48 protein-coding genes and 2 pseudogenes (1 of these 50 running past the window's edge) are annotated in these 57,671 nt (G+C 53.8%); 19 read left to right on the forward strand and 31 right to left on the reverse strand.

Annotation, left to right across the window (positions count from 1 at the left end):
* The 9 genes from ACSZO4_RS00005 to ACSZO4_RS00045 form a co-directional block, all read right to left on the reverse strand.
* Positions 1-312 (reverse strand): IS110 family transposase (locus ACSZO4_RS00005; protein ID WP_437886782.1); only part of this gene is annotated, 312 nt, incomplete at its 3' end.
* A gap of 242 nt (positions 313-554) precedes the next feature.
* Positions 555-1,295 (reverse strand): 2-dehydro-3-deoxy-phosphogluconate aldolase, encoded by a 741-nt coding sequence (gene dagF, locus ACSZO4_RS00010; protein ID WP_437886783.1) that lies wholly within the window; start codon positions 1,293-1,295, stop codon positions 555-557.
* Entirely contained in the window at positions 1,292-2,410 is a 1,119-nt protein-coding gene (locus ACSZO4_RS00015; protein WP_437886784.1) for a DgaE family pyridoxal phosphate-dependent ammonia lyase, read from the reverse strand. The genes dagF and ACSZO4_RS00015 overlap by 4 nt, the downstream gene beginning before the upstream one ends.
* Positions 2,394-3,527: an amidohydrolase/deacetylase family metallohydrolase gene (locus ACSZO4_RS00020; protein ID WP_437886785.1), complete on the reverse strand. Its 1,134-nt coding sequence runs from the start codon at positions 3,525-3,527 to the stop codon at positions 2,394-2,396. The genes ACSZO4_RS00015 and ACSZO4_RS00020 overlap by 17 nt, the downstream gene beginning before the upstream one ends.
* A 42-nt stretch (positions 3,528-3,569) precedes the next feature.
* Positions 3,570-4,211, reverse strand: a complete 642-nt coding sequence (locus ACSZO4_RS00025) for a DUF4310 family protein (protein ID WP_437886786.1) — start codon at positions 4,209-4,211, stop codon at positions 3,570-3,572.
* A 9-nt stretch (positions 4,212-4,220) separates the two neighbouring features.
* Positions 4,221-4,997, reverse strand: a complete 777-nt coding sequence (locus tag ACSZO4_RS00030) for a DUF4311 domain-containing protein (RefSeq protein ID WP_437886787.1) — start codon at positions 4,995-4,997, stop codon at positions 4,221-4,223.
* A 22-nt stretch (positions 4,998-5,019) separates the two neighbouring features.
* Entirely contained in the window at positions 5,020-5,319 is a 300-nt protein-coding gene (locus ACSZO4_RS00035) for a DUF4312 family protein (RefSeq protein ID WP_437886788.1), read from the reverse strand.
* Between the two features lie 2 nt (positions 5,320-5,321).
* On the reverse strand, positions 5,322-5,684 hold the full coding sequence (locus tag ACSZO4_RS00040; RefSeq protein WP_437886789.1) for an SFCGS family glycine-rich protein: 363 nt from the start codon (positions 5,682-5,684) through the stop codon (positions 5,322-5,324).
* 10 nt (positions 5,685-5,694) lie between these two features.
* Positions 5,695-6,015: a glycine dehydrogenase gene (locus ACSZO4_RS00045; RefSeq protein ID WP_437886790.1), complete on the reverse strand. Its 321-nt coding sequence runs from the start codon at positions 6,013-6,015 to the stop codon at positions 5,695-5,697.
* Positions 6,016-6,488: 473 nt separating this feature from the next.
* On the opposite strand from ACSZO4_RS00045, the gene ACSZO4_RS00050 reads away from it, so the two are divergent.
* Together ACSZO4_RS00050 and ACSZO4_RS00055 are read left to right on the forward strand one after the other, a co-directional pair.
* The gene (locus tag ACSZO4_RS00050) at positions 6,489-6,884 is read left to right on the forward strand and encodes a DUF6088 family protein (protein ID WP_437886791.1); all 396 of its coding nucleotides are present in this window, start codon (positions 6,489-6,491) and stop codon (positions 6,882-6,884) included.
* Positions 6,877-7,432, forward strand: a pseudogene (locus tag ACSZO4_RS00055) (hypothetical protein). The gene ACSZO4_RS00050 and the pseudogene ACSZO4_RS00055 overlap by 8 nt, the downstream one beginning before the upstream one ends.
* Positions 7,433-7,591: 159 nt before the next feature.
* Here ACSZO4_RS00055 and ACSZO4_RS00060 read toward each other — a convergent pair.
* The gene (locus ACSZO4_RS00060; protein ID WP_437886792.1) at positions 7,592-8,482 is read right to left on the reverse strand and encodes a LysR family transcriptional regulator; all 891 of its coding nucleotides are present in this window, start codon (positions 8,480-8,482) and stop codon (positions 7,592-7,594) included.
* 112 nt (positions 8,483-8,594) lie between these two features.
* Between ACSZO4_RS00060 and ACSZO4_RS00065 the strand changes: the two genes are divergently transcribed.
* Positions 8,595-9,539: a quinone oxidoreductase family protein gene (locus ACSZO4_RS00065; protein ID WP_437886793.1), complete on the forward strand. Its 945-nt coding sequence runs from the start codon at positions 8,595-8,597 to the stop codon at positions 9,537-9,539.
* Between the two features lie 38 nt (positions 9,540-9,577).
* Here the strand turns inward: ACSZO4_RS00065 and cybC are convergent, their stop codons facing one another.
* Together cybC and pmbA are read right to left on the reverse strand one after the other, a co-directional pair.
* A complete protein-coding gene (gene cybC / locus ACSZO4_RS00070; protein WP_437886794.1) occupies positions 9,578-9,967 on the reverse strand; it encodes a cytochrome b562 in 390 nt (129 codons plus the stop codon).
* 54 nt (positions 9,968-10,021) lie between these two features.
* Entirely contained in the window at positions 10,022-11,374 is a 1,353-nt protein-coding gene (pmbA, locus tag ACSZO4_RS00075; protein ID WP_437886795.1) for a metalloprotease PmbA, read from the reverse strand.
* A 94-nt stretch (positions 11,375-11,468) separates the two neighbouring features.
* Between pmbA and yjgA the strand changes: the two genes are divergently transcribed.
* Together yjgA and nadS are read left to right on the forward strand one after the other, a co-directional pair.
* The gene (gene yjgA / locus ACSZO4_RS00080; RefSeq protein WP_437886796.1) at positions 11,469-12,020 is read left to right on the forward strand and encodes a ribosome biogenesis factor YjgA; all 552 of its coding nucleotides are present in this window, start codon (positions 11,469-11,471) and stop codon (positions 12,018-12,020) included.
* Between the two features lie 215 nt (positions 12,021-12,235).
* Entirely contained in the window at positions 12,236-12,532 is a 297-nt protein-coding gene (nadS, locus tag ACSZO4_RS00085) for a NadS family protein (RefSeq protein WP_437886797.1), read from the forward strand.
* 102 nt (positions 12,533-12,634) lie between these two features.
* Here the strand turns inward: nadS and ACSZO4_RS00090 are convergent.
* A pseudogene (locus ACSZO4_RS00090) lies at positions 12,635-13,447 on the reverse strand (TIM barrel protein).
* A 217-nt stretch (positions 13,448-13,664) separates the two neighbouring features.
* Positions 13,665-15,605: a 3D-(3,5/4)-trihydroxycyclohexane-1,2-dione acylhydrolase (decyclizing) gene (iolD, locus tag ACSZO4_RS00095; protein WP_437886798.1), complete on the reverse strand. Its 1,941-nt coding sequence runs from the start codon at positions 15,603-15,605 to the stop codon at positions 13,665-13,667.
* Between the two features lie 409 nt (positions 15,606-16,014).
* Here iolD and ACSZO4_RS00100 point away from each other — a divergent pair, with 409 nt between their 5' ends.
* Positions 16,015-17,952 (forward strand): bifunctional 5-dehydro-2-deoxygluconokinase/5-dehydro-2-deoxyphosphogluconate aldolase, encoded by a 1,938-nt coding sequence (locus ACSZO4_RS00100; protein ID WP_437886799.1) that lies wholly within the window; start codon positions 16,015-16,017, stop codon positions 17,950-17,952.
* A 68-nt stretch (positions 17,953-18,020) separates the two neighbouring features.
* Positions 18,021-19,199 (forward strand): MFS transporter, encoded by a 1,179-nt coding sequence (locus ACSZO4_RS00105; RefSeq protein WP_437886800.1) that lies wholly within the window; start codon positions 18,021-18,023, stop codon positions 19,197-19,199.
* Here ACSZO4_RS00105 and ACSZO4_RS00110 read toward each other — a convergent pair.
* The 5 genes from ACSZO4_RS00110 to reiD all read right to left on the reverse strand — a co-directional run bounded on the left by ACSZO4_RS00110 (position 19,196) and on the right by reiD (position 24,374).
* Positions 19,196-20,026 (reverse strand): sugar phosphate isomerase/epimerase family protein, encoded by an 831-nt coding sequence (locus ACSZO4_RS00110; protein ID WP_437886801.1) that lies wholly within the window; start codon positions 20,024-20,026, stop codon positions 19,196-19,198. The two genes, ACSZO4_RS00105 and ACSZO4_RS00110, sit on opposite strands and share 4 nt — an antisense overlap.
* A 3-nt stretch (positions 20,027-20,029) precedes the next feature.
* Positions 20,030-21,373, reverse strand: coding sequence for a glycoside hydrolase family 30 protein (locus ACSZO4_RS00115; RefSeq protein WP_437886802.1), 1,344 nt, complete (start codon positions 21,371-21,373; stop codon positions 20,030-20,032).
* Between the two features lie 54 nt (positions 21,374-21,427).
* Positions 21,428-22,438: an inositol 2-dehydrogenase IolG1 gene (iolG1, locus tag ACSZO4_RS00120; RefSeq protein ID WP_437886803.1), complete on the reverse strand. Its 1,011-nt coding sequence runs from the start codon at positions 22,436-22,438 to the stop codon at positions 21,428-21,430.
* A 17-nt stretch (positions 22,439-22,455) separates the two neighbouring features.
* Positions 22,456-23,361, reverse strand: a complete 906-nt coding sequence (iolE, locus tag ACSZO4_RS00125) for a myo-inosose-2 dehydratase (protein ID WP_437886804.1) — start codon at positions 23,359-23,361, stop codon at positions 22,456-22,458.
* Between the two features lie 188 nt (positions 23,362-23,549).
* Positions 23,550-24,374 carry a myo-inositol utilization transcriptional regulator ReiD gene (gene reiD, locus ACSZO4_RS00130; RefSeq protein ID WP_437886880.1) on the reverse strand — a complete coding sequence of 275 codons (825 nt, stop codon included), beginning with the start codon at positions 24,372-24,374 and terminating at the stop codon, positions 23,550-23,552.
* A 538-nt stretch (positions 24,375-24,912) separates the two neighbouring features.
* Between reiD and ACSZO4_RS00135 the strand changes: the two genes are divergently transcribed.
* Together ACSZO4_RS00135 and iolB are read left to right on the forward strand one after the other, a co-directional pair.
* Positions 24,913-26,418 carry a CoA-acylating methylmalonate-semialdehyde dehydrogenase gene (locus ACSZO4_RS00135; protein WP_437886881.1) on the forward strand — a complete coding sequence of 502 codons (1,506 nt, stop codon included), beginning with the start codon at positions 24,913-24,915 and terminating at the stop codon, positions 26,416-26,418.
* A 24-nt stretch (positions 26,419-26,442) separates the two neighbouring features.
* Positions 26,443-27,252, forward strand: coding sequence for a 5-deoxy-glucuronate isomerase (gene iolB / locus ACSZO4_RS00140; protein WP_437886805.1), 810 nt, complete (start codon positions 26,443-26,445; stop codon positions 27,250-27,252).
* A gap of 95 nt (positions 27,253-27,347) precedes the next feature.
* On the opposite strand, the gene ACSZO4_RS00145 is transcribed toward iolB, so the two are convergent.
* The 3 genes from ACSZO4_RS00145 to mpl form a co-directional block, all read right to left on the reverse strand.
* Complete coding sequence (locus ACSZO4_RS00145) at positions 27,348-28,781, reverse strand: sugar porter family MFS transporter (protein ID WP_437886806.1); 1,434 nt, start codon at positions 28,779-28,781, stop codon at positions 27,348-27,350.
* A gap of 272 nt (positions 28,782-29,053) precedes the next feature.
* Positions 29,054-29,884, reverse strand: a complete 831-nt coding sequence (gene iolR, locus ACSZO4_RS00150; RefSeq protein ID WP_437886807.1) for a myo-inositol utilization transcriptional regulator IolR — start codon at positions 29,882-29,884, stop codon at positions 29,054-29,056.
* Positions 29,885-30,052: 168 nt separating this feature from the next.
* Positions 30,053-31,426 (reverse strand): UDP-N-acetylmuramate:L-alanyl-gamma-D-glutamyl-meso-diaminopimelate ligase, encoded by a 1,374-nt coding sequence (gene mpl, locus ACSZO4_RS00155; RefSeq protein WP_437886808.1) that lies wholly within the window; start codon positions 31,424-31,426, stop codon positions 30,053-30,055.
* Between the two features lie 174 nt (positions 31,427-31,600).
* On the opposite strand from mpl, the gene fbp reads away from it, so the two are divergent.
* Positions 31,601-32,599 (forward strand): class 1 fructose-bisphosphatase, encoded by a 999-nt coding sequence (gene fbp / locus ACSZO4_RS00160; protein WP_437886809.1) that lies wholly within the window; start codon positions 31,601-31,603, stop codon positions 32,597-32,599.
* Positions 32,600-32,680: 81 nt separating this feature from the next.
* On the opposite strand, the gene ACSZO4_RS00165 is transcribed toward fbp, so the two are convergent.
* From ACSZO4_RS00165 to ytfQ, 5 genes are all read right to left on the reverse strand, one after another.
* Positions 32,681-34,243, reverse strand: coding sequence for a methyl-accepting chemotaxis protein (locus ACSZO4_RS00165; RefSeq protein WP_437886810.1), 1,563 nt, complete (start codon positions 34,241-34,243; stop codon positions 32,681-32,683).
* 108 nt (positions 34,244-34,351) lie between these two features.
* Positions 34,352-35,353, reverse strand: coding sequence for a galactofuranose ABC transporter, permease protein YjfF (gene yjfF, locus ACSZO4_RS00170; protein ID WP_437886811.1), 1,002 nt, complete (start codon positions 35,351-35,353; stop codon positions 34,352-34,354).
* On the reverse strand, positions 35,340-36,365 hold the full coding sequence (ytfT, locus tag ACSZO4_RS00175; protein WP_437886812.1) for a galactofuranose ABC transporter, ATP-binding protein YtfT: 1,026 nt from the start codon (positions 36,363-36,365) through the stop codon (positions 35,340-35,342). The genes yjfF and ytfT overlap by 14 nt, the downstream gene beginning before the upstream one ends.
* A gap of 10 nt (positions 36,366-36,375) precedes the next feature.
* Positions 36,376-37,878 (reverse strand): galactofuranose ABC transporter, ATP-binding protein YtfR, encoded by a 1,503-nt coding sequence (ytfR, locus tag ACSZO4_RS00180; RefSeq protein ID WP_437886813.1) that lies wholly within the window; start codon positions 37,876-37,878, stop codon positions 36,376-36,378.
* A gap of 110 nt (positions 37,879-37,988) precedes the next feature.
* Positions 37,989-38,945, reverse strand: a complete 957-nt coding sequence (ytfQ, locus tag ACSZO4_RS00185; protein WP_437886814.1) for a galactofuranose ABC transporter, galactofuranose-binding protein YtfQ — start codon at positions 38,943-38,945, stop codon at positions 37,989-37,991.
* Between the two features lie 402 nt (positions 38,946-39,347).
* Here ytfQ and ppa point away from each other — a divergent pair, with 402 nt between their 5' ends.
* The 4 genes from ppa to ACSZO4_RS00205 all read left to right on the forward strand — a co-directional run bounded on the left by ppa (position 39,348) and on the right by ACSZO4_RS00205 (position 45,081).
* Positions 39,348-39,875, forward strand: a complete 528-nt coding sequence (gene ppa, locus ACSZO4_RS00190) for an inorganic diphosphatase (protein WP_437886815.1) — start codon at positions 39,348-39,350, stop codon at positions 39,873-39,875.
* Positions 39,876-40,115: 240 nt separating this feature from the next.
* Complete coding sequence (locus tag ACSZO4_RS00195) at positions 40,116-41,186, forward strand: YncE family protein (RefSeq protein WP_437886816.1); 1,071 nt, start codon at positions 40,116-40,118, stop codon at positions 41,184-41,186.
* 87 nt (positions 41,187-41,273) lie between these two features.
* Positions 41,274-43,271: a TonB-dependent receptor domain-containing protein gene (locus ACSZO4_RS00200; protein ID WP_437886817.1), complete on the forward strand. Its 1,998-nt coding sequence runs from the start codon at positions 41,274-41,276 to the stop codon at positions 43,269-43,271.
* Positions 43,272-43,497: 226 nt separating this feature from the next.
* On the forward strand, positions 43,498-45,081 hold the full coding sequence (locus ACSZO4_RS00205) for a methyl-accepting chemotaxis protein (protein ID WP_437886818.1): 1,584 nt from the start codon (positions 43,498-43,500) through the stop codon (positions 45,079-45,081).
* Between the two features lie 87 nt (positions 45,082-45,168).
* Here ACSZO4_RS00205 and ACSZO4_RS00210 read toward each other — a convergent pair whose 3' ends face one another.
* From ACSZO4_RS00210 to tamA, 3 genes are read right to left on the reverse strand one after another with little or no spacing between them, the layout of a single operon-like run.
* A complete protein-coding gene (locus ACSZO4_RS00210; RefSeq protein WP_437886819.1) occupies positions 45,169-45,513 on the reverse strand; it encodes a gamma-glutamylcyclotransferase family protein in 345 nt (114 codons plus the stop codon).
* 2 nt (positions 45,514-45,515) lie between these two features.
* Positions 45,516-49,292 (reverse strand): autotransporter assembly complex protein TamB, encoded by a 3,777-nt coding sequence (tamB, locus tag ACSZO4_RS00215; RefSeq protein ID WP_437886820.1) that lies wholly within the window; start codon positions 49,290-49,292, stop codon positions 45,516-45,518.
* Positions 49,289-51,022: an autotransporter assembly complex protein TamA gene (tamA, locus tag ACSZO4_RS00220; protein WP_437886821.1), complete on the reverse strand. Its 1,734-nt coding sequence runs from the start codon at positions 51,020-51,022 to the stop codon at positions 49,289-49,291. The genes tamB and tamA overlap by 4 nt, the downstream gene beginning before the upstream one ends.
* A 212-nt stretch (positions 51,023-51,234) precedes the next feature.
* Here tamA and msrA point away from each other — a divergent pair, with 212 nt between their 5' ends.
* The gene (gene msrA / locus ACSZO4_RS00225) at positions 51,235-51,876 is read left to right on the forward strand and encodes a peptide-methionine (S)-S-oxide reductase MsrA (protein WP_437886822.1); all 642 of its coding nucleotides are present in this window, start codon (positions 51,235-51,237) and stop codon (positions 51,874-51,876) included.
* A gap of 112 nt (positions 51,877-51,988) precedes the next feature.
* Here msrA and ACSZO4_RS00230 read toward each other — a convergent pair whose 3' ends face one another.
* Entirely contained in the window at positions 51,989-52,405 is a 417-nt protein-coding gene (locus ACSZO4_RS00230) for a lysozyme inhibitor LprI family protein (protein WP_437886823.1), read from the reverse strand.
* A gap of 169 nt (positions 52,406-52,574) precedes the next feature.
* Here ACSZO4_RS00230 and ACSZO4_RS00235 point away from each other — a divergent pair, with 169 nt between their 5' ends.
* From ACSZO4_RS00235 to araC, 4 genes are all read left to right on the forward strand, one after another.
* Positions 52,575-53,918, forward strand: a complete 1,344-nt coding sequence (locus ACSZO4_RS00235) for a hemolysin family protein (RefSeq protein WP_437886824.1) — start codon at positions 52,575-52,577, stop codon at positions 53,916-53,918.
* A 243-nt stretch (positions 53,919-54,161) separates the two neighbouring features.
* The gene (locus ACSZO4_RS00240) at positions 54,162-55,394 is read left to right on the forward strand and encodes an oligosaccharide MFS transporter (protein ID WP_437886825.1); all 1,233 of its coding nucleotides are present in this window, start codon (positions 54,162-54,164) and stop codon (positions 55,392-55,394) included.
* A 15-nt stretch (positions 55,395-55,409) separates the two neighbouring features.
* Positions 55,410-57,419 carry a beta-galactosidase gene (locus ACSZO4_RS00245; RefSeq protein WP_437886826.1) on the forward strand — a complete coding sequence of 670 codons (2,010 nt, stop codon included), beginning with the start codon at positions 55,410-55,412 and terminating at the stop codon, positions 57,417-57,419.
* A gap of 20 nt (positions 57,420-57,439) precedes the next feature.
* Positions 57,440-57,671 carry the start of an arabinose operon transcriptional regulator AraC gene (gene araC, locus ACSZO4_RS00250; RefSeq protein ID WP_437886827.1) on the forward strand. It continues 653 nt past the right edge of the window, so 232 of the gene's 885 nt are visible here — the first part of the coding sequence; its start codon is at positions 57,440-57,442; its stop codon lies off the right edge, out of view.

Genomic DNA, 57,671 nt, shown 5'->3' on the forward strand with positions numbered 1-57,671 from the left:
TGCAGCATCGCTTTTATCCGTCTTATTGCGGGTCAGTTCAGTCTTGCCAAAAGCGCTGATGCGCGCCGGATTTTCGAGGCTTACCCTGCAGCCGCTGTCAGCCAGCAGAGTGGCAAGTTCAGCGCTATAGCAACCGGTGGCTTCCATGCATACGTGGCAGTCGCCAAAGCGCTCCAGCCAGGCCAGGAACTCACGGCATCCGGCAGGAGTGTTGGCGAATTTTTTGGTTTTATATTTCTGTGTGGGTAACAGGACAGCGACATCGAATTTTGCTTTGGCGATATCCACGCCGACAGGAATGAGGTTCATCATGCCACTCCGTAACCTTATGAATATAATCGCCGGACCATCCTTATATGTGGGTGCTCAGTGGCACAGGATACCGTTCGGTCTTGAGGCGACAGGGAAATGGGTTGTCGGGGCATAATCTCTCCCACGGGCTCAGAGGCACCAGGGCCGGGTGATGCTCACCGACAACCCCCCCGATGATCAGTCGGGGATCTTCCCCGCCTGAGCGGGGAAGGTCAAGACATAAGGGCCGGGGTGAGGGTGTCTTAACCCACGCGCTGTCTGGTCATTGCCAGCAACTGGCTGACGTCCGCAGGGCGGGTATCGCCGCTCGCCTTATCAATAATAGAACTATAAATATGGGGAATGATTTTACTCACACCTGCATCCAGCGCGATCTGTAAAATCTCCGCGTAATTTTCCAGATCTATCCCCCCCGTCGGCTCCAGCCAGAAGTCAGCACGCGCACAGGCCTCAGCCACGGCCTGATACTCCTCGCGACATTTCAGCCCGCCCATCGGAAAATACTTTATTGAGCTGCCGCCCATATCTTTGAGCAACGCAATGGCCGTTTCCACCGGCACAATCGCGTCAGCGCTCTTGCTGCTAAGAGGCCCGGTGGAGATCTTAACCTGCCCTGGCGTACCCGTTGGGGAGACCAGCCCGTTGACAACTGTTGCAGATTGCCCGAGCAAGGCGCGACTGGTCGCCACCCCGGTAAAGACCTGGTTAACATGCTGGGGTTGTACCTCGCGGGAGATAGCGCTCACCATCGCTGACTGGTTCGGATCGCCCGCGCCCAGACCAACGGAGAGTGCATTGTCGATGCGCGCTGCGTACTCACGCATGTCCGCTACGGCCGTGGCGACGTCCGGGTAATTTTTGGACAGCACGCCCACCAGCACATGACCTTCGGCGGCTTCAAAAATGGCGCTGGCGTTCTCTTTGCTACCTGCCAGGACATTCAGACAGACGCGATCACGGTAAAAATTGGGGGTCAGTTTCATGCGGTTTGCTCCTTGTTCAACTCTTCGGCAATGCGCTTTGCCACGATAGCCAGCTGCGCCGGACTCACACTGCGGACATCGGCCTCAATAATCCCTTCATTGGCTTTGTAGCCACGGAAATAAATAGCGTATTCCCCCTGTTTAAGGGCGCTGACAAGCTCAGCGGTGGCAACGCCGGTGATGGCTTCATCAAATTTAATTTCGCTGCGGGCAATGTCACGCCCGGCACTGTCCCACACCACGCGGGCGCTGACGCCATTAAGGGTGTTCAGTTGGTCAATAAAGGGGGTCATTTTGGCCACCATCTCCGCCCCACTCTCTTTACTGGCGCTCAGAAAGTGTTCAATGGCGCAGGTCAGGCCAAGAATGCCCTCTTTCCCCACTTTCATCGCCCGGCCAATTCCGCCAGCCTGGCGTTTAACCCACTCAACATACTGGGTTTTGCCGATCACCAGACCGCTGGTTGGCCCTTCGATAGCCTTCGCGCCGCTGTAAATCACCAGCTCAGCGCCTGCACGGTAATAACGCTGCAAATCCTCTTCCGCTGCGGCATCAACAATCAGCGGCAGGTTATGTTTGCGCGCCACCACGGCGGCCTGCTCAACGCTGAGCATACTTTTTTGCACGCAGTGGTGTGACTTGATGAACAGGACCGCGGCGGTACGTGGCGAAATGGCAGCCGCAAGTTGCTCTGCTGAACATTCGTTGGCATAACCGGCTTCCACCACTTTGCCTCCCCCGAGAGCCACCATGGTGCCCACCGGCGCGCCGAAGTTGACGTTATGCCCACGCGGCAGGACGATTTCGTTGTTTTCTATCGGCGTGCGGTGCAGGTTTTCCAGCAACCAGTCACTGTCTTTTACCAGTACAGCCGCCACCGACTGAGCAATCCCTGCCGAGGCGCAGGAGACCACGGTTGCTCCTTCAACCTCCAGTAATCTGGCGATGTACTCCCCGGTCTTATTCACCAGATCTTTCATTTCGAAGTAGTGGTTCATACCACTTAGCACCGCCTCGACCACCTCCGGGCGCGGCGTAGAGACACCAAGCGCGGTCATGCGCCCTGATGCGTTAATCACTTGTTTTAAATTGTATTTCTCATAAATCGAAGGCATGTTCTGCACTCCCTTGTTCGGTCATATAGCCCTTGCCCGCACGAATGGCGGCCAGTGGCGTCAGTAACTGGTCGGCCTGTAAGCTGTCATTTTCCGCGTCAGTAAACAGAACCGGCTGACGGCGCAGGTCAAAAATGGTCAGGTCAGCGTCAAAGCCTGGCGCCAGCCGCCCTTTGCGGCGCAGACAAAGACCCTCGGCGGCATGGTCGGTGACGCAGGCGATCACCTGGGGCAGTGACATTCCGATAGCGAGAAATTTGGACATCACTTTTGCCAGGGAATACACCGGGCCATGAATTCGATTGCGGCAATAGATATCGGAGCTGATGGTGTGCGGCAAAATGCCTGCCGCAATCGCCTGTTGCGCCACCGCAAAACTAAAGCTGGCGCTGCCGTGGCCCACGTCCAGGCGCACGCCACGGGCAATCGCCCGGGTAACGGAGGCCCGAAGTTCGCCGGATGGCGTCAGAATGCGGTTAGGCTTGCCGTTATAGCAGTGGGTAATGATGTCCCCGGCGCTCAGGCGTTCGGCAATCTCGTCGAGGTTTGGCGGGTTATTGCCGATATGCACCATCAGCGGTAAATCGCCGTTCTGTTGCTGCATCGCCTTCGCGCGTTCCAGTGGCGTAATACCGTTGTCGCCGACCACGCTGCTGCTCATTCGCGCCTTCAAACCGACGATAAAATCCGGATAACGCTTCACCGCATCGCGCACGGCGGCGGCGTCAATATTCGCCATATTCGCCAGCTCATTTTGCGTAATCAGCCCCACGCGGGAGATATTCAGCAGCGCATAGACCTCAGTCACCGCGTCACGCGTGATCGTGTAGAAATCATCGACGTCATCGGCACCGGTGCTGCCTGCGTCAACCACCGTGGTCACGCCTGTTGCGATACCGACGCTGTCCGGCTTGTCGTTATAAATCGGTGAGTTGGGATAACAGTGGACATGGGAGTCAATCCAGCCAGCGCTGACGTAATGCTTTCCTGCCAGCTCCAGGGTTTTATCTGCCGGGGCGTTAATCTCGCCAACAGCCGCAATTTTGCCATCCTGGATGGCAATATTCGTCAGCCTGTCATCCACCAGACGCGCACGGCGCAGAAGTAAATCAAACATGCGTCTCTCCAGTGATAACGGGCGCTTTTGCGCCCGGTCGGGTCAAAGAGCAATTGGGAAAAGTGAGCCCAGCAGCATGGCGCCAAGAATAGCGCCCCCGGTAATCGGCTTCTGCCAGAGGTAGAACAGCAGCGCGCCCAACAGGGAGCCAACGCCAATAGGAATGGAGGCGGTCATCGCACTGAGAATAATCAACGACCCGAGGAAACGGCCTGAGGCATTACCCGCCCCCATCATCACGTCCGCCCCGTAGGTGGAATCGCTCTGGTTGATGGTGAACTTACGCGCCAGAATGATCAGATAGCCAATCGCCAGGCCAATCAGCAGGCCGGTTGCCAGCGAGGCGACAAAGTTCGCCACCGGAAAGACAAATCCCGCCCCCAGCAGCAGCGCCGGAACCCCTAAGCCCACGCCGGTCTGGATAGCGCCGCCGATGTCGAGGATCCCGACCAGCGATCCTTCGATAATGCGGGCAAACAGGAAGCTCGCGCCAAAGGCCGCCACCGCGCCGTAGACGCCGGTGTCCATACCTGCACGCAGCATCGACACAAAAGCGACTTCGTTAAAAGCGCCAATCCCGTAGAGGTAGTACATATGTGTTCCGGCAAAAACACCGGATGAGAGCAGACCGACGAAAATTGGGAATGACCAGTCGGCGTACCAAAACCCTTTATTCTGTTCCATCGTCTTTCCTTACTTGCCGCTGAGCGAGTTATGGATGAGCTCCAGCCAGTTCGGCGCGCTCAGGTGGAAGGACTCGATCATCTTCAGATCGAAACCACGGAAGAAGGCGCTGAGGACGAACAGGGCCACAATGGCGCTCATCATCACTTTGGTGACGCGGTTCCAGCCGCTCTCTTCCACCCCTTTACCGATCAGAATACCCAGCACCAGGCCCGGTACGGCGTTCCCCATAATGAGCTGCGCTGCGCCGCCAAAAACGGTAGCCCAGAAACCAGATTTCTTACCGGCATCGATTGCCGCCAGCCAGAAAATCACCGGCATCACGGTATTCACCAGCAGGTTCGCCGCAGGCACCAGTACCTTCACCGCCGTGACCTGCAATGCCGCCGGAACAGAAGAGGCAGTCAGATTAAGGAAGGTCACGACGATCATGCCGACCAGTCCACAGGCAAGCGCCATTTTTTTCGGGTTGTGCAGTGTTGCGCCCAGATTGCGGTTTTTCACCATCAGGGCTGCCGCCCCCCAGTTGGGGATGATGCGGTGATCAACATCCTGGGTGAACGCGCCCGCCGCCACGGACGATGCCCAGGCGTTAAAGAAGAAGCCTAAACCAAAGGAAAAGTGCGACGCCGGATCCCCTTCGCAGGAGTTCAGTTCGCCGAGGGTACGAAATGCGCCCATTCCCTGCGTGGTCGGCGCGTGAAACATGCGTGCAGCCCCGGCTCCCACACCGACGCCTACCAGGCCGCCGATAATGAGCGATTTTATGAGTATAATTAAGAACATCAGTCTGCCCTTTCAGTAAAAATCAGCGTTGCGTGACGAAATCCACGTTGTCGAGATTGATGGCCGTCACGTTGACAGTCACGTCCAGCTCCACGCTGTACGCACGTCTTTCGCGGCGCAGAAAGAAGAATAAAAAGGCCTCCTTCCGCGTCGATTCCTGCGCCTGAACAACCTGCACATCCTGTGGCTCAATGCGCAGTAAAATATGCGGTGATCCTTTCATCACCGCGGCCTGGACATGGTTCAGCGCATCGGAAAAGGCGCGGGTTTTACTTTCGCCCTTACCCTTAACCCTGACCGTGGTGGTGAAGTGTTCTTTCATGGTTATGCGCCGTATTTTTTCTGCCACGCCTGCACCAGACGCTCGCCCAACTCTTCTTTATCCATAAAGCCAAAACCCAGCACCGTGCAGCCTTCGTTAATGGCGGTGACGCCCTCTTCCACCGAGCGCATTCCGTATTTGGCTTTGTAGCCATATTTGGTCTGTGCGGTAATCGCTCCGGCACCGCCGCTGCCGCAAAACGAAATACCAAAGGTGGCGTTTTCCGCTTTCATCATGTCGCCAAGCTTCATATCTGCCGCCACACCCGGTACTACCACGGCCCGGGCACCTGCTTTTTCTACCCCAGCGGCCACTTTCTGGCCTTTACCCAGACGGTCACCAATCACCACCGTAATCTGTTCCATTGTTCGCTCCTTAAAGATTCTCTTTTGCGACTTCGAAGTGCACCGACAGCAGCCAGGCTTCTTCTTGCGGAAGGTTGCCAAACTCCGCCACCACGTCATGAGCCAGGCTCATCGACTCCGGCGAAATCTCGTCAAACAGGCTGGCCTCCACGTCCGGCAGCGGCTCGCCGGTCACCGAACGGTGTGCCATAGCGCGAAGGTGGGAGGTCAGCATTTGTTGCTGCACTGCGTTGGGTACAATGTTGTGCAGACTCAGCAGGGCATACACCCTTGGCAGCATGCGTTCGGCCAGGGTTGCCGTTTGCAAAGCCCAGTCTCCGGCGTCGTTCATTCCCGCTCCGTTATTCACTCGTCTTACCCCGTTAATGGCCTGCAATAAAACTAACGTTGCGGGTTAAGAGTTTGTAGCGAGGAGTTTTCCACTTCGAAGTGGAAAGGAAGATGCCCTTAGTGATCTACGCCACATAAACAGGCAGATTGCAGGCAACTGAAACTATGAAGGTCACATCTTTACGTAAATTATGCGGAAAACACCGTGGAAATAAGGATAAAAAACGTCAGACAGGAAGAGCAAAGTGTGAAGTGATAAGGGTTTCTTATGTGAAAAAGCATCGTACTTAGCGGCGAAGGAACATGTAAACGCATTTACAAAGAGTATGGTTATCTCAAGAACAGTGAAATTCTTCTGATCGCTCTCAGCATACTCACAAAAAGGGCGGCTGAACGGTAAGCCTGGTGTCGTATGTTTGCTGTTAAAAATGTCGTATATTTGCTATGGTGAATAAGTGTTCAAAGGAGGATAACATGACCACAAAAGCTCGTATTCAGTCACGACTGAAACGCTCAAAGCGTTATGTTTTCACTCGTGACGATTTCAAAGATCTTGCTGGCTACGACCAAATTGGTAGAGCACTGCGTACACTGGTGAAGGAAGGACAACTGCTGAAAGTAGGCTATGGCGTCTACACTAAAGCGCGGCAAAATGCGATTACCGGTAAGTTGATGCCTGCTGCTCCCGGAGGTTCCGCTGCGGTTGTGATTGAGGCCCTGGAACGTCTGAAAGTGGATTACCGCCTGGTTGGGGCGACAAGCGCCTATAATAGCGGTCAATCCACTCAAATCCCCGCATCACTGGAAATCAAAACCTCACCACGCTTTAAGAGAACGTTGTCAGTAGGGAACAGCAAATTAAATGGATGATTTAACAAAGTTATTCCCGGACGTGGCCGATGCTCTGGGCATTGGATCCGTTGCCATTGTAGAGAAAGATTATTACATCGTGGAATTATTGCGGTTGCTCCAGCCTCTGGCTTTTGATACGCATCAACTGGTTTTTGCCGGTGGAACTGCATTGTCAAAAGCAGGCTGAAAAGCTGATATCTATGATGCGCAGAACGGCTGCAAGCATGCGTGATGTTGAACGAGCAGTGGATGAGTCACTGGTGCGTCATATCTACGATAATTTTTGTATTGTCAGAGAGAAAGGGGCTGATATTCCAGTTTTGAAGCACTTCGTGCAAAAATGCATTGATCAGGATATTGAACGTTACGGCGCTCAGCATCCTGAATTCTGCGAGTCGCCTGTTGAAGAGCTGAAAATGGGGCTGGAAGAACTGGCGAGCAATCCTGTTTACAAGGAACGCTATCTGCAGTTCGTCACGCCAATGGTATTCGGTGAAAACCACGTTTCATGGGAAGAGGCCTATGCCAGTTTTCGAAAAACGGCATTGGATGTAGTGGATGCATAGCGCCAAATATATTCTCGATTATTAATACCTTCCTGTACAAGCCCAGTCCCAATTCGAGTCACAAAATCAAAGAGTTAATCTGTTGGTATCGATGTTAATACATTATTTAAAATAATCGTTTATTTTTAAATCAAAGGATTAATCATTATATAGATAGGATCATGCCCCGGAACGCAGCGCATTCAGAAAGAAGTCAGTGAAAGACGAAACGATGGGCAGTCGCGGCCTGACCGGCAGGCGCAGCAAATGCATAGGTCGTTCAGGCGGTAAGTAGTCTGGTAACACCTGGCAGAGCCGACCTTCGTCAATATCGCGCTGCAGAGTCAGGGTGGAGTGCAGGACAATTCCCAGCCCGGAGAGCGCGGCCTGGCGAATGGCCTCGCCGGAATCGACCATCAGACGGGGCGTTATCGGGATGTCATAGCTGCCGGACGGGCCCTGCAGAGACCAGCGATGATCCGATCGCCACTGGCTAAAACTGATGCAATGATGCTGTTTCAGATCGTCAGGCTTCAGAGGTATCCCCTGGCGTTGCAAATAGTCAGGAGAAGCCGCCAGCAGCATCCGGTATGGCGGAAGGGGAACAGCAATCATCCCGTCATCGTTAATAGTGCCGATCCTGACCGCCAGGTGAAAACGCTCCTCAATCAGATCCACTTTGCGGTCACTCAGCACCACTTGTGCATCCACGCCCGGATGCTGCTGTAAGAAGCGTGCAAGGATCGGCGTCAGTACCTGGTGACCAAAAGTGACGGGGGCGCTGATACGCAGCAGACCGGCGACATTTTCATTAAGCTGGCTGGCCAGCCCATCCGCCTCGCGGACGGTGGCAAGGATTTGCAGACCAATCTGGTAAAAGCGCTGACCAGCATCGGTCACCCCCTGGCGTCGGGTGGTACGATGAAGTAACTGACAACCTGTTCTGCGCTCCAGCTCCTGAACATGTTTGCCCACCATCGCTGGCGTTATCCCCAGCTCATCAGCGGCGGCGGTAAAACTGCCGCAGGTTACCGTGCGAACAAAGGATTCAACGCATTTGATATAGTCCATGCCGCTCTCAATTATAAATTTTTACTATCAAATCATGATAGCAAAGCACGCTTTATCCTCACCATACTGCAACTGATAATGATGAGCCCCTATTTTATTCGGTCATTCTATTATGCAATCACTGGTTTTCAGTCATTTTGGTTCTGCCGATGTGTTGTTCCTGCGCGACAGCGCCACGCCAGTACCAGGAGAAGGCGACATTCTCGTTGAAGTCTCTGCCGCCGGGCTGAACTTCGCCGACGTCTATCGCCGCCAGGGGCGCTATCCGCTGGCAGGACTTGCCCCATGGACTGCCGGTTATGAAGGCGCCGGGCGGGTGGTGCAGGTGGGCGCAGGCGTGACGGACTGGCAGCCAGGCGATCGCATTGGCTTTAGCGATGTGCCACTGGCGCATGCCAGCCATATCCTGGTTCCGCAAACCCACGCCATTCACTTGCCCGACTGGCTGAGCGAAGAACAGGCCGCCGCCGTGCTGTTGCAGGGGCTGACCGCCGATTACCTGATTCATGACGTGCTACCCGTATTGCCAGGGATGCATGTTGCCGTACTGGCGGCGGCAGGTGGCGTTGGACGCCTGCTCACGCAAATGCTGGTTCACCGGGGAGTACAGGTGGTCGCCGTGGCATCAAGCCTGGAGAAGCAGGAAATCTGCCTTGCGCATGGCGCGCACATCGCGGTGGGTTACGACAACTGGCAAACAGCGGCAGCAGGCTGCGACATCGTTTTTGACTCCGTTGGCAGCACCCTGCTGCAAAGCCTGGAGGCCATCAAAGAGGGCGGCCGGGTGGTGCTGTTTGGCATGTCGGGTGGACAGATCCCGGCGGTGGATCCGGCTGATTTTCTGCTGAAATCCTCTGGTGTTCTGGGGGCAGATTTGTGGACTTATTTAACATCGCGTGAAGAACGGCAGTTACGCGCAGATCGTCTTTTTGGATTGATTGATGCAGGCTATGTTGCCTTACCGACCATCACCACATTTGCCCTTAATGAAGGAGCAAAAGCGCATCGCCTGCTGGAGGACCGGGCATTTAGCGGCAAAATCGTGCTTATCCCATAGGAGGGAAAAAGCAGGGCCAGCGCCCTGCTTCGGGAGATTTAGCGGAACTTCTTGTGATTACTGTTGCGGGTCGCTTTAAACTCTTCAGCAGCCGCTTTGGCTTCCTGCACTTTACCTTCAGTGGCCAGTTTCAGCGCCCCGTCAATCTGAGTTATCAGCGTCTCCATGCCCTGGCGATAATCTTTCATCTCCGGGCTGTCTGGCGCTTTACCTTCCAGTTTGACTGGCGTCGCTTTTTGCGCATCCACGGCGGCAGTGCGCATTTTGCTTAATGCCTCTTTGATTGTCGCTGCGTCATCCGCTTTTTCGACAATTTTGAGATTGGCATTTAGGGTGTCCATGTCCTCTTCAAGATCGGCGGCAAAGACCTGCGCCGAACCGAGGACAAGGGTAGAGACAGCTAACATTGCCAGCAGTTTTTTCCGCATTGCTCACTTCCTTTTTTTATTATTGAAGTGAGGCGCTATAGCAGCGCCCCGGTATTACTGGCCGGCGATTTTCATCTCCGGCAGCAACACTGAACCACACTGAATGTTGCTACGCGTTTCGATATCGTCAGCAATAGTGACAATATTACGCCACATATCTTTAAGATTTCCTGCAATGGTAATCTCACTCACCGGATACTGGATTTCACCGTTTTCCACCCAGAACCCCGCCGCGCCACGGGAGTAATCCCCGGTAATACCGCTGACGCCCTGACCCATTAGTTCGGTCACCACAAGGCCGGTGCCCATCTGCTTAAGCAGTTGCTCAAAGCCTAAGCCGCGACCGGCAATACGCCAGTTGTGAATGCCGCCCGCGTGACCGGTGCTTTTCAGCCCGAGTTTGCGCGCAGAATAGTTGGTGAGCAGCCACTGGGTGAGTACGCCCTCTTTAATAATATCGCGGCGCTCGGTACGTACCCCTTCGCTGTCAAACGGAGTGGAAGCCAGGCCTTTAAGCAGATGCGGATGCTCTTCAATCGTCAGCCATTCCGGCAGGATCTGTTTACCAAGATAGTCCAGCAGGAAAGTTGATTTGCGGTACACCGCACCGCCCGCAATGGCGCCAACCAGATGACCAAACAGGCCGGTTGCGACTTCATTGGCAAAAATCACCGGGGCCTTCATGGTCGACAGCTTACGCGGCGCAAGACGGGACAACGTACGGCGGGCACACTCTTCACCTACCCACTCCGGGCTTTGCAGGTCGCGAATATCACGCCCAATGGTGTAAGCGTAATCGCGTTCCATATCGCCGTTTTCTTCGGCAATCACACAGCTTGAAAGGGAGTGGCGGGTTGATGCGTAACCCTGCAACATACCGTGGCTGTTGCCAAAGACTTTAATCCCGTAATGGCTGTTAAAACTGCCACCTTCCGTATTGTTGATGCGTTTGTCGGCTTTCAGTGCCGCCTGTTCAGCCCGTGAAGCAAGCTCAATAGCTTCATCCGGGGAGACTTCCGCCGGATGGAACAGATCCAGATCCGGTGCCTCAAACGCCAGCAGCTCTTTTTCTGCTACTCCGGCATAGGGGTCCGGGGAGGTGTAGCGGGCAATGTCCAGCGCCGCCTGCACCGTGCGGGCAATGGCGTCCGGACTTAAATCGGTCGATGAAGCGCTGCCTTTGCGGTTTTGGTGATACACCGTGATACCCAGCGCGCCGTCACTGTTGAACTCGACGTTCTCCACTTCACCGTAACGCGTACTGACGCTAATGCCGGTGGTTTTGCTGACGGCAACTTCCGCGCCGTCTGATTTACCCGCCGCCAGTTCCAGTGCGGTAGAGACCGCCTCTTCCAGTGCTTTACGTTGTTGTGCAACTTGTGTGATTACTTTCATCGCCAATGCCATAATTAAAGGAGAGATAATTTGAAGTCTAACAGAGAACCGTTTTTCAGTGCGCACCTTAACTGGTAACATTAGCCTCTTTTTTAAGGAGCCATAGATGACAAAGCAGCCCGAAGACTGGCTCGACGACGTTCCCGGTGACGACATCGAGGACGAAGATGATGAGATAATCTGGGTCAGTAAAAGTGAAATTAAGCGCGATGCCGAAGAGTTAAAGCAGCTCGGCCTGGAAATGGTTGAACTGGGCAAAAACGCGCTGGATAAAATCCCGCTCGACCCGGATCTGCGCGCCGCGATCGAACTCGCCCAACGTATCAAGAAAGAAGGTCGCCGCCGCCAGCTGCAGCTGATTGGCAAAATGTTGCGTCAGCGCGACGTTGACCCCATTCGCCAGGCGCTGGATAAGCTGAAAAACCGCCATAACCAGCAGGTGGCGCTGTTCCACAAACTGGAACAGATCCGCGATCGCCTGATTGAAAATGGCGACGAGGCAATGGAAGAAGTAATGAGCCTGTGGCCTGACGCCGACCGTCAGCAACTGCGTTCGCTTATCCGTAATGCCAAAAAAGAGAAAGAAGGCAATAAGCCGCCGAAATCTTCTCGTCTGATTTTCCAGTATTTGCGCGAGCTGGCAGAAGGTCAGGAATAACCTCCTTCTCAGATGTGCGGGGCTCACCTCCGCACATCGCTTTTCTTTACCGAGTTCTATTTCCATACCCCAGTATTTTTCTCGCCGCTGAATGACTCCCCCCTACTATTTCAAATGTACCCTGTACATGAAAAAACTTTACGCATGTACTCCGTACACTTAAAATAACAAAGCATCGTGCTACTATCAGGGAATAAGAGAGCGATGAGATAACGATGAAAGACGAATTATTTGCCGATCTGCTGGCCAGTGCAGAAGAGATGGTAAGAATTGAAAAAGGTGAACAAACACCTGCGCCAGAACATGTTCATACCTTTAGCGAAATTGACGTTAAAGCGATTCGTGAAGCAACCGGGTTAAAACAACAGGACTTTGCCATAGCAGTCGGCGTGAGCTATGACCTGGTGAAAAGCTGGGAGTCAAAACGACGCCAGCCAACCGGAGCACCGAGAAAACTTCTTCTCCTTTTACAGGCGAATCCTTTTGTTATTAATCAGCTAAAAGCCATTTAAAGTACGACAAAAGCGCCTGCTGTTAACAAATAGCGAAAGAATAAAAAGATAACGCCGCGCCATTCCCATCAGATGGCGCGGCGGTATGTCACTGAAAAAGCGTTATTTCAGCAGGGCAATGCTGTGCTCAATTTGTTTTTCGATTTCCGCTTCGCTCCAGTCCGCCAGCGCTGACGAAAACGGTTCGAAAGAGTAGTTACCGCGATAGCCCATCGCTTCCAGCCGTTTCACCTGACGATTGTTCTCCAGCACATCTTTATCACTAAGCATCACTCGCTCTTCATCGGTGAGCAGGGTAATCGGGCGCTTATCTTCAACGCCGGAAAGGTGTACCAGGCCTATCGCAGAGACATCAATATGCGCGGCAAACTCCTTTTCCGCCTCCTCATAAAGATGATGGTGGAAGGTATCCAGTAGCACGTTAAAAGGCGAGCCTGCTGCGTGGATCAGCCGCTGGGCATGCACCGCCGAGCGCAGTGAGCTGAACGGGAAACCCAGAGGCTCGATAAACCCCTGAATCCCGACAGAGGCAAATAATCCACTCAGTCGTTTGATGGCGTCGATGGTCGTTGCATCAGCGACGGGCGTCCCCTCGTTCAATGGACAAAGTACCAAAGCTCTGGCGCCGACCCGTTGCGCGTCACGCAGCAGATCTTCCGCTTTTTTCAGCATCTCTTCACTGAGCTGGTTGAACGGATACAACGCATTAACGGTGAGGATCTCCAGACAATGTTTGTCCGCGAGTTCCGCCACCTGCGCAGGGCTTAACTCATCGGTGATGCTGCCACCCGGCATATCATTACGCAGCTAGACTTTATGTAAACCCAGGCGTTGTACCAGTTTAAAAAAGCGCTCGATAGATAACCCTGGCGCAATTTTGCGGTTAACACAGAATCGGTCTCTTGCAATATTCATATATCCTCCAGTCAGACCCTGAATGCATAAAATCCCCCAATCCATCAGCACAATTTACGACCAGAACCAGAGACTTACTTTGACTATTTGGCTAAAAAAACAGCGCATTTAGTGACGTTTATCACAGTGCCCCGCCAGCGGCTGATGGATCCTGCGCAGGCTGAAATCAGCCAGAAAAAACGCGCCTGTCCGGCGCGCGTGGTGGGAAAAACGCATATCAGTACTGTCTGGCCTGCCCGATATGTTCGTTAAGCCGGCGGGAAACTTCCAGGATACGCTCGCTTTGGGATACCTGAGCGCCTCCGACTCGCCACCAGCTCAGGTACTGGCCCACCATCGTTTTGGGCAGCACTTTAATATCAATCAGCGTGCTCACCGTCTGGTGCCGGGCATCAGCCAGCGCGGCCTGTAACTCCTCGAGGGTGGTAACCCGATAGCTCTTACAGCCATAACCTTCGGCAATACGGGCAAAATCAACCGGGATTAACCCACCTTCCTGGCGTCCGTTCTCCTGCTGATGGAAACGGAACTCCGTAAAGAAGCTGTTCATTCCATGGCCCATTTGCAGGTTGTTAATACAGCCGTTGGTCATGTTATCCAGCAGGATGACGTTGATCTTTTTCCCCATCTGTACCGAGGTCACCAGCTCTGAATGCAGCATCATAAAGGAGCCATCCCCCACGAAGCAGTAGACATCGCGCTCAGGCTGAGCCAGTTTTGCCCCCAGTGCCGCATTCACCTCGTAGCCCATACAGGAGTAACCATACTCAACGTGATAGTCATTGTCGCCCCGACTCTGCCAGACGCGTTGCAGATCCCCCGGCAGGCTGCCTGCCGCCGCGACAATCAGTGCGTTTTCCGGTAACTGTCTGTTCAGCACGCCCAGAACCCGGGTTTGCGTCAGGCAGGAACGGGTGATCTCCTGAAACTCGGCAAAAACTTTGCGGGTATCAAGATGGTCGTCAATTTCCGGCTGGAAGTCATCGCCGGTGTATTCCAGCGAATAGACGCGTTCCACTTCGGCTTTGTAGCGCGCCTGAGCGCTGGCAATCTCCTCGCCCCACTGGCTGCGGTAGCCGGTTTTCCCCAGTTGCTCACTCAGCTGCGTCAGTGCTTCACGCGCATCCGCCTGCATTTGCACGCCATCAAGCTTACAGGCATCGAAACGGCTGATATTGATATTGAGGTACCGCACATCCGGGTGCTGGAAAATCCATTTTGAGGAGGTCGTAAAATCGGTGTAGCGCGTCCCGACCCCAATCACCAGATCGGCCTCTTTCGCCAGCAGGTTGGCGGCCAGCGATCCAGTCTCGCCAATCCCCCCCACGTTAAGCACCAGTTCGGAACTGAGCGCCCCCTTCCCGGCCTGGGTTTCGCCAATGGGCAAGCCAAAGCGCTGGGCAAAATCGAGCAGCGCCGCTTCGGCCTGGGAATATTTCACGCCACCGCCACAGATCACCAGCGGTCGTTTACTACGGCGAATGACCTCTACCGCTTCGGCAAGCATCGCAGCGGTAGGCGCGTGCCGCTCCAGACGCCAGACCCGGCGTTTAAAGAAATAATCAGGATAGTCATAAGCTTCCCCCTGCACATCCTGCGGCAGGCAGAGGGTCACCGCCCCGGTATCCGCCGGGTCGGTCAGCACCCGCATGGCGCTGATGCAGGCGGTCATCAGCTGTTCCGGGCGGGTAATACGATCCCAGTACCGGCTCACCGCACGGAACGCATCATTGGTGCTGATGCTCAGATCGTGCTCCTGCTCAATCTGCTGCAATACCGGATCGGGCTGGCGTGACGCATAGACATCCCCCGGCAGCAGTAGCAGAGGAATGCGGTTGGCTGTCGCGGTTGCCGCTGCGGTGATCATATTCGCCGCCCCTGGCCCCACCGAAGAGGTGCAGGCATAAATCTGCTGGCGAAGTTTCTGCCGGGCAAAACCGGTGGCGATATGCGCCATACCCTGTTCATTTCGCCCCTGATGAACGCTGAGCTGGCCGCAGTCCTCTTCCAGCGCCTGGCCTAAACCGACGACGTTGCCGTGACCAAAAATCGCGAAGATCCCTTTAACGAATTTGATCTCCTGGCCGTCGACGTCGATATACTGATTGTCAAGAAAGCGCACCAGTGCCTGCGCCATGGTCAACCTGATTGTTTTCATCTACCCCACCTGCTTTTATCGGTCATTGGCTGAGCGGCTTACGCCCCGTCAGACCCCACATTAAAAATACGCGTAATCAGAATGGAAATTTCCATTACACTGATTATATGGAATTTATATTCCACTTATGCGAAGAAGATCAACAAGCGGTTAAAAAATTCCGATTTTTTGCGCTTTGTCGCTAAATACGAAATTTTTCTTTCATTTTTAATGAATTGTTAATTTTATTTTTAAAATCAATTAACTATAAAAGTTCACATCAATTAATACAGACTTTCATTAACATGAAACTGTCGTTTTTTGTGATCTTGTTCAAATTAAATATAAAAATAAAATTTTCATTATTGTTGAAAATGAAATCATCAAACCTTAGTATGAGCAGAAAATCACATCAGTTTCTGACGAGGGTATGTCAATGGATAAAGCACTAACGGGCGAGCACAGGGCGCTGGACGTTGTCTGTCTGGGACGTGTCGCGGTCGATCTTTACGGGCAGCAAATTGGTTCACGGCTGGAAGACATGACGACATTCGCGAAGTATCTGGGCGGATCATCGGGCAATGTGGCCTACGGCACCGCGATTCAGGGGCTGCGCTCCGGGATGCTGGCACGGGTTGGCGATGAGCATATGGGCCGCTTCATTCGTGAGGAGTTAAATCGGGTTGGCGTGGATACCCAAAGTCTGAAAACCGATCATGAGCGACTGACTGCGCTGGTGATCCTCGGGATCAAAGACAACGACACCTTTCCGCTGATCTTCTACCGCGACAACTGTGCAGACATGGCGCTGACGCCGGAGGACATCAGCGAAAGCTATCTGGCCTCCTCCCGCGCTCTGGCGGTCACCGGAACCCATCTGTCGCATCCCAACACCCGGGCTGCGGTCCTGAAAGCACTGGACTATGCCGCGAAACATGGCCTGCGCCGGGCGCTGGATATCGATTATCGCCCGGTGCTCTGGGGGCTGACGTCTCTGGGCGACGGTGAAACGCGCTTTATTGCCTCTGAGCAGGTCACCCGGCAGCTGCAGGAAGTGCTGCACCATTTCGATCTGATTGTCGGCACTGAAGAAGAATTTCATATCGCCGGTGGCAGCACCGATACCCTCACCGCATTGCAACATGTGCGCGAGAAAACTGATGCGGTGCTGGTCTGTAAACGGGGCGCGCTGGGTTGCTCAGTATTTGAAGGGGCTATTGCCGATGACTGGTCACAGGTCAAATTGCAAAGCGGCGTGCGCGTCGAAGTTCTGAACGTACTGGGAGCAGGCGATGCCTTTATGTCAGGGCTATTGCGCGGCTGGCTGAATGACGAAAGCTGGGAACAGGCGTGTCGTTACGCTAACGCCTGCGGCGCGCTGGTGGTCTCCCGTCACGGCTGCGCACCGGCCATGCCGACAAAACAGGAGCTGGACGACTACCTCGCTCGCGAGCACGCCGTTGCGCGTCCGGACCAGGATGCGCGACTGAATCATCTGCACCGGGTCACGACCCGCAAACAGCATTGGCCGGAACTCTGCGTCTTTGCCTTCGATCACCGTAAACAGCTGGTCGATATTGCCGAAGAGGTCGGGGCCAGCGTGGCGGCCATCCCGCAGTTGAAAAAACTGTTGTTGCAGGGAGCGCGCGAAGCCGCGCAGGAAGCGGGGCTGAAGCATAACAGCGGCATTCTTGCAGATACCACCTTCGGCCAGAATGTGTTAAATGACGTGACCGGCGAAGGCTGGTGGATTGGCCGACCGATTGAAATGCCTGGTTCGCATCCGCTGCGCCTTGAGCACGGTAACATTGGTTCGCAGCTGATCGACTGGCCGCTGGAGCATGTGGTGAAATGCCTGGTGTTCTACCATCCTGACGACGCTCAGAACGTGCGCGAAGAGCAGGAAGCGCTGATCAATGAAGTCTATCAGGCGTGCTGCAAATCCGGGCACGACCTGCTGCTGGAGGTGATCCTGCCGCGTGATAATCCTGACCAGGATGAACGCCACTACGTCAACATTGTTGAGCACTTGTATCAGCTTGGCATCCAGCCTGACTGGTGGAAACTGCCGCCGCTGCATCCGGCTCGCTGGCAGCAAATCAGCCAGCATATTGAACATTTCGATCCACAATGCCGGGGGATCCTGATCCTCGGTCTGGATGCGCCGGAGAGTGAACTGAAAGCCGGCTTTGCCGCTGCAGCCGATGCCCCCTGGGTAAAAGGCTTTGCGGTAGGCCGCACGATTTTCGGTGAACCCTCACGCCAGTGGCTCAGTAAACACTTTAGTGACGAGCAACTGATAAATGCGGTGAAAGAGAAATACCGCACGCTGATTGGCTACTGGAGAGAGTACCGCCCCGCACGCTAGCCCCTCCCTGACGCACGCCTGCTGCAATAATGCGGCAGGCGTTATGTTGTTGAAACGAGATAATCGTCATGTCCACAATCCCGCCAGTAAGTATCGCCAATGCACCAGGTTTTGCGCTACTGCGCATCAGCGCGGCGATGTTTCTCACTTATCTGACCATCGGCCTGCCGCTGGCAACGCTCCCGCTTTATGTCCAGCAGCAGCTTGCGCTTAACGATCTGATGATGGGGATTGCGGTGGGCAGCCAGTTTATCGCGACCCTGCTAAGCCGGGGCCTGGCAGGGCGGATGGCGGATCAACGCGGCGGCCGCCGGACGGTGATAAGCGGTCAGCTGTGCTGCGCGGTTTCCGGGCTGTTGATGCTGGCAAGTGCGTTAATGTCGTCGCAACCGCTGCTGGCGTGGAGCCTGCTCATTGTCGGCCGGGTGCTGCTTGGGCTGGGAGAGAGTTTTATCCTGACCGGAAATTTAACCTGGGGCATGTGGCTTGCAGGGGCGAATCATGCCGGGCGGGTGATTTCATGGAACGGTATGGCAACCTATGGCGCGCTGGCGGCCGGTGCGCCACTCGGGCTGGCGCTCTTTTCCCACTGCGGGCTCAGGGAACTGGCGCTGGTGTCACTGTTTTTACCCTTCGCAGGAGCCCTGTTGACCCTTGGCCTGCCCGGCAATGCGCCGGTTTTCCGCCAGCGCCCGGCCATGCGGAAGGTGATTCAGCAAGTGTGGCGACCGGGTATCGGCCTGGTGTTGCAGGGGATTGGCTTCGCCTGTCTGAGCGCCTTTGCGGTGCTCTATTTTAAGGAAAAAGGCTGGCAGTATGCCGGTTTTGCCATGACCCTGTTTGGCTGCGCATTTATCGCCGTTCGCCTCTTTTTTTCCCATTTACCCGACCATTTTGGCGGCGTTCGCGTCGCGGCCTGCTCAATGCTGATTGAGAGCATCGGTCTGCTGATCCTTTGGGACGCCCCCTCGCCAGCTCTCGCCCTGCTGGGGGCCGCTCTGACAGGCTGCGGCTGCTCGCTGATGTTTCCGTCACTGGGTGTGGGGGTGGTGCGCCGGGTGTCACCGGACATTCGGGGGACGGCGCTGGGCACCTGGTCGGCCTTTCAGGATCTGGCCTACGGCCTGACGGGGCCGCTGGCAGGATTGCTGACGCCCTGGATCGGCTATCAACAGGTATTTTTGATAGCCTCCGCCTGCGCGCTGCTGGGGGCGGCTATCATCAGAAGATTACTGCAAGCGGCCTAAGGCTGTAGATAAGGCCGGGTTTTCTGCGCGCCGATGGCAAACACGTCCTCGGCCTGCATTTGCCAGTAGCCGGGGTTAAACAGCTCCAGCGAACAGATGCCGTCATAGCCCATGGCCACCAGTTCCCGGGTAATGTCATGCAGGGGGATCACGCCGTTGCCCGGAAAAACACGGTGGCAATGATCGAGCGCCGACAGCGGTAAATTATCGGCATCATCAATGTGATAGACAAAGATCTTCTCTACCGGGATCTGGCGTAACAGCGCAAGATCCTGCCAGCGATCGTTGAGATAGATGTTAAACGCATCCAGCGCCAGTCCGACGTTTTCCAGACCCACGCTATCGACAATCTCCATCGCCATCTCAAGGCTGCGCACACAACAACTTTGCGAACCAATCGGCTCAAATGCCAGCCGCATTCCCCGCTCTCCCGCCACTTCCGCCATCTCCCGCAGGCGGTTAACCGAATCTTTAACGGTTGCGGCGCGTTTCCAGTGCTGCCCGGCCTTTATGGTCGGCACCACCACCACGCAATCACCGCCCACTACGGTCGCGGCATCGCAGGCAAAGTTCAGTAGCGCCCGCTTCTCCTGCCAGCATTCGCTGTCGCAGAAGGTGATATCTTCAATTGAGTTATATCCCCAGGGCTTCAGATGGCTGGCGGCAAAAAATCCCGCCAGTTGTTCAAGAGAATATTCCTGCAGCCAGACTTTGAGCATATCAAGACGTAGCTCGATAAAGTCATAACCCCAGCGTTCAGCCAGAGCAATGTCCTGTTTTAGCGACGAATTTTTCATGCAGGTGGCTTCATTGATACCGAGTTTCATCTTCTATTCCCCTTGCGGATACCAGGTTAGCGTCGCCACTCCCTGCCCCGGCAGCGTCAGTCGATACTCTTTTTCGCCCTCCATAATGCGGCAGGACTTTTCCCTGGGCTCTGGGTTGTAGACCACCAGCACCCGTTCACCGTCCGGATTGACGAACCCGACCTCTTCCAGCTGCGAATCAAAGCAGGAGGACAGCATCACCCTTGCCCCAGGGCGAACATAGCGGCTGAAGTGACCAATGGCATACCAGGAGAGGTTGTAACGCAGCTCATCGTGCGCCTGATCGTACTGGACTGGCGCTTCACACAGATTGCCCTGATGGTTCGGCCCGCCCTGGCTATCAAGCAGCAGATTCCAGTCGATAAACCCGGTGCAGCCCGCCCTGAAATTGCCAATCATATCGTGCAGATAGGTATGCCAATGGCGGAGCTGGCTTCCGCTGCCATGCTCCATCGGCACGCAACCTTCGCTGAAGAGCAGTTTCTTGTCCGGCAGGCACTGGGCCAGATACTGAAGCTGGGAAAAGTGATCGCCGGTGTACCAGTGAAATGCCAGGCCATCAATCCCTGCATCATTGTCATGACTGGCAAAAGCCGCTTCGGCCCACTCGATTAATCCGTCTTTATCGTGATCCCAGATATAGATTTCCATCTCTTCCATGCCGTAGCGCATCAGCATCGGCCGCAGATATTTCACCGCGAACGCGGTCTCTTCCTCCACGCTATACAGGCAGGATTCCCAGTTTTTCACTGCCACCGGCTCGTTTTGAATCGACAGCGAGGTCACGCGGATGCCATGGCGATGATATTCCAGCAGATACTGAACGATCACTTCAGCCCAGGCTTGGTAATACTCCCGACGCAGCTTGCCGCCACCGTTCATCTGGTTGTTGGTTTTCATAAATCCCGGCGGGCTCCAGGGAGACGCCATCAGCGCCAGCTGCGGGTTGACCTCTGTCGCCGCACAAATTAGCGGGATCAGGTTAGCCCTGTCGCGGACAAAAGAGAGATTGCCCCGTTGCAGATCCGCATCCGATTCCACACCGGCATAATTGCTTAACGAGAAATCACAGCTCTGAACAGGCATACGTCCCAGGCTGTAGTTCTGTTTTTGCGGCGAAAAATAGTCATCCAGAAACTGTTTTTTGCACCCGGCACTCATGCTGTTGAAAACGAATCCGGCCGCTTCCGTAAAGCTGCCGCCGAAGCCATCAATGCGCTGCAGAGTATGGCGAGGAAAGACTTTGATAAGTTCTGTATTGCTGGTATCGCGGGGGGAAAACGTCAGCGTTGTGGCAACAAAAAAACGCTGCTGACGCGGATCGGTAGAAATAAGTCTGCCTTGCATAGGGAGGATCTCTGGGCAAAAAAGATGGGCCGCAGCCCATCTTTAACAGGAAGATTATTTGTAGAAGTCCGGCTTAGCAGGCAGTTCGACCAGCTCAGTTTCACCAGACAGCTGTGACTTCACGCAGGCATCGGCGGTGACGGCAGCCAGATAGCCATCCCACGAGGTCGGCCCAGCAGGCGCTTCACCAGCATTCAGGCGATCAAAGAAGTCCTGGAATTCAATGTCGTAGGCTTCGATAAAGCGCTGCTTCCAGTCCACCAGAATATCCGTGCTGTATTTCGCCGCCTTACGCACTGCCGCACTGGCCACCGTTGGCAGTTCAGCCAGCCCCGTCTCGCCGGTCACATCGCAGTGAATGTCATAGCCGTAGCGGCAGTTCACAAACACTTCCACCACGATATTGATACCAGAAGTGGTTTCCATCACCACCACCTGGGGATCGCGCAGCGTCGTCACCAGGCTCGACTGGCGCGGGAAGTACACCTTAACCGTTTTGTAGTCATCGTCGAGCAGCCAGTGCAGGGCGTCGATTTCGTGGATCAGCGTTTCGTAGATTGCCTGCGGTGTTTTGTACCCCGGCACCGTGCTGGCATTGTAATGGCGACCATGAACCATCAGCGGCTGGCCTATTTCACCGCTATCAATTATCTGCTTCAGCTGGACGTAGCCTTTGTCGTAACGGCGCATAAAGCCCACCTGCACCATACGTTTGCCATTTTTCTGCTCAGCGTCGATAACCCGCAGGCAATCAACGGCAGTGACCGCCAGTGGTTTTTCGCAAAATACATACTTTTTGGCCTTAAGGGCGGCCACGGCGATATCGGCATGCGCATCGTTAGAGGCAGTGATCACCACCACATCAACGTTTTCGTCATTCACCAGGTCGTGATAGTCGTTATAGTCCTGAGCCTGGATGGCGAATTTATCCAGGGCTGCCTGCGCGCGGCCCGCCACAATATCGCAGACGGCAACAACCTCGACGCCAGACACGGTGTTGGCCAGGCGGCGTAAATGATCGGCGCCAATGGCCCCGATACCAACAATACCTGCACGTAAACTCATATTCTGTTTTCCTTTTATCAGAGATAAGCTTTCAATAACTCATTAATATGCTTCCAGCCTTTTTGCGCATATTCTAATGGGTTGTATTTATTAGGGTCCTGTTCCGCTTCAACGACGATCCAACCTTGATATTGATGTTCAACCAGGAAGGTTAATACTGTTTTGAAATCAATACTCCCGTCACCCGGAACGGTGAAGACACCATCGAGGAATGAATTAAGGAAAGATTTATGCGCCAGACGGCACTCGACTAATTTTTCATTACGCACATCTTTAAAATGAACATGCCTGATGCGCGCAAAATGTTTTTTCACTAACGGCAGCACCTCGCCATCAGAAACATAAATATGGCCAGTATCAAATAACAGATGTACATATTCCGGATCGGTATTTTCCATCAGCCGATCGACTTCCGGTAATGTCTGAACGCCGGTCCCCATATGATGATGAAAAGCCAGTTTAAGATTGTGTTTATTGGCGATTTTGCCGAGTTCATTCAACCCGGAGCACAATAAAGCCCATTCGCTATCGCTGAAATAGGGTTTCTGGGTATAAACACATTTATCAATAATCCCCTGCACGCTCCGGGTCTGTTCCGACACCACGGCAATATAAGCATGCACTTTTTCCAGCCTGGCGCAGTGTTGCTCAAAGGCTTCTTTAGCCGCGGCAATACCGTCTCGAATGATATAAGAGGAAAACCATTGACCGGGTACTTCCAGCTCACGCAGCGCCAGCTCTTTGTTGAGTTCATCAGTGTCCTGAGTAAAGCATCCACCGATTTCCGTACCGGCAAACCCCACCAGCCTGGCATCGCTCAGGATCTGCTTATAGGTGTTTTCTTTGCCAATTTCCGGGATATCATCATTGCGCCATCCGATCGGCGCAATGCCCCATTTGATACTCTTTTTAACGCTGTACATGCCACTGACTCCTGCATAATGAAGATGTTGATGACCTTTTTCATTCAGTAACCCTTGCTATAGCGATATGTTACGTTTTGCGCCGGGAAATACTTTATGTTTCTTGTAGCAAGGGGGAAGGTAAAAAGCGTCATAGATCACAAATCTACGGGTGGGTTATGCTGATTCTGCCAACCCATATTAAAGCGTCACCCTTCAGCAAATAAAAAGTTCGCCTTCCGATAATCTTTTCTGTATTGCCCAGGAGTTTTTCCGACTTTATTTTTAAAGTAATACTGGAAGTAGCTAAGATTACTAAAGCCAACCCGATAAGCTATTGATGTTATTTTTTCCCGGCCACCGTCATCGGTAGTCAGCAAGGATTGTGCCTCACCCAAACGACGTTTGATAAGGTAATCCATAGGGGCATAACCATAGCGGCGTTTAAATTCATGGGAGACAAACCAGGGGCTGACATTAAATTTTGAAGCCAGCGTTTCGAGACGAATAGGCTCGGAGAAGTTCAGGTCAATATAATTTTTGATCACGTCCAGCAGATTATCATTACGCGCAATCTCGTCGTTATCGACGCACAGCAGCACATTGCCTTCGATATATTTGAGGAGCACGCGGGTCAGCAACTGCGCCATCGCCGGGCCATCCACCGCCCGCTGATTAATCATCGTGAAGATGGAACTCATCAACTTCAGGACGGTTTCATAATGGTGGTAAAGGGGAATAACCGGCACCCTGGCATCCGGTATCAACGCATTGGCGCGCAGTCCGGGGCGTTCGATGTGGTTGATGGCGCAACAGATGGTGCCAACAGGACGGCCGCTCTCAAGGTATTCGTCATGCACCACCTGGCTGTTGTAGACCAGCAGGTCGCCCTTACGTACCGGGTAGATCCTGTCGCCAATAAAGTATTCCCCTTCACCTTCGGTAATCAGAATCAGTTCGACGGTTTGCGGGTGCATATGCATAAAACGCACAAAAGGCCCCTCGCTCTCGCTAACCTGGCTGACATACACCAGCTGTGGCAGGGTTTTATTTTCACGTTCTAACGGACAGAAGCACAAACGCATGAATTGACTTCCTCTGGCGATGAGAGGCCAGGATCTGGCACTAATTTGCTTACGGCGTTGAGCGAATCAGCCCTGCTCGCAAGCCCCCGCAGTCGTTCATCGGTTGTACATCCATCACGCTGTTTTTACGTTTCACTTTCAGACTGCATATTGAATTTTTATACCACTTAAAATGAAATAAAAATGCTATGCAGATCATAAAATCCTTCAGACTCTGTATACACGTTTTAGAATCCACGGCCTTGAAAAGGCAAATAAAACAATAAATACATGCAATTAAACACGAAATGTGTTTAGTAAACATGCTCTTTTGCTGTGTGGTTACGCTATCAAACAATCAAAACTAAATTCCATAAAATTAAATTTGAAATTTTTAGTTCAAAAAATTACATTGGTACGGCATACTTTTCATCGGTTCTTGCACCCCGCCAGCCAGGTGCCGGTGCAACTTAGCATCGTAGAATTCTTTTCAAGAAGGTACATAGTGATGGAAACAGTCGGTAACTTTATCAACGGTAAAATCTGTCTGAGCAGCAGCGGTGAAACCCTGCCGGTCACCAATCCGGCCACGGGTGAAATCATTCGTGAAGTGACGCAAAGCACCAGCCAGGAGATGCTCGATGCCATCAGCAGCGCGCATCAGGCCTTCCCGGCGTGGAGTAAAACCGCGCCGTTGCGTCGTGCCCGTATTCTTTTTAAATTCAATGCATTACTTGAGCAGCACCGGGATGAACTGGCAGCGCTTATCGTCAGTGAGCATGGCAAAGTGTGGTCAGACGCGCTGGGTGAACTGACCCGCGGCATGGAAGTGGTTGAGTTTGCCTGCGGCATTCCCCACCTGAGTAAAGGTGAATACTCTGCCACCGTCGGCTCCGGCGTTGACAGCTATTCTTTAATGCAGCCGCTGGGCGTAGTGGCGGGCATCACGCCGTTTAACTTCCCGGCGATGGTGCCAATGTGGATGTTCCCTATCGCCTTGGCCTGCGGCAATACCTTCGTCCTTAAGCCACCGGCTCCGGTTCCCTCTGCTTCGCTGCGTCTTGCCGAGTTACTAAAAGAAGCAGGCCTGCCGGATGGCGTCTTTAACGTGGTGCACTGTGGTAATGAAGCAGCCAGTCTGCTGACCAGCGATCCACGAATTCAGGCCGTGAGCTTTGTCGGATCCTCCGGCGTTGCCGAGCACATCTACACCACGGCCAGCGCACACGGCAAACGGGTGCAGGCGTTTGGCGCGGCGAAAAACCACGCGATTGTCATGCCGGATGCGGATATCGACGCCACCGTCAGTGCGATCATGGGCGGCGCATACGGCTCCGCAGGCGAACGTTGCATGGCCTTACCGGTGGTGGTAGCTGTCGGGGACGACACCGCAGACCGACTGATTGCCCGCCTGACTCCGCTGATTAAAGCCCTGCGTATTGGCCCCGGCGATGTTCGTGGCGAGCAGGAAAACGAGATGGGCCCGGTGGTATCCCGCGCGCATCAGCAAAAAGTACTCGGCTATATCGATAAAGGCGAACGTGAAGGCGCAAAACTGCTGATCGATGGTCGCAACTATCGTGTCCCAGGTCATGCCAATGGCTTCTTTGTTGGTGGTACGCTGTTCGACCATGTGACCACCGATATGACCATCTGGCGTGAAGAGATTTTCGGGCCGGTATTAGGGATTGTGCGCGTGGCGGATTATGCCGAAGCTATTCGCACCGTCAATGCTCATGAGTTTGGCAACGGCAGCGTAATTTTCACCACCAACGGCCACTATGCCCGCGATTTTGTGCAGGAAGTGGAAGCCGGCATGGTGGGTGTGAATATTCCGGTTCCGGTGCCCGTGGCGTTTCACTCTTTTGGCGGCTGGAAACGTTCCGTGTTCGGTGCGCTTAACGTCCATGGGCCAGACGGCGTGCGCTTCTATACCCGCATGAAAACCGTCACTACCCGCTGGCCAAACGGGCAACAGATTGTTTCTGAGTTTAGTATGCCAACCCTTGGCTAACGACCTTTCAGAAAGGAGAAGAGTATGGCCAACTTGCTGAGTCAGTGTTCCGCCAGTACGGGCAGAATTCAGCATATCACCCCGCAAAATGCGGGGTGGGATTATGTCGGTTTTGATGTCTGGCGGCTTAAAGCGGGCGAGTCTGTTGAGCTGCCCGCCGACGAGCTTGAGCGATGCCTGGTGCTGATCGCGGGCATCGCGAGTATCAAAGCGGCCGACCACGATTTTCAGCAGATCGGCAAGCGCATGAGTCCTTTCGAACGCACCCCGGCCTTTTCAGTCTACGTGCCGCATCACACGCAGGCTCTGGTGGTGGCTGAGTCCGATCTGGAACTGGCGGTGTGCAGCGCTCCAGGGTTTGGCGAGCTGCCGGTACGCCTGATTGCCCCGCAGGATGTGGGCGTGGAGCATCGTGGTAAAGGGAAGAATCAGCGTCTGGTACACAACATTTTGCCGGACGATAGCCCGGCCGACAGTCTGCTGGTAGTGGAGGTCTATACCCGCGAGGGTGACACCAGCTCCTGGCCTGCGCATAAGCACGATACGCCGGTTGAAGGTCAGGAAACCTATCTCGAAGAGACCTACTATCACCGTTTTGATCCGCCGCAGGGCTTCTGCCTGCAACGGGTTTACACCGATGACCGTAGCCTTGATGAGTGCATGGCCGTTTATGACCGGGGCGTGGTGAAAGTACCGCGTGGTTACCACCCTGTCGCCACCATCGCCGGGTATGATAACTACTATCTGAATGTGATGGCTGGCCCGAACCGTAAATGGCAGTTTACATGGGAAGTCGACCACGCGTGGATTAACTCCCCGGCGTACCCGCGTTAAGTTCCGACCGTTGTAAGCAGTAACACCGATAAATGCTGTAACTATTGCCGGTCTTGTTTAAAGACCGGCTTTTTTGTTGCCTGCACTTCGAAATATCAGGCTGTCACATTCGGTTTGTTGCCTGATAAAGCCTGAAGTTTACTGGCCGCCAGCGCTTCAATTTCCGTCAACGGCACACCTTTAGTTTCCGGTACATAGCGGGAGATAAACAGGTAGCACACCAGGTTAAAGACCACGAAGATCCACATTGAAAAAGCGCCGCCAAACTGCGCCTGTAGCCAGGCATTATCATTCACCACCGGGAAGAGCAGCGAAATAAGGAAGTTGGCAATCCACATCAGACTGACCGCCAGCCCCATCCCAAAGCCTTTAATTTTTTCCGGGAAGACTTCAGAGATAAGCACCCAGGCTCCCACACTCCAGCTCACCGCAAAGAACAGCATAAAGAACAGAATGCCGAAGAGGGTGAGATAACCGGTGTCGTGGGTATACAGACCATAAGAGGCTATCAGCAGGCCGACAATTGACCCCAACGTGCCCGCCTTCATAATCGGAATGCGTCCATAGCGGTCAAACAGGATCATGCCGATAAAGCTGCCCACCATATTGCAGACCGCGATAAAAATGGTCTGGAACATCACCACTTCGGTACTGGCGTTTTTCAGCATCAGTGGCGCGTAGTAGTTCATCACATTCACGCCGGTGAATTGCTGCAACACGGCGATACAGCAGCCGACCAGCAAAATGTATTTCAGCACCGGTGACTGACTCAGCGTCTGTGACTCCTGCCTGCCGCCATTATTGCTGACGCCATTTTCTTTCATCGTTGCAAAAATAGCCCGCACTTCCGCTGCCGACAGACCGGAATAAACCTTCGCCAGCACCCGCAATGATCCCTCTTCAGATTTATGATTCCGCGCACACCAGGCCGGCGACTCCGGCAGAAAAATGATCATCGCCAGCATCGCAACGGAGGGAATAACCTGTACCAGAAGCATTGTTTTCCAGCCCTGGGAGACCAGCAGCGCTTCGCTCATCCCCTTCGCGATCGCGTAGTTAATGATAAAGACCAGCACCTGCCCCAACACCACGACAATATTGTAGATCCCCAGCGCCTTGCCTCTGATTTGCGCAGGCGCCAGCTCCGCCATATACATCGTTGAGGCGGTGCCAGCCATCCCGACAGCAAAGCCACAGACAATCCTTGCGAGTGAGAAAATGGCAAAGGACTCGCTGAATGCCGCCGCCAGCGAGGAGAGAATAAAGATAATGGCGATAATCAGGAGGGCCGTTTTGCGCCCCAGTTTATCGGCAATTTTCCCGCCGCAGAGCGCACCGACAATACAACCGATCACAATACTGGATACCGCCCAGCCTGTTTCAGCTGGACTGAGTTGATAGAACTTTTGCAGAGGCAGGATAACCCCCGTAATTACCGCAGTTGAATACCCAAACATCAGCCCTGCCAGGGCGGCAATACAACACAATGCATACACATAGGCCGAATTGTACTGATTTTTCTGACTCATACCTTCTCCCTTGCTGTTATGAAACATCCACAATGAAAAATTTGATCGCATTTTTATATTTATAGAAAAAATATTTCACGAAGGGGATCACGAAATCGCTATGCATCGGCAAAAAATGGCCATCAGGTGTGGGTTAACCACAATAGAGCAGGAATTAAAATTTCATTAGAAATGGAAAATGGAATTAAAGCAGGGAGTAAAAACAGTGGGGGGTATAGGGTTGAATGCATAACCGATGATCGCGACCTGGCGACCATCGGTTATGCGGAGAATTACTGCCCCAGCGCCAGGGAAACGGCCAGGGTTTGCGCCAGGCACATAGAAGCGACCTGCGAGCGGAAGCCATCGACCTGAGCTTCGCGGACCACAAAGCACACCTCGCTGAAGGCCGCCAGCGGGCTGACCTGGCTGTCGGTAATGGCAATATGGTGTGCGCCACGCTGCGCGCCGAGCTCAACCAGTTCAACCACTTCCTGGGCGTAAGGCGAGTAGCTGATGGCAACCACCACGTCATTCGGGCCAACCATGCTGAGTTGTTCGGAGAACATGCCGCCCAGACCATCGATTAAAAATGCCCGCCGTTCCAGATGACGCAACGCATAGGTTAAATAGCTGGCGACGCTGAAAGAGCGGCGCAGACCAATCACATAGATATTCTCGGCATTACGCAGCAAAGAGACCGCCGCATCCAGTTGTTCACTCTTGATCTGCACCGGCAGTTGCTGCAAAACCTGAGCATTGACCATTGAGAACAGCTTAAGAATTTCAGCGGGTTTTTCCGGAGTCGGTTCGCCTTCGTCGTTGCTTTTCTGCCGGAATAAGCGGGCGCGCTCGGTATAGCTAACGGTCTCTTCCATCAGATGTTGACGGAATACCTGTTTCATTTCGTTAAAGCCGCTAAAACCGAAAGCGTTAGCAAAACGAATTAATGTCGAGGGAGGGACATCAGCATGCTGAGCAATGGATGCCACGGTATCGAAAGCCACGCTGTTACTGTTATCCAGAATGTATTGCGCGACCTGCTTCAGACGTTTACTGAGCGAATCATAGCGACTACGGATATCGTCCTGAAGTAAAGAAAGCTGTGTTTGTTGTTTTGACATATAACCCACTCTTGCAGAACAAAAATTTCACTAAAGCGGATACTAGCAAAAAAAATTTGAATCTTCATTCGGCGTAGCTAAAAATGCGTTTTATCGCACTTAAAAAATAAGCCGGGTTGGGGAGATATGGGGAAAGGCCCGGCAGCGGCTGCCACCGGGCGCAGGCACTTACTCTACGGCTTCGGCTTTTTTCGCCAGGCCGTCCAGCAGTTTCTGATGAATACCACCGAAACCGCCGTTACTCATCACCAGAATATGATCGCCCGGCAGTGCGGTTTTGAGGATCATATCGGCCAGCGTATCCACGTCGCCGCTCCAGTGCGCGGGCTGCACACAGGCATCCGCCACTTCGGCAACCTGCCACGGAATATGCGGCGGCTGGAGCAGGAACACCTCATCGGCACGGCCCAGAGACGGCGCCAGATCGTCTTTACTGTGGCCCATCTTCATGGTGTTGGAGCGCGGTTCGAGAACGGCGATAATCCGCGCGGTACCGCCAACTTTGCTACGCAGCGCCGCAAGCGTCGCCAGAATGGCCGTCGGATGATGGGCGAAATCGTCGTAGACGTTAACGCCGTAGGCTTCTCCGCGCAATTCCAGGCGGCGGCGGGCGTTGATAAACGACCCTAACGCCTCGGCGGCATCTTTCGGCGCCACACCCACATGACGCGCAGCGGCAATCGCCATCAGCCCGTTATGCATGTTGTGTTCACCCACCAGACCCCATTGCACCTGACCCACCACTTCACCATCAAGCAGGACTTCCCAGCTGGAGGCATCGGTGGTCAGTTTTTTCGCCAGCCAGTGGCCCTGTTCGCCCACCAGCTCCTGCTCGCTCCAGCAGCCCATCGCCAGGGTTTGTTTCAGGTTGATGTCGTTTTCCGGCCAGATGATTTTGCCCTGCCCCGGCACTATCCGCACCAGATGGTGGAACTGTTTCTGGATGGCTTTCAGATCGTCGAAAATATCCGCATGATCAAACTCGAGGTTATTGAGGATCAAGGTACGCGGGCAGTAGTGAACGAACTTGGAGCGTTTATCAAAAAACGCACAGTCGTATTCATCGGCTTCAATTACAAAGAACGGGCTTTCGCCCAGACGAGCGGAAACCTCGAAATTGCCCGGTACGCCGCCAATGACAAACCCTGGCTTGTAACCACAGCCTTCGAGGATCCAGGTCACCATCCCTGCCGTGGTGGTTTTACCGTGCGTACCGGCAACGGCCAGCACCCAGCGGTCGCACAGCACAAAATCATGCAGCCACTGCGGGCCGGACATAAACGGAATATTTCTTTCCAGCACCGCTTCAACACAGGGATTGCCGCGCGTCATGGCATTGCCGATGATCACCAGATCCGGCGCGTTATCCAGTTGGCTGGCGTCATAACCCTGAATAAGTTCAATGCCTTGCTTCTTAAGCAAGGTACTCATCGGCGGATACACATTGGCGTCCGAACCCGTTACTTCGTGACCCAGGGAGCGAGCCAGCAGCGCCAGTCCGCCCATAAAAGTGCCGCAAATCCCCAATATATGAATGCGCATTCGTCTCTTTCCTTATTCTCTTCGGCACATATTTTACCCGCATGTATCCCATGACGGAAATGCATTTAAGGATAATCTGTATTCTGCTGGCGCGATTCACCTGTGCGCGAACATTTGAAACTTTGTTAGTATTGTTGAGGTCACACTACTCCACATAAAATGCAGGGACAGGGTATGAAAACGTTAGGTGAATTTATTGTTGAGAAACAGCATGAGTTTTCTCACGCTACCGGTGAGTTAACCGCGCTGCTGTCAGCAATAAAACTGGGTGCCAAGATCATCCATCGCGATATCAATAAAGCCGGTCTGGTTGATATCCTGGGTGCCAGCGGTGCTGAAAACGTGCAGGGTGAAGTGCAGCAAAAACTTGACCTGTTCGCAAATGAAAAACTGAAAGCCGCACTGCGCGCACGTGATATCGTTGCCGGGATCGCTTCCGAAGAAGAAGATGAAATCGTCGTCTTCGAAGGCTGTGAACATGCAAAGTATGTCGTGCTGATGGACCCGCTGGATGGCTCCAGCAACATCGATGTTAACGTCTCTGTCGGGACTATCTTCTCTATCTACCGCCGCGTGACGCCGGTTGGAACGCCGGTTACCGAAGAAGACTTCCTGCAACCAGGCAGCCAGCAGGTCGCCGCGGGTTATGTGGTCTATGGTTCATCCACCATGCTGGTCTACACCACCGGCTGCGGTGTGCACGCCTTCACCTACGATCCCTCTTTGGGCGTGTTCTGCCTCTGCCAGGAACGTATGCACTTCCCGGAAAAGGGCACCACTTACTCCATTAACGAAGGCAACTACATCAAATTCCCGCTGGGCGTGAAAAAGTATCTCAAGTTCTGCCAGGAAGAAGATAAACCGACGCTGCGCCCTTACACCACGCGCTACATCGGTTCGCTGGTCGCCGACTTCCATCGTAACCTGCTCAAAGGCGGGATCTACCTCTACCCAAGCACCGCCAGCCACCCGGAAGGGAAACTGCGTCTGCTGTATGAGTGCAATCCGATGGCCTTCCTCGCCGAACAGGCTGGCGGTAAAGCAAGCGACGGTAAAGAGCGTATTCTGGATATCGTGCCGGAAAGCCTGCACCAGCGTCGTCCATTCTTCGTCGGTAACGAACATATGGTCGATGACGTAGAGCGCTTTATGCGTGAGTTCCCGGACGCATAAGTTCTGAGATAACGGTTCCCCTCACCCTAAAAGGGCGAGGGGACAGATCAAGAAAGTGATTGGGGTGAGGGTATGAGTCGGTTACGCGCTCTGCAAACGGAAAGAGGCCATCGCTTCCAGCAGTTCACGGGACTGTTCTTCCAGCGAACGGGTCGCCGCTGAAGACTGTTGCACCAGTGCGGCGTTCTGCTGTGCGGTCTCATCCATCTGACTGACAGCAATATTCACCTGCTCAATTCCCCTGCTTTGCTCTTTAGACGCGCTGGCAATCTCGCGCATCAGCTTCGTCATCCGCATCACTTCAGACGCAATTTCATCCATGGTTTCGCCTGCCTGCATCGCCAGATCGCTGCCTTCGGAAACCTGCGACTGAGAGCTACTGATAAGCTGGCGGATCTCTTTGGCGGCATCCCCGCTGCGGCTTGCCAGATTACGGACTTCCCCTGCTACAACCGCAAAGCCGCGCCCCTGCTCTCCCGCACGCGCCGCTTCTACCGCCGCGTTCAGCGCCAGAATATTGGTCTGGAAAGCGATACTGTCAATCATGCTAAGGATGTCGGCAATACGGCTGGAGCTGTCGGAGATATCGCGCATTTTTTCAATGACGTAGCAGACCATTTCACTGCCGCGATCGGCGGTATCGGATACCGCTTTCGCCAGCTGGTGCGCCTGATCGGCGTTATCGGCGTTCTGTTTCACCGTGGCGGTGATCTCTTCCATGCTGGCCGCCGTCTGCTCCAGCGACGTGGCGGTCGATTCAGTACGCTGCGCCAGATCGACGTTCCCCAGCGACAGCTCACGGCTGCCGGTGTCGATTTGCGAACTGGCATCCCGCACCCGGGTCACTGAGTTGATCAGCGAATAGCGCATATTATCAATCGCCGCATTCAGACGGTGAAACTCTTTACTGGCGGTGTTAGCGCTTACTTCGGTGAGATTCCCCGCCGCCACGTGCTCCAGCTGTTCGATGGAGGCATCCAGAGGTTTGAGCAGCATATGACGCAGAGAGAGCCAGGCCAGCACAATCACGCCAGCCGCGGCCAGCGCCACCACCACAATCAGCATCATGACAAAGTTCTTGCTCGACTGAACGGCATCCACTTCCGCCTTGCCGCGCGCTTCCCCCCAGGCCTGGAATGCCTGCATATCGTTATCAAACTGACGGGAGATGGGGATAAGTTTGCTTTCCAGCAGGGAGTAATAGTCATCCGCGCTTTGCGCTTTTAAGGCCGCCTGCATCGGCCCGATCCCTTGCTCGCTGTAGACGGCATAGCTTTTGGCGACCTGGGTCAGCAACTGCGTACCCTGCTCGTCATCCACCCCGGCGCTGAACACGCTGTCCAGCGCTTTCTTACCTTTTGCTATCTCGTCATTGATGTCGTTAACCGACTTAGCGGCATCATCCAGCAGACCCACTTCCATCATCCGCACGGCCTGGCCCGACTCATTTCGCGCTCGCAAAATTCGCGTGTAGCCTTCGTTAAGGCGCGCCATTTTCTCGCCTTGCAGAACGCTGATGCGCTCCAGCGAAGAAGAACTTTTGCTAAGAGCATAAACCCCCATGCCGCTCACCAGCAGCAGGAGAAAAGTCATTACGGCGAGAAGCGAAAGCAAGCCGGTGCGAAGCGAGAGCGTTCTGAGCATGATAGTTTTTCCGGTAACAGAGATTCTTTCAGGCGTAAATTAAGCCTCATTGGCAGGTTATCGTCCGCCACCGGAAAAACTTTAATTCTTTTTAATTATTTCAATGTGTTAGTGCTTTGTTGCCGCGGTGCTAACGCGTGTTACAGGCGAGCTCTGGCGATTCTCCCACAGCACGGTAAGGCCACGTTGTAACGCGATAAAAATAAACAATAAAATGCCGATGGCGATTTTTGTCCACCAGGAGCTGAGCGTTCCATCAAAATTGATATAGGTCTGGATTAGCCCCTGGATGGCCACACCGAACAGCGTACCCAGCACCGTGCCGACGCCGCCGCTGAGCAAGGTTCCGCCGATCACCACCGAAGCAATGGCATCCAGCTCAACACCGACCCCCGCCAGCGCATAACCAGCCTGGGTGTAGACGGAGAAGACGATGCCTGCCAGGGTGGCAAGGCCAGTGGAAAGCATATAGATACGGATGGTGGTGCTGCGGGTGGAAATCCCCATCAGGTTGGCGGAGGTGGCGCTGCCGCCAATGGCATACACCTCGTTGCCGAAACGGGTCCGGTGCGCGAGAAAAATACCGATCACCACCACGCCCAGCATCAGCAGTCCCATCGCGCTCAATCGCCCACCGCCAGGGATCAACCATGACAGGCTCGATAGCGTATCGTAAACCGGGTGGTTAATGGGAATCGACTCTTCCGACACCAGGTAACTGACGCCGCGCAAAAAGAACATCCCGGCCAGGGTGATGATAAAAGCCGGTATTTTCAGCGCATCGATCAACAGCCCCATAAATGCGCCGAATGCACAGCCCATCGCCAGCACCAGAGGGAACGCCAGCAGAGGCGAAATCCCCCAGTAGCCGATCGCTTTGGCCAGGAAGACCCCGGTAAACGCAATCACCGACCCTACGGACAGGTCAATCCCGCCGGAGAGGATCACGAAGGTCATCCCGACGGCGATAATGCCTAAAAAGGCGTTATCCGTCAGGATATTACAAATAACACGCGTGGACGCAAAACCCGGGAATTGCGTCAGGCAGTAGAGATACCCAAGCACAAAGACGCCGAGGGTGATCATCAGCGGCAGGTTACGTTTTATCATGACCGCGTACTCCTTTAATCAGTGCGATAAAGCGCGGCGACTGAACGATCAGTACGCACAACACCACCACCGCTTTCACCACCTGGTTAAGCTCCGGCTGAAAGCCTGAGAGCAAAATCCCCGTGTTCATTCCCTGGATAATCAGCGCGCCAATCACCGACAGCACGAGGTTAAAACGCCCGCCCATCAGCGATGCGCCGCCAATCACCACCGCCAGAATGGCATCCAGCTCCAGCCACAGACCTGCGTTGTTGGCATCGGCACCACGAATATCTGCCGCCACGATAACCCCGGCGATCGCCGCACAGACGCCACTCAGTACATAGGCCAGCATCACCACGACCCGGGTGTTAACCCCGGCATTTTTCGCTGCGCGGATGTTGATCCCGACGGCTTCGATAAACATACCCAGCGCCGTTTTACGGGTAAACAGCCAGAAGATGACCAGCGTCGCCAGCGCAATAATCACCGGCGTCGGGAAGTAGAACAGCTTACCGCTGCCCAGCCATGCCAGACCGGGAGAGTTAAAGGTGACGATTTGCCCGGAGGTAATAAGCTGCGCCACGCCTCGCCCGGCGACCATCAGGATAAGCGTGGCAACGAAGGGCTGTATTTTGAGAATGGCGACCAGAATACCGTTCCACAATCCGGCGAGAACCCCGGAGCCTAGCGCCGCCAGCAGCACAACCGGCAGGCTGTGCCCGGCCACGGTCATCGAGGCCGCCGTCGCCCCGGCAATCGCCATTACGGCGCCCACCGAGAGATCGATACCGCCAGTGGCAATCACCAGCGTCATGCCGATGGCCAGCAGCGCAACGGGAGCGGCGCGGTTGAGAATATCAATCGGGCTGCCGAACAGGCGACCATCCTGCAACACAATCTGAAAGAAGTGCGGGGCAACCAGGCTGTCCACCAGCAGCACCAGCAGCAGCGCCATGATTTGCGGCATCCCTGTCGGCCATTTAAAGCGGCGCTTCGTCTGCCCGGTTTGTGGAAGTGATTGAGGCATCACAGATTACTCCTTATGCCGCGATGGCATTCATGATCGCCGGGACCGACAGCTCAGCGAGCGGGATCTCCGCCACCTGTTTGCGATCGCGCATGATAATCACCCGATCGGCATAGCCCACCAGCTCCTCCAGTTCGGAGGAGATAACCAACAGCGCAAGACCATCGGCGCAAAGGGTTTCAATCAGGCGAATAATTTCCGCATGGGCCCCCACATCGATACCGCGCGTAGGCTCATCGAGGATCAGGAACTGCGGTTTAGTCAGCAGCCAGCGCGAAAGCAGGACTTTTTGCTGGTTGCCGCCGGAGAGAAACTCAATGGGCTGATCGGCGCTCGGAGTGCGGATCCCCAACTGGCGGATAAAGCGTTCGGCAATGGCGTTCTGCTCGCGGCGGGGGATTGGCCGCAGCCAGCCCCGTTGCGCCTGCAGAGCCAGCACAATATTCTCCCGCACTGACGCCGCGGCAATAATACCGTCGGTTTTCCTGTCTTCCGGGCAAAAACCAATGCCCAGGCAGGAGGCCTGATGCGGTGAGCGCAGGACCTGGGGCTTGCCTTTGATCAATGCGCTGCCGCTGTCGGCGGGTTTGATCCCAAAAATCACTTCCGCGGTTTCGGTACGCCCGGAGCCCAGCAGCCCGGCAAGACCGACGATTTCGCCTGGGCGAACGTCCAGATCAAAAGGAGCAATGACCCCTTTCTTACCAAAATCTTTAAACGCAGCGACCGGTTTATCGCTGAGCAGCGTCCGTCCGGCACGTTGCAGGGCGTTGTTGTCGAGCTCACGACCGAGCATCATTTTCACCAGCTCGATCTGCGGTAACTCACGGGTTTCGCGGCAGCCGACAAAACCGCCGTTACGTAACACGGTGATGCGGTCGCTGACCTCGTACACCTGGTCGAGGAAGTGGGTGACAAAAATTAACGCCACGCCCTGAGCGCGTAGCTGACGCATCAGGGTAAAGAGCATCTCCACTTCCTGGGTATCCAGGCTGGCGGTAGGCTCATCAAGGATCAGCACTTTGGCGGAGAGATCGATGGCGCGGCAGATCGCCACAATTTGTTGCATGGCAACGGAATAGCGATTGAGGGGTTCGCGGACATCCAGCGAGAAACCGTAAGATTCCATGAGTTCGGTGGCGCGTTTCTCCATCTCTTTACGGCGCAGTAAGCCGAAGCGACGCGGTTCACGACCGATAAACAGGTTATCCGCCACCGACATATTGGGCAGCAGGTTCACTTCCTGGTAGACCGTACCTATCCCCAGCTGTTGCGCATGGGCGGTGTTTTTCGGGCTGATTTCTTTGCCTTCCAGCCAAATCGTCCCTTTTTCTGCGTGGTAAACCCCGGTAAGCGCCTTGATGAGCGTCGATTTTCCGGCACCGTTTTCCCCGAGCAACGCCATGATCTCACCTTTGCGCAGGCTAAAATCAACGTTATCAAGCGCCTTCACGCCGGGAAAGAATTTACTCAGGCCCTCTGTACGGAGGATTGGATGCTGTAGCTCAGTGGTCATTTATTCTCCCCCTCACCCTAACCCTCTCCCTGAGGGAGAGGGGATCTGATATATGCCCCACTCACGCTCCCTCCCCCATGGGAGAGGGTCGCGATGAGGGGGCAAGGGCATTAGTAGCCCATGTTTTTCTTCTTCTCTAACTCTTCTTTTGCGGTGTCCGGCAGGTAGAGGGTGGATTTGGTGATCGTCACTTTCTCAGGCAGGGTGCCGTCTTTTTTGAATTTTTCCAGCGCATCGAAGGCCGGGCCAGCCATATTCGGGGTCAGTTCTACGCTGGCATTGGCTTCGCCATCGATCATCGCTTTGTAAATATCGGGTACGCCGTCAATGGAGCCGGTCAGGATATCTTTGCCCGGTTTCAGACCGGCTTCTTTAATGGCCTGAATGGCGCCAATCACCATGTCATCGTTATGGGCATAAACCATGCAAATGTTTTTGCCGTTGTTCTCCGCTTTGATAAAGCTTTCCATGACCTCTTTCCCTTTACTGCGGGTGAAGTCGCCGGACTGAGAACGGATGATTTTGATATTGGAGGCTTTAGAAATGGCTTCAGCGAACCCTTTCTTACGATCGATTGCCACGCTCGCACCGACGGTGCCTTGCAGCTCAACCACATTACACTGCTTATCGCCCACCTGTTTGATCAGCCAGTCGCCAATCAGTTTGCCTTCCAGTACGTTGTCGGCAGTGACGGTGGTCATATAGAGATCTTTATCTTTGACATCAATGGAACGATCGAGCAGGAAAACCGGGATTTTGGCGTCTTTGGCTTCTTTCAGCACCGGCTCCCAACCGGTCGCCACGACCGGAGCGATAAAGATGGCATCCACGCCCTGAGCGATAAAGGAGCGAACCGCTTTGATTTGGTTTTCCTGTTTTTGCTGGGCGTCGGCAATTTTCAGCGTAATACCGCGTTTTTGAGCTTCGCTTTTCGCGACGTTGGTTTCGGCGGCTCGCCAGCCAGATTCAGAACCAACCTGAGAAAAGCCCACCGTAAGCGGTGCGGCCATCGCCATAGACGACATGGCTGCTGAAACTGCGGTGACAAGAAGTAAGCGCTTCCACATATGTGTATCCTCGTAGGGTTATTGTTGGCTACAACTTCGCCTGCAGGAAAACTATAGACACCAGGAGATGTAACAGAATGCGTTACATCACAAATCAGAAAAGTGAATGAATTGTTGAGCGCCAGTTGCGATCTGGAGCCCGAAATGACCTGGTGCGATCGGCCCTGCATCATGCTTTGAAATTACAGTCTTTTTCGCATGAAACAGCCTCTCTACACACCAGTGTAATCGCTTCCACAAATTTATTGATGATGCAGCTATCTTTATGGATTATTCTGTCATTTTTCTACGCAAAATAATCATGCTGCGGCGAGTGGACACTGAAAACAAAGCGAAGACATTCTTAGTGAGTTGGCTATAATACCCGCCACTTGTTTGCCACACATTTCAAAGGAAACAAACATGAGCTTACTCAACGTCCCGGCGGGTAAAGATCTGCCAGAAGATATCTACGTTATTATTGAGATCCCGGCTAACGCTGACCCTATCAAATACGAAGTCGATAAAGACAGCGGCGCGCTGTTCGTTGACCGTTTCATGTCCACCGCGATGTTCTATCCGTGCAACTACGGCTACATCAACCACACCCTGTCCCTGGACGGTGACCCGGTAGACGTGCTGGTCCCGACTCCGTACCCGCTGGAGCCAGGTTCCGTTATTCGCTGCCGTCCTGTTGGCGTGCTGAAAATGACCGACGAGTCTGGCGAAGATGCCAAACTGGTTGCTGTTCCGCACACCAAACTGAGCAAAGAATACGATCACATTAAAGATGTGGGCGACCTGCCAGAACTGCTGAAAGCCCAGATCACTCACTTCTTCGAGCACTACAAAGATCTCGAGAAAGGCAAATGGGTGAAAGTCGACGGTTGGGACAATGCTGAAGCCGCTAAAGCGGAAATCATTGCTTCCTTCGAGCGCGCTAAGAAGTAATCTGATTTATCTGAAAAACCCTGAACGCTGGCGATGGCGGGTCAGGGTTTTTTATGCCTGCAATCCTCGCACCTGCCATCCCCCAACCGTTGTGCGCCTGTTTTTTGATCATACTGCCCTGCCTCTGTTTCTGCGATTTACCCCTTATTTTTTGTAGTAAATCCTTGTTACACTTTCATTGCAAACAATACTGCCAATCATTATCATTTGCGTTCCGTAATATTATGTGAAGAAACGTAAATGAAACTCCATAATTCATCTCCTCTGAAAAAAACCGCTGTCATTACGTTCACCCTGGCCCTGTTGATGGCAACATTTTCAACTCAGGCGACTACCCGAGCGCAAAGTGATTTTCTGACCGCCGCTCCTGGCCCTGGCATTTATGAACTGGCTTATGACGGCAGCCAAAATAGCCTGTTCGCCGCCTCTGCCCCCTCTTTTGACAAAGACAAAACCAGCGGTCTCGTTTATCGCCTGGATCCGCAGACGTTAAAAACCACCAGCGCGCTTACGACCTCGCGTCGTGCCTTCGCCGCCGCGCTGGATGAGGAAAATCATAAACTCTGGCTCGGCAACACGCTGGAAGGCTCCGTGACCCTTGTCGATACGCGCAGCGGCAAAGAGATCAAAACGCTGCAACTGAGTGACACTGCCAATCCGAAAGAGATTGTTCACACTCGCGAGATGGCGCTGGATAACGTCCGTCACCGCTTATATGTTTCCGGTGTGGCACAAAAAGGTGTCGTCTGGGTTATCGACACCGAGAAAAATGAACTGATTACCACCATAGAAAATATGGGGAAATGGCCAACAGGTCTCGTGGTTAATAGCGAAAAAGGCCTCGTTTATGTCATTAACGGCAGTGGTGAGCTGGTGACCATTAATGGCGAAGATAATTCGATTGTCAGCCGTCATGTTATTGAAGGGGATAAAAAACACTTCTTCCTGAATATCGCCATCGACAGCAAAAATAACCGCGCCTTTATTACCGATCCGGACCTGCCGAATATTCTAGTGGTGGATACGACCAGCGGTAAAATAATCCACAGCATTAGTAATGTTAATTCGCTGGCGGTTCTCTATAACGCCAAACGCGATGAAATCTATATTACTCATCGCAACGCGAAGCTCGTCAGCATTGTTGATGGCACCTCATATCGCCTAAAAACTTATATCGCCACCACCTTGCTGCCCAATAGCCTGGCGCTTGCCGCTAACGGCAGCGAACTGTTTGTTAGCCTGAAACAGGGCGAAAAAGAGATGGGTAAAGCACCAGATGAAGTGATGAAAATCGATCTGGAAAAAATCTAAATCTCACCAATAACACTATCCGCTCCGCCCTCTTTCTCCAGGCGCGGAGCATTTGCTGCATCTTTCACGTTTCAGGTATTAACTCACATGAAGACTAAACATCTGGCCGTTACGGGGATGGTGGCTTTATTTGGCGGGACGTTACTCAGCGCCCAGGCTGCCACCACCAGCACCGACGATGAAATGGTTGTAACGGCGACCGGTTTTGCCCAGCAGAAAAAAGAGGCACCGGCGACCATCTCGACAATCGATCGTAAAACCCTGAATATTCAGCCTGACCGGAATATCGGCGAGGCGGTGAAAAATCTGCCGGGCGTGTCGGTCTCCAGCGGCGGTAGCGACATGTCATCCGGCAATATCATGATGCGCGGGATGGATAACAGCTATACCGCCTTTATGGTCAACGGCGTAAAACAGAACACCGGCGAATCCCGTCAGTACGGCCAGGATATTGGCGCCGAAGCCGATTTCTTACCCCCGCTGGAAGCCATTGAACGCATTGAAGTGATCCGCGGCCCGATGTCATCCCTGTATGGTTCTGATGCTATTGGCGGCGTGGTCAACGTCATCACCAAAAAGCCTTATGGCATCGACAACTGGACAGGGGCCATCGCGGCCAATACCTGGTTACAGGAGCATCAGGATCTGGGGAATACCAGCCAGATGAACCTGTTCGCCATGGGTCCGTTGATCCCGCAAAAACTGGGGCTGAGCATCGCGGCTGACGGGCTTGACCGTCGCGATGACGAGCGTCAGAACTACTTTGGCAAGCACAACCGTAAATCCCTCGACACCACGCTTGCCTTTGCCGCGACGGAGAACAACCTGTTTGACCTGAACCTGGTGGTTGCCGGGCAGGAAAAAAACCGTACCCGGAAACGGGGAACGCCGTATATGTGGAAGTTTGACCGCGATGCGGCCACGCTGACCCATACCGGCTGGTACGCGGACGATACCATCTCCACGACCAACTACATCAACTACGAGAAAGGCCGTTCAAAATATAAATTTGATAGCAACACGCCGCAGTACGTGCAGACGGAAAACTATGTTGCGAACTCACAGACGACCTTCAGCTTTGATAGTCATAAACTGACCGTTGGGGCTAACTTCACCCGCGAAGAGCTTAATGATCGCTTCGATGTAGCGAACAAAACCCTGCCAGGCGGCCCTGCCCCGATTACCGAAGTGACCCGTAATGGCTGGGCGCTGTTTGCTGAAGATGCCTGGACCATCAACGACTTCACCCTGACCACCTCCGCGCGTGGCGATTACGACAGCTATTTTGGTACGCATCTGACGCCAAAACTGTATGGCAACTGGGCCATCTCCGATGCCTGGACCCTGAAAGGCGGGGTCTCCGCTGGCTACAAGAAGCCCGACCTGCGGGCGACCTCCAGCGACTTCATCACCCCTTACGGTTCGACAGCCCCTTATTCGTTCCTGACCGTCGGTAATGAAGACCTGAAGCCAGAAACCAGCGTCAACGCCGAAACTGGCCTCTACTGGAGCGGGAAGACGCTGTCACTGGACGCCACCGTCTTCTATACCGAGTTCAAGGATAAGATCGACGAACAGACCATCTGCGAAACCACGGACACCATGCAGTGCTCAGTCCATGGTTATAACGCGGAAACCGTCAGCAAGTACTTCAACGTCAGCCGCGCCGACCTCTACGGGATTGAGCTGAATGCCGACTGGCAGATGACGGACGACCTGAAAGCCAACGCCAACTACACATACAACCACAGCGAGCAGAAAACCGGTGTGAATAAAGGGCTGGCGCTGAATGACTTCCCACGCAATATGGCTAATCTGTCACTGACCTGGTCGGCTACCCCGGCGCTGGATCTGTGGAGTACCGCGAACTATCGCAGCAGTAACCGCGACAGCAGCAGCGGCGCGAAATATGAGTCTTACACGGTGGTGGATATTGGCGCGCGCTACAAGCTGAACAAGAATACGCAGCTGATGGGCGGTGTTTACAACCTGTTTGATACTGACCCGAAACGTAACACCACATGGGGCGAATACGGCCAGATTGAAGGCCGTCGCTATAACCTCGGCGCCCGTATCGAGTTCTGATAAACCAGCCTAAAACCCGCCAGTTGCCTGACTGGCGGGTTTATCATCCCTTTGCGCGCATTTATTACGCTGTCATAAAACTGCCATAAAACTCTTTTCTCAGGCTTATTAAAGGCATAACCCAAATCAGCCCCCAGAGCCTGTATTTCCTGCTGTAAAGTCCCCTCCTGGTTGGTCGATATCTCTGTCTGTGACCAATGTCTCTCATTCCCCCAACGGAAGCTGTATGAAACTCAATCAATTCACCATCGGACAACGCCTTGGCCTGATGGCAACCCTGCTACTCCTGGCGACGCTGTTTATCGGGATGCGCGGCCTGGCAATCAATAGCGCCAGTTTCGAGCAGAACCAGAAAATGATGAACACCGAAAAAGTGCTGGCCGACAGTATCGATACCGCCCGCAACGCCCAGGTACAGTTCAAAATTCAGGTGCAGGAGTGGAAGAACACGCTGCTGCGCGGGACTCAGGGACAAGAGACGTTCGATAAATACAAAAATGCCTTTGTGACCCAGAGTCAGACAACCCAGCAACTGCTGCAAAAACTGAGCGGTCTGCTGCCGCAACTGGGTATGAACAACGAGCAGGTGGAGAAGACCCGCAGGCTGCATGCCGAGCTGGAACAGCACTATCTGAGTGCGTTACAACAGTATGTCCTGACCGATGCCACCAGCCCCCAGCGCGTGGATAAGCTGGTCACCGGTATCGATCGCGAACCGACAAAGATGATCGATGAGGTGGTGGCCCGCACGCTTGAACATGCCAGTGCCATCCACATTGAGACGGACGCCCGTAACCTCGCACAGTTTGAGCAAACCCGCCTGATGCTGCTCCTGGCAATGGCAATCACCCTGCTGGTTGGCGCACTGATCACCTGGTGGCTGGTGCGCAGCATTACCCATCCACTGGCCCAGGCGGTAGCCGTTGCCCGCACCGTGGCCGCGGGAGATTTGCAAACCACCTTTACCCTTTCCGGTCGCGATGAGACGGCAGAGTTAATGCAGGCGCTTCGGGAGATGAATGGCAACCTGACCCGCATTGTTTATGGCGTTCGCCATAGCACGGAGTCGATTGCCTCGGCTTCGGTGCAGATTGCCACCGGCAGCCGCGAACTCTCTTCCCGTAACGAGGCGCAGGCCAGCGCGCTGGAACAAACGGCCGCCTCCATGGAAGAGCTCACCTCGGTGGTGAAGAGCAATGCCGAGAACTCACGCTTTGCCAGTTCCATTGCCCGCGACGCTTTTACCATCGCCGGTCAGGGCGGCAAGGCGGTGGAGCGCGTGGTACAAACCATGAGCGATATCCACCAGCTTTCCAGCGAAATTAATAACATCATTGGGGTGATCGACAGCCTTGCTTTCCAGACCAATATTCTGGCGCTGAACGCTGCCGTCGAAGCGGCCCGTGCAGGCCCGGAAGGCCGTGGCTTCGCGGTTGTTGCCGGTGAAGTGCGCGCCCTGGCGCAGCGTTCCGCATCTGCGGCCAGAGACATCCGCAATCTGATCGACAATTCCGTCAGCCGTATCGCTGAAGGCAACGCTCAGGTACAGAATGCCGGTTCAGCCATGAGTGAGATCCTGCGCAGTGTGCAGCAGGTCAGCGAACTGGTAGAGACGATTTCTGCCGCCAGTAAGGAGCAAAGCGTGGGGATCGATCAGGTCAACGTCGCAGTCACCCATATGGATACCGCCACGCAGCAAAACGCCACGCTGTCGCAGGCGTCATCCGCCGCCGCCCACGAAATGCAGCGCCAGGCAGAAGAGTTACTGGAAGCCGTAAGTTTATTCAAGCTGCATCAGAATGCCGCCTGACCTTTAGCCACGCTGAGGTTTACCCAGCCTGCTGCTGATGTAAACACCCACAAAAAGCAACGCCACCCGAAGGTGGCGTTGCTTATTTTAATACTGGTCTTTATCCAACCAGTTGCCGGTCAGAATGTGCTTTCGTCCCTCAACCGGGCGCTGATACACATACATCCAGGCGCTGCCATAAGGCGTCTGGATCAGCTGGCGTTTGTATTCGCCACCTGCGGTACGCAGGGCATCCAGTTCGGCGAGGGTCGCCGCATCAATACGGTACACTTCACCCAACACGCTTCCATCACCCGGCACAGCGCCAGGGTAGTGCCCCAGACTGTAGAGTTGGTAGTGCTCAACATTGTGATCGCCAAGCCACTGGGCATTGGTCATCCAATGACTGTTGCCTTGCTTGCGTCGTAAACTGCCGTAAACAAATATTCGCATTGCTAGAACTCAAACTGATAGAGCAAATCAAGTGCCTGATCGATGCCAGACACCGCTTCCAGATACAGCTTAGGCATCAGGCGATAACGTAACGTGAGAGTCGCCAGTGAGTCAAAAATTCCCACGCCATATTTTACCTGCAAACCAGGCAGTACATAGCCACTGACCACCACCTGGGAAGAGTCACCCACCCCTTCGGTGTCCAGCGCCAGATTACTTACGCCAAAGGTCTCGCCGATTTTACCCACAACCTGGCCACTTTGTGCAACCCCCAACCCGATCAACGCTGAGGTCATTGCCGCGCCGTCGCTCTGACCACTCCCCAGACCCTGCCCACGCAGCAGGTAAGATAACGCTTCCTGCTGCGACATCGCCGGGTCAGAGAAGATCTCCGCTCTGGGTTCATCGGCGGTACCGGTAATTCGCACCCCGGCGATGACGTCATTTTCGGTCGAATCCGGGTTACGGATCGCCTCAATATTTAACAGCGGTTGATCAGGCGGACCGGAGAACAATAACTCACCTTTGCGCACGATCAAATCCTGACCGTATGCATGATAGCGGCCTTCCGGAATATTGATCTGCCCGTTTAGCCCAAGCCCTTGTTTATCCTGAGCAACTTTCAGGTCACCGGTCAAACGCGCTTTCAGACCAAAGGCATCCAGGCGCACATTATTGCCGACATGGACAACCAGATTACTGTTAATCGGGATCCCGGCGCTGCGCGACTCTATCGGTTGCAGATTGGCATCCAGCATCACTTCGTCACTGGAGGTGCCCACCGCGCTCTCTGGTACTTCATGTACCGTAATACGCGCCCAGGGCACATCCACACGGCCATCCAGCGTGAACAGGCTCGGTGTTGCCTCAAAGACAAGATCCGGCGAGACATCAAGGCGCACCATCGGCGGCACCGTGACGCGCACTCTGCTGCCCTGCGCCGTGACCCTGGCGCGCCAGTTGTTAATCTGGCTCCAGTCGGCATCGCCGCCAAGGTTGATCTGCCCCTGCTTTGTGCGAACCACGCCCTGCAAGGTTGAGCGCATCCCGGTAAAGTTCATCGAGAGCTGGCTCGGTTGCATATCGAAAGGCATAAAGTTGCCTTCCATATCCACATCGTTAACCTGCAACTGCCCGAACAGTTGCGGGCTTTGCAGGTTCCCGGCAAGGCGCAGGTTGGCGTTAAGCATCCCTTCGGCTTTCTCTCCCCGGGTGAAAATCGCGTTCGCCATCGCCAGTGAGAAGTTGCGAATATTGACGTTACCGCCAAGGTTACGCCGCCCTTGCGGATCGGTTATCTGCACCTGACCATCGAACTGACCATTATTGGTCAGACGCATCATCCAGCCTAAATCAGCGCGATTGTTACGCAGCCGGGCATTGAGATTCAGCGTCTCGAACGCGACCGGCAATGGCGCATCATTGACGGTCTGGGTCACCTTCACATTACGCCCGTTCAGCGTTACCTCACCCTGCGGCAACCCCTCTTTGGTGGTATCCCAGCTGACATCAGCTCTACCGCTAAAGGTGCCGCTGGCCTGGGTTGTCTCAGGCATAAAAGGCTTAAGCATTGCCAAATCAAAGCGGTTGAGATTGACGACGGCCCGCCCTTGCGCCCCGGCTTCAATGGCTGCGGGAACGCACAGCTCGGCGTTGGGGTTTGTCCAGCAATGTGGCCCGATGCTGATTTTCTGCTGCTGATTGCGGTAATCCAGCGCAATCGGGCGGCTCAGCACCAGCGGTCCGACCGGTGTGGTGAAACGGGTGTCGCTGAGCGTTCCTTGCCAGCGTTGTTCAGTTCGGTCAAAGCTGCCTGTCAGTTTTAACTGTCCGGCCACCGGCTCGCCCTGCACGCGCAGTTCAAGCTCGTGCTGCTTTTCACTGCCTTTCGCCGCCAGCGTCACCAGGCTGAGATCCACATCCGGCTGTGAAATACGCTCCACGCGAACATTCAGGGCGCCGGCAATCTGGTCGCTGGATTTAACATCCCCCTTCACCAGCACTTTCGCAATCCGCAGCTCCTGCCAGCGCAGATTATTGGCGGTGATATCCGCCAGCACCTGTGGGGCATCAACGGTACCGCGAACCTTAACCAGACCTTTCGCCGTGCCGCCGAGCCCAGGCAGCGCATTATCAAGACCCGGGGCATCAATGGTGGCGTCCAGATTGAGATCCTTCACGCCCAGCTCACCTTTCACATCGGCCTTATTACGCCCAAGCTCCAGATGCAGGTCCGGAATAACCCACTGCATGTAGCTGTTGCCTTTAAGCTGGCCCTCCACACTGACTTTGTTTTGCTTCACATTCCCGGCAAGCTTCAACTCAGGAATATCAACCTGCCAGGTGCCGCCGTACAGGCTGCCGCGCATTTTTGCCAGTCCGTTAAGTTTCGCCGGCCAGTCGGGAAACGTCTTCGCGGTGTTGATTCCATCCAGCGTCAGTTCACCGCGCCAGCTAATAGCCTGCTGCCAGTCGAGCAAGGCTTTAAGCTCGGTCTTACCCTCCAGCGCCGCCAGGCTCAGCTTATCAATATTAATTTGCTGCTCGTTGCCCTTACCGTCCAGGGTGATGGTGGCTGGAGGGATATTCTGACCTTTCACCGCCGTGCGGAATGACAGGGTGTAGTCGGTCATTTTTCCGGTCAGCCTGAGCTTAAGATCGTCGGCCTGGTACTGTTTTTCACCGGTGAATGGCCAGTAAAGCTGCTCGCTGGTGATGTCCAGATTGAGCGGTAAGCCCGGTTCGGCAAGCTGAGTTTGCCCGCGCAACACCACATCCACCGGGCCGGAAAGATTGACGCCAAATTCCAGTTGCTTACGCACCTCGCCACCAACTTTCAGCTTAACTTTCTCACCTTTTATCGGCTCGACGTTGAGTGTGGTGTTCAGGGTAAGATCAACCGGCCAGTTATCCTGCAACTTCGCCGTGCCCGTGGCGTTCAGGGTGCCCTGATTTGAATCGATATCCAGCGCATCAAGTTGCATATTGCCGTCGATGCTGCTGACTTTAAGCAGCATGTTGCTGATGGTGATATCCGTGTCGCCCGTCAGCCGCAGTTGCTCACCGCGAAATTCTTCGATGTTGAGGTTAAGCGGCAGGTGAACGTCGGTCATCTCCGGCAGCACCGGTTTGGCGAAGAGCTGCTTTAGCGACTCGCCCAGCGGCAGTTCGTCCGGCTGAGGGTTGTCAATTTTCGGCTCCACCACTTGTTCCTGGGCGACCTTCGCCACCTTCGGCAGAGCAATCAGCAGACCTCGCAGGGAGGTCGGTTTCAGGGTCAGGTTTTTGTCCTGCCAGCTTAATGCTGAGGAGAAATCCATCACTGAGACAGTGGTGTCATCGATTTTGATATTGACGTTATTGAGCGCCACACGGCTGAGGGTTATCGGGTACGGCGTGGAGAGGTTAAGCGGCCCGCTATCTTCCTCCTGCACTGGCGCGGCGGGCGGCATCTTTTTGCTATCAATCACCACATTGATATCGCTGAGCGAGATATCGTTCACGCACAGACTGCTGTTGCGCAGGCAGCCCAGCCTCACGGCCAGGTGGAGCTCTCCGGCACTGACCGCCACACCGGGATTATCGAAGCGGACATCTTTGAGCGTCAGATCGCGCCAGCCCCCCGTCACCTGACCGATATGCAGGCCTGGCACCCAACGATTAGCGGCGTTAAACAGCAGATGCAGCCCGCTTGTCGTCCCGACCAGAAAGGCCACCGTCCCCAGTATCAGCACAATAAATATCAGAACGCCGAGGCTTATCTTCTTCCATAAACTCATAATTCAGGCCCCAGACCAATGTAGAACTGTAAACCGTGTTCGTCTTTGTCGCCCACCGGGACGGCAAAGTCGAGTTTGATTGGGCCAACGGGCGACTGCCAGCGCACGCCGACGCCGGCACCGGTTTTAAGATTACTGCGGCGAATATCGCTTACCGCTTCACCGCTGTCGACAAAGACAGCGCCCCACCATCTCCCGCTGACGTTGTACTGGTATTCCAGCGAGCCGGTCGCCATTTTGGAGGCGCCGATCAGTTTGCCGTCGTCATCTTTTGGCGCGATCGATTTGTATTTGTAGCCACGGATGCTGCGATCGCCCCCGGCGAAAAAGCGCAGATCCGGCGGGACACGATCAAAGTTATCGGTTTCGATCCAGCCCACATTGCCCCGGACGACAAAACGGTGACGATCGTAGAGGGTACGGATCCAGGCGTTTTGCGCCTGCATCACGACAAACTCCACATCTGAGCCCCAGGCGGTGCTTGAGTAATCCACCGAATAGCGCTGCGAATCTCCCCAGGTTGGCATCAGGCCGCCGCGTGAACGGGTACGGCTAATCATTACCCCCGGATAGAGCAGCATGGTGGTGTTGGTCACACTGGCCTGGGTAAAGTGGTCGAGGCTCCAGCGCAGATTAATGGCGCGCTGCCAGCCGCTGGAGAGATCCCAGAAACGGGAGACCGCAAGGGTTGTTGAGTCCGACTCGGTATCGTTTAAATCGGTACGCTTAAAGCCGCCCTGCACCAGGTAATATTGCTCCAGAGGATTTTTCAGCAGCGGCACTTTATAGCTAAAATCAAGCTGTTGTTCTGGCGCAGAGACGCTGGCGGTGGTCGTCAGACTATGACCATATGAGTTCATCCACGGCTTTCGCCATGTGGATTTAACCCGTGGGCCGACGTCAGTGGAGTAGCCCACCCCGGCTTCAATGGTGTTTTCAATACGGGGAGTGACCACGCCTTTGAGCGGCAACACTTTGGTTTTCCGGGCCTTGTCAAATTCCGGAGCCACCACCACCGAGTTAAACCAGCCGGTCGCCGACAGGCGGCGGTTCAGTTCTGCAAGATCCCGGACCTGATAAGCATCACCGCTTTTGAAAGGGACAAGGTTTTGCAGATACTCTTCGCGGATTTGCGAGCCTTCAAAAGTGACATCGCCAAAGCGGTAACGCTCGCCGCTGTCATAATCGATATCCCAGAAAGCCTGCTGTCTTTCCAGCGAAATACCCAGCTGACTACGGTTGAACTGGCTGTCAAAGTAGCCTTTACGCAGCGCCACGCGCGTCAGCGAACTTTTGAAACCGTCATAATCACCGTGATTAAGAACGGTACCAATGGCTGGCCGATTCTTCAGTAGCGCAAGATAGTCTTCATCGGTACGCGCGCCGCCGCGCAGAATGACGTCCGTGCCACCAATACGCACGGGCTCACCCGCTTTTACGTGGGCAATCAACACCTGGCGACCTTTTGCCGGCGGGGGACGCAGCTCAAATTCGATAGTGGGTTCGTAGTAACCGAGTGCCTTGAGTCCTTCACGAATGGCATCATCAACGCGTGCCTGAAACCGTTTGTCTGGCGTCACTTCATCGCTCTGGATGGTTGACAGCTGGGCACGCACATTCTTTTGTAACGCCCCGGTCAATCCTTCTAATTGCAAACGCACGTTTGCTGCCATTGCGCTCTGGCATGCCAGCAGCACACCGGCAATACATAAAAAACGGATTTTTGGCACGTTCTCTCCTGAATATCCCTTGTTCCCGCCCCTGGAAGGAAACGTTAACGCCGCTCCGCGACCTGTAAAAATCCATCATATGGATTGAAAAACAGACGACACCCCAAATATTTCTTATGTTTAAATCTAGTCTCATTTAGCGTGTTTATTGTGTTAAAAGAGAGTCTTCGTTACAACCTTAACCGCAATTTGCGTTTCCGGGAGGGCTCATTATGGGTCTGTTTGATAAAAAAATGCTTGTTACTCAATCGGATGCATTGCCAGGGCGTAACACCCCCATGCCTGTCGCAACATTGCATGTCGTCAACGATCACTCCATGACCAACGTGCCGGAAGGGATGGAAATCGCTTTCTTTGCAATGGGCTGCTTTTGGGGTGTTGAGCGACTGTTCTGGCAGTTGCCTGGTGTCTACAGCACGGCGGCAGGCTATATGGGTGGCTATACGCCCAACCCGACCTATCGGGAGGTCTGCACCGGGCAGACGGGCCATACCGAAGCCGTTCGCGTAGTCTACGACCCTGCGATCATCAGCTATGAGCAACTGTTGCATACCTTCTGGGAGAACCACGATCCCGCGCAAGGTATGCAACAGGGTAACGATCACGGCACTCAGTACCGTTCCGCTTTGTTCCCGCTGACGCCAGAGCAGAGCGTCGCGGCAAAGGCGAGCCTCGAACGTTTCCAGGCCGCAATGCATACAGCCAGTGACGCGCGCACCATCACCACCGAAATTGTCACTGCGCCGCCGTTCTACTATGCCGAAGATGATCACCAGCAATATCTGCACAAAAACCCGTATGGCTACTGCGGCATAGGGGGAATTGGGGTCTGCCTGCCTCCACAGCTGGCGTAAGACCAGTAAGTTTCATCGCCTTGCCGGCCTGTAAGTTGGGCCGGTTATTCATCTGCCGTAAAATTGATATCACCGCACATTTTTCACACGTCCCCCCCGGATCAGCCAGCCATCAGCCGCCTAAATCGGTGCTATTACTGAGCCTGTTCAGATCCAGGGCTTTATCTCTGATCACATTCATTTTTGATTCCGCAGCAACCAGTGACCAGATAGTCCCCTGCTCTTTTTGATAAAAAGCCTCAATCCCTTTGTTGTATTCGTCGCGGTATTTAATCCATTGCCGTTGCGAATTCCACAGGGCGATACGCACATTGTCAGGTTGGTCTTTCAGTAATAATTTGTACTGTACACCAAGCTCCGCATCCCAGGCCGCTGTTGCTGCGCCATAACATTTTTGCGTATCGATTGTTGTTTCCGCATTCAGTTTGCATTGTTGCAAGGCGCTATCAATCTGCTTCCCCGGCACTTCAGCCAGTGCGCAATGGCTCATTACGGTCAGTAATAACATTGAATGTATTGCATATTTCATCGGAATATCCCTTATCATGCCAGAACCTCTATTTGTACCTCTGTTCGCTTACGCTATACTAGCCTGCGAAATTGCTGATCCACCGCTTCAGATCGGCTTTCAACGTGCTTTGCCACATGGATTATTCAACTTTCCCCTTCCGAGGATCTGGCGTTAAGCCGGATAAACTATGTTAAACAGTATCTTAGTCATACTCTGTCTGATCGTTGTAAGCGCATTTTTCTCGTTATCCGAGATCTCGCTTGCCGCGTCCAGGAAAATCAAGCTTAAGCTGCTTGCCGATGATGGCAACATCAATGCGCAGCGCATTTTAAAAATGCAGGAAAACCCCGGCACCTTTTTTACCGTGGTACAGATTGGCCTCAACGCTGTTGCCATTCTTGGCGGTATCGTTGGTGACGCCGCTTTCTCCCCTGCGTTCTACAGTATGTTAGTCACCGTGATATCGCCGGAGCTGGCAGACCGCCTGAGCTTTATTATTTCGTTCACGCTGGTAACGGGTCTGTTTATCCTGTTTGCCGACCTTACTCCGAAACGCATCGGTATGATCGCGCCTGAAGTTGTGGCTTTGCGCATTATCAACCCGATGCGCTTCTGCCTGTTTGTCTTCCGCCCACTGGTGTGGTTCTTCAACGGCATGGCCAATATTATCTTCCGCATATTTAAGCTACCTATGGTACGTAAAGATGACATCACCTCTGATGATGTCTATGCCATTTTTGAAGCTGGTGCGCTGGCCGGTGTTTTACGCAAACAAGAGCATGAACTGATTGAGAATGTGTTTGAGCTCGAGTCTCGCACGGTTCCGTCTTCCATGACTTCGCGTGAAAACATCATCTGGTTTGATTTACATGAAGATGAAAACAGCCTGAAAAGTAAAGTCGCCGAGCATCCGCACTCAAAATTCCTGGTCTGTAATGGCGATATCGACCATATCGTCGGTTATGTCGACTCCAAAGATCTGCTGAACCGTGTGCTGGGTAACCAGAGTCTGGCGCTGAGCAGCGGCGTGCAAATTCGCAATACGCTGATTGTCCCGGATACTCTGACGCTCTCTGAAGCCCTGGAAAGTTTCAAAACGGCGGGGGAAGATTTCGCCGTGATCATGAACGAATACGCACTGGTGGTTGGGATTATTACGCTGAACGATGTGATGACCACCCTGATGGGCGATCTGGTGGGCCAGGGTCTGGAAGAGCAAATCGTGGCGCGTGACGAGAACTCATGGCTGGTCGATGGCGGTACGCCGATTGATGATGTGATGCGCGTACTGGATATCGATGAGTTCCCGCAATCCGGAAACTACGAAACCATCGGTGGTTTTATGATGTTTATGCTGCGTAAAATCCCGAAACGTACCGACTCGGTGAAGTTCTCCGGCTACAAATTTGAAGTGGTGGATATTGATAATTATCGTATCGACCAGTTGCTGGTAACCCGTATCGATAGTAAGGCGAGTGTATTAACACCAAAACTGCCGGATACGGAAGATAAAGCAGCCAGCGAAGCGTAAAATTAAAACCAGATAAACAGGGCGGATATTATTCCGCCCTTTTTTATACCCACAATGAAATCACGTTCTTATATCTAAAAACTCTCTATACGTATTAACAGAATGTGAGTTGCTTCACGCCTGCCAGCAGATAGCAGATTTTTACTGGTTGGTAGCGAGACATTCATGACCGCGCTGAAGACGAAACGGTAACGTTGCTCGCGTCAAAACGAAATATTCCTGATACAGGAAAGCGAGGGCATCATGATAGATTCAAATAAAAATTATTATATGAGCTGTCTTTTTTTTCTTTTCTTCTTTATTGGTTGGGGCTGTTGTTATCCTTACCTTTCTTTATGGCTTACCGAGACCATTGGCATCAGTTATGGTGATGTCGGATTGGTGTACTCTTTCACCGCAATTATTGCCGTTTGCGTGCAACCGCTGTTTGGCTTTATCTCTGATAAATTAATCTACCGCAAAAATCTGATGTGGATGCTGGCGATAATTATTACGTTATTCGCACCATGGTGGATTTATGTTTTTGCGCCGCTTCTAAAAATTAACGTGATCCTTGGTGCTCTGGCCGGCGGTATTTATATCGGTCTGGCCTACGGCGCAGGCTGCGGAATTTGTGAAGCTTATATCGATAAGGTCAGTCGGGCCTCTGGCTTTGAATTTGGCCGCGCCAGAATGTTTGGCGGTATTGGTGCCGCGATTGGAACCTTTGTCGCCGGTAAGCTCTATGGCATCGACCAGAATCTGATGTTCTGGACTGCCAGCGCAGCCGGAGTCTGCCTGCTCTTTGTGGTCTGGAAAACCAGGGTGAAAACCCAGAGCCAGGGTGTGTCTTTGAATAAAGCCAAACCTGTCACCTTCGCGGATGCCGCCACGCTGCTAAAGCTGAAAAAGTTCTGGTTTTTTGCCGCCTATATGGTCGGGGTGGGTGCGGTGTACGAAACCTATGATCAGCAATTTGCGATTTATTACAGCCACTTCTTTGAAAGCAAAGCTCGGGGTGCGGAAGTGTTCGGCTACCTCACTACCGGACAGATTTTCCTTGATGCCATTGTGATGTTTTTTGCCCCGTGGTTTGTGAATAAAATTGGGCCAAAAAATGCGCTGCTGTACTGTGGCCTGATCATGAGTCTGCGTATTATCGGTTCAGCCTGGGCGGTGGGCCCGGTATCTATTAGCCTGATTAAATTACTTCACGGATTTGAAAGCTCCGTTTTACTGGTCGCAGCCCTAAAATATATTACCGCTAATTTTAACCCGCTGCTGTCAGCAACGGTTTATCTTATTGGGTTTCAGTTCTCAAAAAGTTTTAGCTCAATCTTTTTGTCCACCGGCATTGGCCATATGTATCAAAACATGGGGTTCACCAGTAGCTATATCGTGCTGGGAAGTATTGCGCTGTGCTTTACCCTTCTTTCATTTATTACGCTGGATAAAGCCAGAGTATTTATCGCCCAACCCGTGGCTGCTGCACATTAACTTCAGGAGGTGAACGTGTCCAAATTATATTATGGCGTTGCATATTACGATGAATACATGCCGGAAGAGCGGCTTGAAGCGGATATCGCCCTGATGCTGGAAACCGGTATCAACGTGGTACGTATTGCTGAATCCACCTGGAGTACGCTGGAGCCAAAAGAGGGAGAATACAACTTCTACCATATTGACCGCGTGCTGAATGCCATGCATCAGGCCGGGATAGCAGTCATTATCGGCACGCCAACCTATGCTATTCCGGCCTGGCTGGCGGCGAAGCACCCGGAAGTCATGGTCACTACCGCAGAAGGCCAGCAGAAGTATGGACCGCGGCAAATCATGGATATCGTCAGCCCTGTTTTTCGCCGCTATGCGGAGAAAATTATTCGCGTACTGATGGCGCATGTGCAACATCATCCGGCAATCATTGGCTATCAACTGGACAATGAAACCAAGCACTACGACAACACCGGGCGCTATATGCAGGAGGGCTTTGTTCGCCATCTGCAAGAGCAGTATCCGAGCCTCGAGAAGCTGAACCGTGATTTCGGCCTCGATTACTGGAGTAATCGTATCGACCGTTGGCAAGATTTCCCTCCGATCGACAACACCATTAACGCCAGCCTGGCCTGCGCCTTCAGCCATTATCAGCGCCAGCAGGTAACGGATTATGTGGCGTGGCAAGCTGAGATTGTCCGGGAATATGCCAGTTCATCGCAGTTTGTCACCCATAATTTTGATTTTGAATGGCGGGGTTACTCGTTTGGCATACAGCCTCGCGTCGACCATTTTGCCGCCGCGCAATGTCTGAGCGTGGCTGGCGTCGATATTTATCACCCAAGCCAGGATCATCTGACCGGGCGGGAGATTGCCTTTGGCGGCGCGGTCACCCGCAGTCTTAAATCCGGGCAAAACTACTATGTTCTCGAAACTCAGGCGCAGGGCTTCCCGCAGTGGACGCCTTACCCCGGCCAACTGCGTTTACAGGCATTCAGTCACGTCGCCGCCGGGGCGGCAATGGTCTCCTACTGGCACTGGCATTCCATCCACAATTCGTTTGAGACCTACTGGAAAGGCCTGCTCAGCCATGATTTTTCCCGTAATCCAACCTGGCAGGAGGCGACCACTATTGGCGCAGATTTTGCCCGGATGTCGCCACAGCTGGAAAATCTGCGGGCTGACCATGACGTCGCCATACTGGTAAGCAATGAGGCCATGGATGCCCTCAACCAGTTTAAACCGGGTACAGCGCAGACCAACGTCTATAACGATATTGTGCGCCGCTTCTATGATGCACTTTATGACCACAATATTGCGGTCGATATCATTAATGATATTGGCGAGGATGCGGCGCGCTACCGGGCGATTGTGATCCCTGCGCTCTACGCGGTGGATGACGGGTTGCTGTCCCGCATTAACAGCTATATTGCCCAGGGCGGGCGAGCACTGATCGGATTCAAATCCGGATTCAGCGATGAAAACGTCAAAGTCAGACGCGATGCGCAGCCCGGTGGCTTGAGTGAAACATGTGGTGTCAGTTACAGCCAGTTCACGCTGCCGGAAAACGTCAGGGTTGTCGCCTGCGATAACGCACCAGACTGTACCGGGGCTGAAGGTGTCGACCTGTGGATGGAGTTACTCACTCCCGCCGGACAAACGCGCACATTGCTGCGCTATCAGCATCAGATATGGGGGCAATATGCCGCCGCGACCGAGGCAAACTGCGGCGATGGACTGGCAATGTACATCGGCTTCCTGCCGCAACAGGCATTGATTACCCGGCTGTTTGACCATCTGACAAGGGGGGTCGCCTTACGCTCACGGACCAGCAACGCCCACTTCCCGCTTATCGTCCGACGAATGACCAATAGCCAGGGTAAGAGGGTATCCTTTATTTTCAACTACTCCTCGCAGGTGCAAAGCCTGACTAACCCGGACAGCGGCGTGTCGTTATTAAACGCTGCCCCAGTGACCGGAGATGCAACCCTGGAGCTTGCCCCCTGGGGTTTTGATATTATCGTGCATTAGACCCTGAGCTGGAGACAACGATGGAACTGGATATCAATGAGCTACTCACCTTCTCGCCATTGATCAAAACCTTTACGTTCAATGCCTGGATTGTCTCCGGCTTTACGCCGATTTCACGTGGTTCGACGCTCGATTACTACATCAATCGCCCGCAGGGTATGAAAGGCTACATCATCAATCTGACCCTGCGTGGTCAGGGGCGGGCAAAAGTGGGCGATGGCTCACTGGTCTACCGTGAAAACGAGCTACTGC

Source organism: Phytobacter sp. V91 (genome assembly GCF_965644225.1).
GTDB lineage: Bacteria > Pseudomonadota > Gammaproteobacteria > Enterobacterales > Enterobacteriaceae > CBFFRJ01.

Excerpts from the sequence above, each read along its gene's own strand:
- dagF (WP_437886783.1), bottom strand. The coding sequence starts at position 1,295 with ATGAAACTGACCCCCAATTTTTACCGTGATCGCGTCTGTCTGAATGTC.
- ACSZO4_RS00015 (WP_437886784.1), bottom strand. The coding sequence starts at position 2,410 with ATGCCTTCGATTTATGAGAAATACAATTTAAAACAAGTGATTAACGCA.
- ACSZO4_RS00020 (WP_437886785.1), bottom strand. The coding sequence starts at position 3,527 with ATGTTTGATTTACTTCTGCGCCGTGCGCGTCTGGTGGATGACAGGCTG.
- ACSZO4_RS00025 (WP_437886786.1), bottom strand. The coding sequence starts at position 4,211 with ATGGAACAGAATAAAGGGTTTTGGTACGCCGACTGGTCATTCCCAATT.
- ACSZO4_RS00030 (WP_437886787.1), bottom strand. The coding sequence starts at position 4,997 with ATGTTCTTAATTATACTCATAAAATCGCTCATTATCGGCGGCCTGGTA.
- ACSZO4_RS00035 (WP_437886788.1), bottom strand. The coding sequence starts at position 5,319 with ATGAAAGAACACTTCACCACCACGGTCAGGGTTAAGGGTAAGGGCGAA.
- ACSZO4_RS00040 (WP_437886789.1), bottom strand. The coding sequence starts at position 5,684 with ATGGAACAGATTACGGTGGTGATTGGTGACCGTCTGGGTAAAGGCCAG.
- ACSZO4_RS00045 (WP_437886790.1), bottom strand. The coding sequence starts at position 6,015 with ATGAACGACGCCGGAGACTGGGCTTTGCAAACGGCAACCCTGGCCGAA.
- ACSZO4_RS00050 (WP_437886791.1), top strand. The coding sequence starts at position 6,489 with ATGACCACAAAAGCTCGTATTCAGTCACGACTGAAACGCTCAAAGCGT.
- ACSZO4_RS00060 (WP_437886792.1), bottom strand. The coding sequence starts at position 8,482 with ATGGACTATATCAAATGCGTTGAATCCTTTGTTCGCACGGTAACCTGC.
- ACSZO4_RS00065 (WP_437886793.1), top strand. The coding sequence starts at position 8,595 with ATGCAATCACTGGTTTTCAGTCATTTTGGTTCTGCCGATGTGTTGTTC.
- cybC (WP_437886794.1), bottom strand. The coding sequence starts at position 9,967 with ATGCGGAAAAAACTGCTGGCAATGTTAGCTGTCTCTACCCTTGTCCTC.
- pmbA (WP_437886795.1), bottom strand. The coding sequence starts at position 11,374 with ATGGCATTGGCGATGAAAGTAATCACACAAGTTGCACAACAACGTAAA.
- yjgA (WP_437886796.1), top strand. The coding sequence starts at position 11,469 with ATGACAAAGCAGCCCGAAGACTGGCTCGACGACGTTCCCGGTGACGAC.
- nadS (WP_437886797.1), top strand. The coding sequence starts at position 12,236 with ATGAAAGACGAATTATTTGCCGATCTGCTGGCCAGTGCAGAAGAGATG.
- iolD (WP_437886798.1), bottom strand. The coding sequence starts at position 15,605 with ATGAAAACAATCAGGTTGACCATGGCGCAGGCACTGGTGCGCTTTCTT.
- ACSZO4_RS00100 (WP_437886799.1), top strand. The coding sequence starts at position 16,015 with ATGTCAATGGATAAAGCACTAACGGGCGAGCACAGGGCGCTGGACGTT.
- ACSZO4_RS00105 (WP_437886800.1), top strand. The coding sequence starts at position 18,021 with ATGTCCACAATCCCGCCAGTAAGTATCGCCAATGCACCAGGTTTTGCG.
- ACSZO4_RS00110 (WP_437886801.1), bottom strand. The coding sequence starts at position 20,026 with ATGAAACTCGGTATCAATGAAGCCACCTGCATGAAAAATTCGTCGCTA.
- ACSZO4_RS00115 (WP_437886802.1), bottom strand. The coding sequence starts at position 21,373 with ATGCAAGGCAGACTTATTTCTACCGATCCGCGTCAGCAGCGTTTTTTT.
- iolG1 (WP_437886803.1), bottom strand. The coding sequence starts at position 22,438 with ATGAGTTTACGTGCAGGTATTGTTGGTATCGGGGCCATTGGCGCCGAT.
- iolE (WP_437886804.1), bottom strand. The coding sequence starts at position 23,361 with ATGTACAGCGTTAAAAAGAGTATCAAATGGGGCATTGCGCCGATCGGA.
- ACSZO4_RS00135 (WP_437886881.1), top strand. The coding sequence starts at position 24,913 with ATGGAAACAGTCGGTAACTTTATCAACGGTAAAATCTGTCTGAGCAGC.
- iolB (WP_437886805.1), top strand. The coding sequence starts at position 26,443 with ATGGCCAACTTGCTGAGTCAGTGTTCCGCCAGTACGGGCAGAATTCAG.
- ACSZO4_RS00145 (WP_437886806.1), bottom strand. The coding sequence starts at position 28,781 with ATGAGTCAGAAAAATCAGTACAATTCGGCCTATGTGTATGCATTGTGT.
- iolR (WP_437886807.1), bottom strand. The coding sequence starts at position 29,884 with ATGTCAAAACAACAAACACAGCTTTCTTTACTTCAGGACGATATCCGT.
- mpl (WP_437886808.1), bottom strand. The coding sequence starts at position 31,426 with ATGCGCATTCATATATTGGGGATTTGCGGCACTTTTATGGGCGGACTG.
- fbp (WP_437886809.1), top strand. The coding sequence starts at position 31,601 with ATGAAAACGTTAGGTGAATTTATTGTTGAGAAACAGCATGAGTTTTCT.
- ACSZO4_RS00165 (WP_437886810.1), bottom strand. The coding sequence starts at position 34,243 with ATGCTCAGAACGCTCTCGCTTCGCACCGGCTTGCTTTCGCTTCTCGCC.
- yjfF (WP_437886811.1), bottom strand. The coding sequence starts at position 35,353 with ATGATAAAACGTAACCTGCCGCTGATGATCACCCTCGGCGTCTTTGTG.
- ytfR (WP_437886813.1), bottom strand. The coding sequence starts at position 37,878 with ATGACCACTGAGCTACAGCATCCAATCCTCCGTACAGAGGGCCTGAGT.
- ytfQ (WP_437886814.1), bottom strand. The coding sequence starts at position 38,945 with ATGTGGAAGCGCTTACTTCTTGTCACCGCAGTTTCAGCAGCCATGTCG.
- ppa (WP_437886815.1), top strand. The coding sequence starts at position 39,348 with ATGAGCTTACTCAACGTCCCGGCGGGTAAAGATCTGCCAGAAGATATC.
- ACSZO4_RS00195 (WP_437886816.1), top strand. The coding sequence starts at position 40,116 with ATGAAACTCCATAATTCATCTCCTCTGAAAAAAACCGCTGTCATTACG.
- ACSZO4_RS00200 (WP_437886817.1), top strand. The coding sequence starts at position 41,274 with ATGAAGACTAAACATCTGGCCGTTACGGGGATGGTGGCTTTATTTGGC.
- ACSZO4_RS00205 (WP_437886818.1), top strand. The coding sequence starts at position 43,498 with ATGAAACTCAATCAATTCACCATCGGACAACGCCTTGGCCTGATGGCA.
- ACSZO4_RS00210 (WP_437886819.1), bottom strand. The coding sequence starts at position 45,513 with ATGCGAATATTTGTTTACGGCAGTTTACGACGCAAGCAAGGCAACAGT.
- tamB (WP_437886820.1), bottom strand. The coding sequence starts at position 49,292 with ATGAGTTTATGGAAGAAGATAAGCCTCGGCGTTCTGATATTTATTGTG.
- msrA (WP_437886822.1), top strand. The coding sequence starts at position 51,235 with ATGGGTCTGTTTGATAAAAAAATGCTTGTTACTCAATCGGATGCATTG.
- ACSZO4_RS00230 (WP_437886823.1), bottom strand. The coding sequence starts at position 52,405 with ATGAAATATGCAATACATTCAATGTTATTACTGACCGTAATGAGCCAT.
- ACSZO4_RS00235 (WP_437886824.1), top strand. The coding sequence starts at position 52,575 with ATGTTAAACAGTATCTTAGTCATACTCTGTCTGATCGTTGTAAGCGCA.
- ACSZO4_RS00240 (WP_437886825.1), top strand. The coding sequence starts at position 54,162 with ATGATAGATTCAAATAAAAATTATTATATGAGCTGTCTTTTTTTTCTT.